Source organism: Cyclobacterium roseum (assembly GCF_010119225.1).
GTDB classification, from domain to species: Bacteria; Bacteroidota; Bacteroidia; order Cytophagales; family Cyclobacteriaceae; genus Cyclobacterium; species Cyclobacterium roseum.
Genome location: NZ_WNKF01000008.1, coordinates 1 through 57671, shown reverse-complemented (window position 1 = coordinate 57671; position 57671 = coordinate 1). Strand labels below are relative to the sequence as shown.

Below are 57671 nucleotides of genomic sequence, written 5' to 3'. Positions count from 1 at the left end.
TGCCAGCTATAGGTGAAGGCACCCGTTCCGCCCGAAGCCAACACCCTGATCGAACCGTCGGCTCCGCCAAAACAGCTTACGTCTGCGAGGTTCTCCAAAACCAGTTCCACCGGATCCGGCTCGGCAATTTCGATGGTATCCGTCCAGGAGCAACCTGCTGCATCTACTACCTCCAAGGTATAGGAGCCCGCAGCAATTCCGGCAAAGGAAAGTTCTCCCGGTGCCGCTGCAACCTGGGTCTCAGAATTAAAAGTTGCTGTATAAGGTGCCGTACCACCCGCCACTTCTAACCCTACGACCGCTTCATCACCAGCACAGGCCAGCAAGCCAGGGAAATCGACGGCTACCGTTACCGGAGCAGCAGGCTGTGATACCGTAATGGCCACATCCTCTGACCGGCAGGTTCCATTCATTGCAAAAGCGGTATAGGTACCGGCACTGAGTCCTTCGACGCTGGTACCGGTTATTTCCACCCCATTAAAAAACAGCCGGTAATCCGCACCTGTTCCTCCCGAAGGCATTAATTCCACCCTGCCGTCAGAACCTCCAAAGCAGGAAACAGGCGTAACCGTGTTTTGGAGTTCCACAGCAGCAGGCGCTTCGACAAGCAAGGTATCGGTGAGATCTGAGCAAGCACCGTCTGCTATGGCGTACCGATAATACCCGGGACCGATATTCACCAGCAGGCTCTCATCTTCCCAGGATGGCATGGAGGTGTATACCGTACCATCGGGAGAAAATTCCCAGGTAATGGCATAAGGCTGCCTTCCGCCAGTAATCTGAAGGTCGATGGAGGTACTTCCTCCAAAACAATTAATGGCCGGAACGGTCGCCGCTGCCTGTAGGGGCAAGGGTTGTTGAAGGGTTCTCTGAGGAAGATCAATCGTACAGCCATTGGCATCTCTCACCTGGGGCTGGTAGGATATATCGGCACTAAGTCCGTCAAATAGAAGGACTTCATTTTCTGCTGCGGTATAGGTGTTTCCGTTAAAGTCAATTGTATAAGGAGCCGTACCCCCTTCCAGGGTTAGGGAAAGACTGCCGTCCGCCGATTCGTGACAACTCAAATCCTCCCAGGAATAGTCCACCACCGATAGGGGTGCCAGGGGCTGCCCGATCGTAATAAATTGTTCTTCTGATACGCAGCCATTGATATTATCAAGCGCATAAACGGCATAGGTGCCTGCCTGCGCCATAAACGTATTGCCAAAAATCTGAGCTCCATTGACAAAAAAAGTAAAGCTGTCCTTTCCAGGCGCACTTGCGGTAAGGTCCACCGGCACAGCTTCCCCGTAACAAGCGATCGCCCCGGCAGCATAGCTAAGCGTAATCTCCGCCGCATCCGAAACGGTAACATCCTCGGTCAACTCCACGCAGGACTCCGCATCTGTAACCGTATACCGGTACTCCCCGGGAAGAATTCCCGTGATTCGGTTTTGCGTTTCGGGAAGCAGCTCCCAGGTACCTCCTCCCGGATTAAATTTTTCCCAGGAAAACGTGTAAGGTAAGGTACCTCCCGCCACGTTTACCTCCAGCCAGGTAGTCTCACCGGCGCAAAGAATGCTTCCAGCCTCTAGATCCGCCGTTAAGGGATCTGGTTCAGCTACGATATAGTCTGCCGTCAGGAAGCAGTTATCATTCTGATCCCAAACTTCAAGGGTGTAGGTTCCGGCAGCCAGGCCGGTAAATTCATAGGCCGTCTCTGCCAGTAATCCGGTCATGGGTAATGATGGACCGGCCTCGGGCACCAGCGCTACCCGGTATTCAGGAGTTCCCCCCGAAAGTTCAAATAGCAAAGAACCTGATGCTTCTCCGTAACAAATCGCAGGGGTCATTTCTGCCCGATCGATGGCCAGGGGTCGATCCGGCTCGGTCAACTCAATAACCTGTACATCGGACTGGCAACCCAGGTTATCCTGTAGCCAAACCTGATAAACACCGGGAAGTAAATTAAAAAATGAGGTTTGGTTCCCCTGATTGGCACCATTGATCCATACCGAATAAAGCCTTCCGGATTGAACGGTAGGAACTTCAATTTCCAACAGGCCATCGCCAGCACCAAAACAGGAAATGTTCTGAGAGGAAGTGGAGAAAGATGGCCGGACCACTGCATTTACGGTAAAGTTTCCTTCAATTACCGGACAGGAAGCATCTTCCAGGCGCCAGGAATAGGCGCCTGGAGAAAGATTTTCAAAGGTATACGTACCGGAAACTTCATTATCATATTGTTGCAAATACCCATCGGTCGAAGACACGGTCAGTTCTTTACCCGGATTACCTCCGGAAAAGGTAATGGAAAATATTCCCGTATCATCAGCACATTGAGGTTGATCCAGGTCTACTGAGTGTAGAAGAGGTTCGGGGCTGGTGATTTCATAATCCGGCGAGCTGATGGTGCAACCGCCCGCATAAACCAGTTCCACAAAATAGGTTCCGGCAATCAGGTTAGTCAAACTGCTTGTAGCAATGGGACTCTTTCCTCCCAAAGCAGTTTTCCGGTACCATTGCAAGGTATAGCCTCCACTACCGCCGGAAATACCGAACGAGATTTCGCCATCGTTAGCCCCAAAACAAGAAACCTGATGGGTGACTTCGGCATCAATTACAGGCGGATTCGGTTCATCAATGGTGATAACTGAAAAATCCTGGCATCCTGAAGCATCATCAACCCGCACGTCGTAGTCACCAGCTGGCAAACCGGCCAGGATAGAACTACTAGCGGCTTCCCATACGCCACTATTCCGAACGTAATAGGTATATCCAGGAACCCCTCCCGTGGCAGAGAGAAAAATAATGCCGCTTTCTCCGGGACAGGCAGCGTCCTGCGAATTAGTTACCAATTGCAAGGGGCTGGATGGCCCGGGCACAAGTACGGTTTCGGTAACGACACAACTTGCCCCGCTACTGTATTCTATCCGGTAATAGCCCGGATTCAAGCCACTCACCTGATTAACATCTTCGGCGACTAGGGTCTCGCTGGATAGTTCCACCCATCTATTACTGGCAGTGAGTGGATTACCCCCGCTGAACGCCACTTCTATTTCCCCGTCGTTCAATCCGCAAGTAGGTGGGGTTACCTGCACCAGGTCAATCTCTAGTTCATCAGGCTGTTCAATCAGCAGGTTATCCAGACGAAAACTACATCCGTTGGCATCAGTTACCGTCACTCCATAGGTCCCCTCTCCCAGATTAGTCGGGTTTTGATTGATAAAACCGTGATCCCAGTCGAAAAAATAAACTCCTGTTCCTCCGGTAACTTCAATGGTGATCCGCCCATCGTTTCTCCCGAAACACGACACATCAACTTTTTCCGTCAACTGCACCTGTAAAGGATCCGGCGCATCCAGGTTCACGTCCAAGGTGCTAATGCAGGAGTTTGCGTCCTCGACCAAGGCCCTGTAAGTTCCTGCGCCAATACCGGCAAGGGTTAATGAGGAGCCGGGAAAAGGAACAAAAACGCCGGGAGAAACTTCTTCTTCCCAGGAGATGCGGTAAGAAGGCTTTCCTCCTCCTACTTGAATTTCTATGCGCCCGTTTTCTGCATCGTGACAGGTCGGAGAAACCTTGTTTAATAAACTTACTCCCAATGCCGCCGCTGGCTGTCTGACCAAAATATCACTTAATTGCTCCCAACACCCATTCTCATCGGTCACGGTTACCTGATACAGGCCTGAAGCCAACCCGCTTGGATTCTGCTGATCTGAGGTGAACCCACCTGGCCCTGTCCAAGAAAACGTGTAAGCGCCGGTTCCACCCTGCACCGTCACCGCAATGGATCCGGTACTTTCCCCGAAACAGGAAACATCCACCGGGTCTCCATCCAAAGCAAGTTGCAATGCCGGAGTTTCCGGAATGGTAAACGTTTCCAATACTTCACAAGAGGGATTGGCAGGGTCAGTCACTTTCAGCAAGTACGCTCCTGGTCCGCGGTTGGTTAAATCTTCAGTGGTTGCGATAACGGTCGTTGGCGCGGTGGCACGGAACCATTCGAAGGCAAAACTACCCGAGCCTCCGCTGACATCTATCGAAATGGACCCATTTCCCTGGCCAAAACAGGTTTCTGGCAAAAGTTGCACGTTAGAAACCTGTATAGCAGGAGGCGATTCGATATCAAAATTTATATTAGGTACGGTACAGCCCCGGGCATCCACCAGGCTAATGAAATTATTCAATCCGGCTGGCAAACCGGAAAATTCGATCTGGGAGCCGGAAGTCGTTTGAGGCGTTCCTCCGTTCAAAGAATAGGTATAAGGGGCCGTTCCGCCGCTTACTGAAAATGAGATGCTTCCGTCACTAATCCCGAAACAAGTAACATCCTCAATAACTGGAATACCGGTCTGTAAAGGAGCCGGCTCATCCAACTCATAATCCTGGTAAACCGCACAGGAGTTCTGATCGGTAACCTGCAAGCGATACGAACCACCCGAAAGATTAATCAGGGAAAGCCCGGTTTCCCCCGGCAAGTCCTCGAAAACCCCGCTGATTTCCTTTTGCCATTGATACTGGTACGATCCGGTACCTCCCGAAACGGAAAGCCCTGAAATGGCTCCGTCCCCCGACCCCGCGCAACTTATTGGAGTTATCTCCAGATCGTTTTCATCAATAACAACCTGGTCCGGCTCATCCAGTGTAAGAAATTCAGTAATCGAACAGCTACCCGAATAAGCAATTTGTACCTGATACTGGTCCGCAGATAACCCGTCAAAGGTCAGGTCATTTCCGGTTTGGACTTCCCCATCAACTGTAACGGTGAAGGTGGTAGCAGCATCGTGAATTTGCACGCGAATACGACCATCTGAAGCACCAAAACAACTTGGCTCTGTGAGGGAATAAGTAACATCCGGTGCATCGGGAACCGGCACATCCACGTACAATACATGCTCGCAGCCTTCATCATCCCGGATAGTCACCGAATTCGTACCAGCCGGAAGCTGATTCGCTTCAGACCCGGTTTCTCCATTGCTCCACGCTAACGTATAATTACCCCAGCCCCCCTGAAGGCCTGTAACCCTTGCAGCACCATCGTTGGCACCCACACAGGTCAGGCCGGAGAGTAAATCGATCGACCCGCCTATCGCTTCGGGTGGTCCGTCCACCGTGACCGACAGATCTAAAAAACAGCCTCCCCCATCGGAAACCCGTACCGAATAATTACCCGGAGCAAGTCCTGTTGCCGTTCGGCCAGTTTGTCCATCACTCCACAAATAGGTATACCCTCCCCATCCTCCGGACCGTGCAACAGTCGCGGTACCATTTTCTTCGCCAAAACAAATTTCAGGAGTACTGCTGACCGTGGCTGTTAAGGCGGCAACCGGAGAATCGATACTTATCGTATAGGTAAGCGTACATTCCGGATAATCATCTCCCCCATGTCGCACAATGACGGTATAGTCTCCCGCAGACAATCCCGTAAAATCAGCTTCTCCTGATAACGCTCCGATCGCCACCACCTGATCGCTGAAAACCGGCGTATTGCCGGAGTCCAAAATATCCACTATAATTTCATCAGGGGGAAAGGCAAACCCCATAAACAAGCGCTCCGATTCCAAATGGATGGTACCATCCGAAGCACCAAAACAACTAATCGCAGAACTGCTCAAGTCAATATCCAAAAGCTGCTCGTCTGCAATATTAAAAACCAATTCCTCAGGACAATCCTCCAGCCGGTAATCGTCGGTTATCTCCAGCACATAATCGCCTGCTTCCAGTTGGTCATACCGAATTTCTCCGGAAGCAGCGGGCAGCCAGGAAGTGGCATAACTCCCGTTTGCCCTCCGTATTCGGAAAGCCACGTCCCCAGCATAGTCCGAAACATCAAATCGTATTCCACCATTCCCCTCACAGGTTTCTGCCAGCGTCCCGGGTCCACCATTTGGTGTCACTACCAATGGGTCCACTTCCTCAATGGTGATGCTGGTTAATTCTTTACATCCGGATGCATCAATCACTTCTACCAGGTAATCTCCGGCCGGAACCCCATTGAGATCCAGGTTTCTTCCAGCCAGGACGGTCGTCAAAACCACCGCTCCTCCTTCATCAAAAAAATTAACCGTGAAAGGGGCGATCCCATTTTCAATGGTGCCGTAAACCTGTCCGAAGGTTTCCCCCTCACATTCCTGATTCTCTTCGTAAAGAATATTTAAAATAAAATTAGTGCTACCCGAAAAATTGATGGTTTCCGAGTAGGTATTTCCATCGCTATCGGTTACCATCAGGTTATAATCCCCGCCTTGCGCCTGCTCGATGGTACTCATTTCATCTTCCCCTAAATCCACGTCCGTCTGGATTACGTTTCCTTCATAACTCCAAACGTAGGTGTAGGGAGCTACCCCATTTCGCACCCGGATGGATGCCATTTTTTCGCACTCCGAAAACTGGAAAACATCGCGGATAATAGGAGCCGCACCTGCCTCTTTTATACCCGAAAGCAAAAGCAGCCCTGTCCAAATACAAAGTACGCTATATGGGACCCGGATGATCATTGAATTTCCATTTGTTTTGTCAGGCAAATTCCAGCCGAATTACCTCAATTCTGAACCAGTAATTAGTAATTATTCGACCGCAGTCCCTGCCTTCTTTTTATTCTAGGTTTTCTGTATTTTATTTCACCTAAAAAGTATTTTGCTTTTTGATAATAAGTAATATTCATTTTACATATATTAAAATATACATGATAAAATATAATTACTTTAAGTAATTAATTGAATAATTTGATAGTAACAAAGGAGTTGCAAAAAAAATATACCGCCTGATAATCAGTCGGATTACCGTCGGAAATTGCGAAAAACAGACAGCCGCATTTATGGATATAAAAGCTGCAAAAAAATATCTGAGAAAGTGAAAAAAGTGGTTTTAGGAAAAAGGTTTCTCAATCAAAAGATTTACATTTCAGACGCTGCAATTCGGTCTAAAAGTTCTTCATACCAGGCAGCTCCGTACTTTCGGATCAGGGCCTCTTTGAGAAATTGATAAATAGGCAGGCCCAGGGATTTTCCCAATCGGCAAGCTGGATCACAAATGTGCCACCTGTCGTAGTTCAATGCTTCGTAAGCATCGTATCGGGTAATGCGTATCGGATACAGGTGGCAGCTAATGGGTTTCTTGAAACCGGTCTTACCTTCGTTATAAGCTTGTTCGATACCACATTTTAAGATTCCTTTTTCGTCCCGGATAGCATAGGCACAGGCGCCGTCTTTTTCTATGGTGGTCGTACCTTTTTCGTTCTCCTGATCGATGACCCAGGTACCGTTTCGCTCGATTGATTTTCGTCCTTCTTCTGTGAGAAAGGGAGCAATGGAAGGGTATTCCTTTTCCAGTATTTCCGTTTCTTCGTCTGATAGCGGTGCTCCGGCATCACCTTCTACGCAACAGGCACCTTTACACGCCTCTAAATCGCAAACAAAAAAGTGATCCTTTATATCATCACTGATCACCGCATTTCCAACTAAAATCATGTTGCTGTTTTTTTTACAAAGGTACCGAATTCATATAGGGAAAAAAACGAAAAATAAGTCTTGTCGTCCTATCTCCTATCTTCTCAAAGACCGATCCGCCCAGCGAAAGCCGTTTGTGTTGCTATTGCTGGAGGTAGTAGAAGAAAAATGCCGCCCCCAAAGGAGGCGGCATAACCCAGCACTATGAAGAAAAGCTCGTTAAAGCCTTACAGGTTATTAACTTAAGCAACTCGAAAATGTTTGAAGGATCGTAAATAAAATGTAAAAGAAAAACCCATTTTAAGACCTGCTGGCAAATCTACTTGTTTCTCTAAAACTCTTTTGTCGCCCATTCCCTGGTTTCGGAAGGTAAACTAGTTAATAAAAGGGTGGACAATTGGCATAAATGCCGTTATTTCATTTATTTTTGCAGGGTGCAGGCTGGTTTGTCGCTGTTCCCTGCTGGTCAGGGAAGAGAGGAAAGTCCGGGCAACGTAGAGCGCCATACTTCCTAACGGGAAGGTGCCTGGCCAGAAATGGCTGGGTAACAGACAGTGCCACAGAAAATATACCGTCTGGGTTCCGATTTTCGGTACCGGGATAAGGGTGAAATGGTGGGGTAAGAGCCCACCGGGTTCCGGGTGACCGGCACCGCATGGTAAACCTTATGGGTTGAAAGACCAAATAGGCTCCGGTCCAAGGGCTGCTCGTCCAATCCCTGTCAAAGGGAAACCGGAGTGGGTAGGTCGTTAGATCTTTTCTGCGAAGAAAAGACGAGATAAATGACAGACGCTTTGAAAAAAGAACAGAACCCGGCTTACAGGCCTGCACATTTATAAAAACAAAAAAGAAAACCTCCGAAGATGCCCAAAATATTAATTATCGACGATGAAAAAGTCATCCGGTCTACTCTAAAAGAAATCCTGGAGTACGAAAACTACGAAATCTTCGAAGCCCAGGATGGAGAAAAGGGTCTTGAAATGATACAAAACGATGAATTCGACCTGGTACTCTGCGATATTAAAATGCCAAAAATGGACGGAATTGAGGTGCTGACCAAGGTTGGCGCGTTGCAGAAACAACCCCAATTTATCATGATTTCCGCCCACGGCACCATCGAGACCGCCGTGGAAGCTACCAAAAAAGGGGCTTTTGACTTCATTCCAAAGCCCCCTGATCTAAACCGATTGTTGCTAACGGTGCGAAATGCATTGGACAAAAAAAACCTGGTACAAGAAACCAAGGTTCTAAAGAAAAAGCTCTCCAAAAAACTGGATATGGTAGGAGAGTCAGAAGCCATCAATCAGGTCAAAGAAACCATAGAAAAAGTGGCTCCGACAGATGCGCGGGTACTGATAACCGGGCCCAATGGTACCGGAAAGGAGCTTGTGGCACACTGGATTCATCAAAAGAGCAATAGGGAATCAGCACCCTTCATTGCGGTAAATTGTGCCGCCATCCCCTCCGAACTTATAGAAAGTGAATTGTTTGGGCATGAAAAAGGTGCCTTCACTTCCGCCATGAAACAAAGGCAGGGAAAATTTGAACAGGCCCATGGAGGCACGCTCTTTTTAGATGAAATTGGCGATATGAGCCTCTCTGCCCAAGCCAAAGTCCTTCGGGCCTTGCAGGAGCATAAAGTGAGCAGGGTAGGTGGTGACAAAGACATCAAAGTGGACGTACGGGTACTGGCAGCTACTAATAAAGATCTGAAAAAAGAAATCGCTGAAGGAAATTTCCGGGAAGATTTATACCATAGGGTAAGTGTCATTCTGATTCCGGTCCCCCCTTTGAAGGAAAGAGCGGAAGACATCCCCCTTTTGGTGGACAAATTTCTTGGAGAAATAGCAATAGAATATGGGACGGCTAAGAAAGAAATCGAAGCCGATGCCATAAAGAAATTACAGGAATTTCCCTGGACAGGGAATATCCGCGAACTCCGCAACGTAATAGAAAGGCTCGTAATTCTGGGTGGAAAAAACATATCCACCGAAGACATAAAAAAATATGCGAATTACTAATTAATCCGGGTACTGTGAGTTAACCTCTGGCTTCCACATCAGCCGTTCGGGCATATGCCGGACAGGGCTTACTGGAAGCACAAGAAGACATCACCAAAACCACTCCTACCATTAAAATAATCAATGCTGTTTTCATTTTCTAAGCTAGTTAATGGCCAAATATGTGTAATAAGTCCTTAAATACAAAATTAATTGATCAATAAATTACATCCCCTGACCTCGCTATTATCCATTCTCCCTAAAACAGTGAAACTACCATCCTCGTTTTTCCTTCCCAAATCCTGGGTTTCCAAAAAGGCACAGGAATGAAAATTTGCCAGGTCAATGACATTGATAGCCCCGGAACTGCCCTTCACCCAATGAAAAGGGTCGTAGGTGTCACGTATAAAAATACGCATGGAAAATGACTCCCTAAAAATTCCGTCACGAGGAGCATACGCTTGAGATAGCAATTCGGTCATTCCATATTCTGAATGAATTTGACTGAGGCCAAACGCTTTTTTAAGTTTTTCATGAACTTCCTCGCGAATCATCTCCTTTCTACGCCCCTTCATTCCTCCGGTTTCCATTACAAGTAAGTTCTCAAAACCGCTAACGGTATACCGCTCTGCCAAATCCAATAAAGCAAAGGTTACTCCCAACAAGAGTATTTTTTTGGAGCTCGTTTTAAGTTCAAGTAATTTTTCATAAAGGTCTTCCTGCTGGTATAAATAAAATCCCGAATGCCCGGAGCCGCTTTCTTGAATGAAATAAGCGGCCATATCTACCAATGAGCTCCCTTCCCGTTCCAGATAGGAAGGCAAGAGGGCCAGTACATGAAAGTCCTGAATGGAGCCATACACGGATTCAAAAATCCGGAGGCTATGTTTGAGGTAAAACTCCCTGGACCAGATAAAGTGACGACTCGTCTGCATGCCGGTGGTACCACTGCTACTATACCAGAAGTCATATTCGTTTTCCGGTTGACAAATCACTTTTTCAGTTTTAAAAAAGGAAATGGGTAAAAAAGGAATCTGCTCCAGGCTACTTACCTCAGCACTGCGAATACCCCGGGCTTGCAGGTAACGCTGGTAAATTGGATTGTTTTGCGACTGAAAATGAAACAATTCCAAAGCTAAGGCATCGAAATCATGGATTTTTCCTGAAATTATTTTTTCACTAAAACTTTTAAAATAATTCATCGTTATTTTATGGTAAAACCCAAAATTTAATCATTTTTACACCCAGCATCCGGAAATGTAAATTTAAGGATTACCCATGAAGTTAAAAAATTACACCCTTTTCGTTATTCCAATCCTCCTTACCTGGACTGCTTGCATTTCGCCACCAGAAGATTTCCCCACGGTGCCCGAAATCGAATTCAACAGCATGGAATTTGTTCAAACTACGGGTGCGGATTCGCTAATACTGACCATCACCTTTAGAGATTCAGAGGGGGATTTGGGCTTGAATGCCCGGGATATTTTCCCGCCATTCAATGAATTAAACTATCTGACGGATGATAATGGGAATTTCATCACCTACAGTGACCGGCCTGAAGACGCTCCTGATTTCAATAACCGGGATTGGGTGATTTTCCCACTTATAAACAATGTGGAAATACCCGACACGCTCTGGGTATCCCAAAACCCGGATCACTACAATATTTTCGTAGATTTCTTTATTAAAAGAGGGGGTACCTACACCGAATTTGACTGGTCGGACCCACCTTATTACACCACATTCGACGGGAGGTTTCCGCGCATGCTGGAAGAAGAAAGAGCTCGCTCTATAGAGGGGCAAATTCGCTATTCCATGCTGTCCTTGGGCTGGAACAGTATCTTTCGTACCGACACGGTCCGCCTTGAAATTCAAATACAAGACAGGGCTTTGAACAGAAGTAATGTAGTTACCAGTCCAGACTTCACCCTTTCTCAAATCGAAAGGTGAGTAAGCGAGTTTTTTTTGGTGGATTAGTAAATAGGGGGGAACCGCTTCGGCTCTGCCTCGTGCATTAGTTGGTACACTTTGTCAATCACGTCGTCAACACTGGGTTTGGAAAAATAATCCCCATCGGAAGAATACGCCGGCCGATGTTCTTTAGCGGAAAGCGTGACTGGCTTGGAATCTAGAAAATAGTAGGCATTTTGCCCTTCTACCACCTGCTGCATCATATAAGCAGACGCTCCTCCCGGCACATCCTCATCTGCAAAAATTACGCGATTGGTTTTTTGGATTGATTTGGCGATCACTTGATTCAGATCAAATGGCACCAGGGTTTGCACGTCGATAACTTCAACCGAAATCCCAATTTCTTCCAGTTGTTTTGCAGCGCTCATTACAATGCGGCACATGGCACCATAGGTTACGATGGTGACATCTTCTCCCTCCCGTAAAATATCAGGCTTGCCAAGAGCAACCTTGAATTTACCGATATTTGCCGGCATTTTCTCCTTCAACCGGTAGCCACTCAATACTTCAATCAAAAGGGCAGGTTCATCGGCTTCCAGCAATGTATTGTACATCCCTGCCGCCTGGGTCATATTCCTGGGCACACAAATCAAAATTCCACGGAGGCTACTTAAAATCATTCCAATGGGAGAACCTGAATGCCAAACTCCTTCCAGGCGATGTCCCCTGGTACGAATGATCAGCGGGGCTTTTTGCCCTCCTTTGGTCCGGTAATGCAGACAGGCCAAATCATCTGATAGGGTCATCAGCGCATAGATCAGGTAATCCAGGTATTGAATCTCGGTAATGGGCCGGAGTCCCCTCAGGGCCGAGCCGATTCCCTGACCGATTATGCTTACCTCCCGTATCCCTGTATCAGTCACCCGCAATTCGCCATGCTTTGCCTGAAGTCCAGCAAATGCCTGATTCACATCTCCTATCAAACCGACATCTTCTCCAATGGCAAAAACCCTGGGATCCCTACTTAGCATTTTATCAAAACAAGCTTTCAGGATCTCTCTTCCGTCTACCAAAGGAGCCTGCTCATCGTAAATAGCTGGTTCCGAAGCGATAGACCGGGCATTTTCTGCAGATTCACTGTATTGATGACTGGAATACCTTTCCAGATTGAGCTGTTGTTGCGCTTTGTACCAGTCCTGAAGCTCCGCTTTCAATTCCTGAGGCTCATTTCTGGCCAATAACAAGCACTTTCTAACCGTACCAATTACATCCATTCGGACCGGATTGAGCGTTTGTGTCAATTCATCGGCCAATTGAAAGAGTTCTTCTTGCTTGCTACAGTGGCTGGCGAGTGCTCTGATCAGGAGAACGGCCTCATTCAATTCTTTCTTGATGCTGCCGGTAAACGCTTTCCAGGCGCGATCCTTATTTTCTTTCACCAACTGCCTGGCTTCGGCTTCTATCTTGTCCAGCTCTTCCTCGCTGGCAATACTATTGGCCAGAATATACGCTTTGAATTTTACAACGCAATCGAATGCCGCCTCCCAGGCCAACCTTTCCTTACTTTTATAACGTTCGTGAGAACCAGATGTGGAATGTCCCTGGGGTTGTGTCATTTCTACCACATGCACCAGCACTGGAATGTGCTCCTCCCTGGCCAGCCTTGCAGCTTTGCCATAGGTTCGGACCAGCTCTTCGTAGTCCCAGCCTTTTACAACAAAAATTTCGTATCCTTTTTCCTTTTGGTTTCTCTTAAATCCGGACAATGCTTTCGAAATACTGGCCTTGGTGACCTGCAGCTCATTCGTTACCGATATTCCATAATCATCATCCCATACTGAAATCACCATCGGCACCTGCAGCACGCCTCCTGCGTTAAATGTTTCGAAAAACATGCCTTCCGCAGTAGACGCGTTCCCGATCGTCCCCCAGGCTACTTCCCGTCCCTTATTGGAAAAAGTGGTCATGGAATGGAGCTTCGGATTTTCCTTATACAATTTGGAAGCGTAGGCTAAGCCCAGCAATTTGGGCATTTGGGCTGCCGTAGGAGAAATGTCCGCCGTGGAATTTTTGGAGGCCATCAAATTTTTCCAGCTACCATCCTCATTCAGGGATCGGGTTGCAAAATGACCATTCATCAACCTGCCGCCACTAGCAGGCTCTGCCTGGACTTCTGTGTGGGCGTAAAGCTGGGCAAAATACTCTTGCAGCCCCAGTCCCTCCGTGGCAAACATGATGGTCTGATCCCGGTAATACCCCGACCTGAAATCTCCAGGCTCAAAAAACCTTGCCATGGCTACCTGAGCCAACTCTTTTCCGTCTCCGTAGATGCCAAATTTGGCTTTACCCATGAAAACCTCCTTCCTCACGGTCAAGGAGGCATGCCTGCTGATCATCACTATTTTATAATCTGCCAGAATGCGCTTCTTGTCCAAAGTTGCTGTTTTTTCCTCAGTCAATGTGGATAGGGTTTCCATATTCATCTATCAAACTGTTTTCGGTACAAGGGTATGCCATCAATTTCAAAAATACACAAATTTTAGAGTTATCCCAATCTATAAGGGGATATTAAATCAATTAAAAAAAATTAAATTTGGTTTAATCTTAATTTTATTATTTATATAAAATAATATTCTGAATGCTAATTAAAAATAGCCTGGAACTCACGTAGCCACGGGCAAATATTATTTTCAACCTCGCAGGCCTGGTATCGGGTGAAACTTCCAAGATAAACAAGCTATCCGTTCCTTTTCAAATTTTACCTGGAATTTTTTCACGTGTTGTTACACAAGGGGAAATCGGCTGGTTATATTTGTTACAGACTTTAACCTAACATCTTCGATTATGCATGTAGCCGTTCCCAAAGAAATTAAAAATAATGAAAACAGGGTAGCCCTTACACCGGCAGGAGCCAAAGAACTGGTAAAAAAGGGCCATGCTGTTTTTGTCCAGCAGGCGGCCGGTGAGGGTAGCGGATTCAGCGATGAAACGTACCAGGCCGCCGGTGCGAAAATTCTACCTACCATCGAATCCATTTACGAAATAGGAGAAATGATCCTGAAGGTCAAAGAACCGATCGAGCAGGAATACAAACTGGTCAGGGAAGACCAATTGCTGTTTACGTATTTCCACTTTGCCTCCAATGAACCGCTTACCCAGGCCATGGTCAAAAGCAAAGCTGTCTGTATGGCTTATGAAACCGTGGAAAAACCAGACAAAAGCCTTCCCCTCCTGGTTCCCATGTCCGAAGTCGCCGGTAGGATGGCGGTTCAGAAAGGGGCTAATTACCTTGAAAAACCTCTGGGAGGAAGGGGGATTCTGCTCGGAGGCGTACCGGGAACCCTGCCCGCCAAAGTCTTGATTCTTGGCGGTGGAATCGTAGGAACCCAGGCTGCCTGGATGGCGGCAGGTTTAGGTGCTGACGTGATCATCATGGATGTCTCCCTTCCCAGAATGCGCTACCTCTCGGATGTCATGCCTAAAAATGTCAAAACAATGATGTCCAATGAATACAATATCCGAAATCTGATCCCTTCAACCGATCTGATTATCGGAGCGGTACTGATCCCCGGAGCCAAAGCCCCGCACCTTATCACCCGGGACATGCTACAATACATGCTTCCCGGCACGGTATTGGTCGACGTGGCAGTAGACCAGGGAGGCTGCATCGAGACCTGCCAACCTACTACCCATGAGAAACCCACCTATACCATCGATGGGGTCCTCCATTATTGTGTGGCAAACATGCCCGGGGCGGTCCCCTATACTTCTACCCTGGCCCTGGCCAACGCCACCTTGCCTTATGTGCTCGAACTGGCCGATAACGGGTGGGAACATTCCTGCATTCGTTTCCCCGAACTAAAATCCGGCCTCAACATCATCAAAGGAGATGTGGTGTATCAGGCAGTTGCGGAAACCTTTGACCTGCCGTATGTACCCGTAAGCTACTACACCAACCACCATTAAAGTCATTCAGAAGCGATTCGTTTCATTTCCTATTCCAGCAAACCTGATTTTTATCAGGCTTGCCACTACCGATGCTCATGTTTTTTTGAAACAAGGAAGCCGTTATTTGTTTCTTGAAACAAGCTAGTAGGAATATGGACCAAAATTCCCTGATACGAAAGTACAACGTTCCAGCACCCCGGTATACTTCCTATCCGGCGGTTCCCCACTGGAACAATGCCACCGACCCCCAGCAATGGAAGCTGCAATTTCAGCGGGCATACGATGCGTTTGGCTCTCAAGACGGTATCAGTCTGTATATTCACCTTCCTTATTGCGAAAGCCTGTGTACCTATTGCGGCTGTAACAAAAGGATCACCAAAAATCATCAGGTGGAGCTGCCCTATATTTCCTCTCTGATGAAAGAATGGAACATGTACCTGGAGTTGCTGGATGAAAAGCCCAAGCTGGCCGGCATTCATCTGGGGGGAGGCACACCCACCTTTTTCTCCCCTACCTCCCTGGAAATTTTACTGAAGCATATCAGTCATAACTCCACAGGACTAAATAATGCTGCTTTCAGCTTTGAAGGCCACCCCAACAACACCACACAAGCACATTTGGAAGTAATGGCCAGGCATGGATTTAACCGGGTTAGTTTTGGCATTCAGGATTTTGACCCCAAGGTGCAGGAAAGCATCCACCGGATTCAGCCCTTTGAAAAAGTAAAGGAAGTAACGGATACCAGCCGGCAGCTTGGCTATACCTCTATTAATTTCGACTTGATTTATGGGTTGCCACATCAGAACCTGAACACCCTTAAAGCAACCTTTGACAAGGTGCGGGAGCTGATGCCAGAGCGGATAGCATTTTACAGTTACGCCCACTTACCTACGGCCTTTCCCTCCCAGAAATCCTTCGAAGCGTTCCTGCCAAATGAGGAACAGAAGCGGGCACTTTACGAGCAAGGCAAAGACTGGCTGGAAGAAATGGGCTACGAGGAAATTGGGATGGATCATTTTGCCTTGCCCGGCGATCCATTGCTACAGGCAAAATCAGATAAAACCCTTCATCGCAATTTTATGGGGTATACCACCTCCCCTTCCAAAATCCTATTGGGCCTGGGCTGTAGTGCGATCAGTGACCTCTATTATGCTTACGGGCAAAATGAAAAATCCGTGGAGCTGTATAAGAAAAACATCCTGAACGGCGACCTGCCACTGGTAAAAGGGCATGTTCAAAAGGATGAGCATCTTGTATCCAAGTCCATTATCCTCAATTTGATCTGTAACATGGAGGCCTCCTGGACAAATTTGAAAAACCTACCGGATGAGCTGTTGGAAAAGCTGTTGGCTTTTGAAAAGGATGGGTTGATTACCTTCAATCAGAAGGGAATGATCATTACGGCAACAGGGAAGCCTTTTGTCAGGAACATTTGCATGGCCTTTGACCCGTTCATGTATTCAGATAAAAAGTCAACAACCGTCTTTAGTAAAGCCATTTGATTTCCCTATCTTCGCTTCTCGAAAAAACCTTTTTTGATGAAGATAAAAGCGATTTGCACGGACATAGATGGCACGCTGCTGGATAAAAACCGGGAACTATCCCGGAGAACACGGCAGGCTTTTGCCGCCTTGCCCGCAGATTTTCCCGTCATTTTGGCTTCTTCCCGGATGCCCTCTGCCATGACCCATTTGTTAAGGGATTTAAACCGCGAGCACAATCCCCTGGTCTGTTACAACGGTGGTTATGTACTGCCAGGCACGCTGGAAAAAAATGCCCTGAGCTCGGTTTGGATAACACCGGAAATTTGTCAAAAAGTCATTGAGCAGACGGTAAATACTTCCATACATGTAAGCCTGTATTCAGAAGACGAATGGTATGCTCCGAAAATGGATCCCTGGACAGAAAAAGAGGAAAAAGCAACCAAGGTAAAGGCCCGCTTGCGTGAAAACGATCAGGTAATCGCTGCCTGGAAAAAAAATCAAAGCGGCGCGCATAAAGTCATGTGCATGGGTACTGCAAGCGAGATCCGGGAACTCTATCAACATCTGCAACGGGAATTATCTGCCGTACTTCATCTCTACCGCTCCAAGGACACTTACCTGGAAATCGCTCCAAAATCCATCTCCAAAGCCACCGGACTCCGGGAAATCATCACTGGCTTCGGGATCTCCATGGACGAGGTCATGGCATTTGGGGATAACTATAACGACATCGACTTGCTCGCTTCTGTCGGCCTGGGTATTGCGGTCGATAATGCAAGAGATGAAGTAAAAGCGGTGGCAAAGGATATTACGGCTGGAAACAAGGCAGATGGGGTGGCACGGTCCATCGAAAAATACTTGCTTTAAATAATAAACCCTTCGTCTTCAGAGCTGGCAATTGCTTTGTCCAGGAATCCCATAAACGGCCTCATCGCATCAAAAGCCTCTAAAGCCAATCCTATATGGTGGCCCCCGGCAACATCAGCATCGCTAAGTTTCTTGGACACGATAAAGCTTTTGTACCGCAGTAACTCAATATGTGGGTGCTCACTGGAGTAGTCCTTTGGGGAGGTTTTCAACTGCTCCCCTTCCATCTCCCCGAAGTAATTATGAAAAAACGGGTCTTGCAGAATTCCCGCAAGTTCACTGCCGGCATAATCGATTTCTTGTCGGATTTTTTTCAAAATATCCGAATCGGGCATCCAGATACCTCCGGCCAAAAAACTGGCTCCGGGTTCCAAATGCAGGTAATAACCCGGTCCGGTTGATTTCTTACCTCCCACGGCAAAATAGGCTGCCATATTCGTTTTGTAAGGGAGTTTGTTGGCACTAAATCGAATATCCCTGTTTTGGCGAAACAGGCAGTCCTTGGGCCTCAAGGAAGAAAAAGCCGGTTGATTTGCACTCAATCCGGACAAAATCTTCGCTGCATCTTCCAGTAGGCTTTCTTTCACCTGTAAGTACCAGCTTCGGTTGGCATCCATCCATTCTTTGGAGTTGTTAGCTGCCAATTCCTTCAGAAAATCCAATATTCCGTTCGCTTTCATAGGCATTAAACCTGGTAATCCGGAGATTGTTCTTGCTATTCGGCCTTCCCTAACCCACTTACTTTTCAAAAGTAAATATGATCGTTACCCTTTCATTGAGGGTTTGTTCTCCGGGTTGTAAGGTGGGAGGCGCTTGCTGATCGGCGGCTTTCATACTAAAACGCTCGTTTCCGTAAACCACGGGCTGAAAAGAATCGCCCCCCTGATAGTCTACTCGATGTACAAAAACCTCTTCGATATCCAGATTAGCCGCAATGACGTTGGCCTTTCTTCGGGCATCCGCTATTGCCATTTCCAGCAACTTCTCAAGGTAACTTTTTTTCGTTTCGTCCGACAGCCTGTAGGAGAGCTGAAAACCCATGTCTGTGGATCCGTGCAGGACTTGCATTACTTTCAGAAGATCCTCGCCCGTATCCCGGACCAGAATTTCCATGGTTTGACTGGCAACGTAGCCACTGTCTTTGCTGCTTCCTTTCGAATAGATCCGATTGACATTCACGTAATAGTTTTCTGCGGTCAATTCATAGTCTTCTACGCCGGATTTCTCAAGGGCAGTTTTCACTTGCTTGGCCTTCTTATTCAATTCAGCCGTTGCAGTTGCCGTTTCCATGGCTTTGGCATTCAGTGAAACCGTCAGTAGGGCCTCATCGGGCATTATCTCTAGCTGGCTTTGGCCTACCACGGAAATTTGTGGGATTTCCTGTGAAAACCCCTGTAAAAAGGGGATCCACAAAAGAACGATAAAAAAGAGTATTTTGGTTTTCATATGAGATCGCTTTCTTAAAACAATATCCCGTCTAACGACAGGGTGAATAAAAATGTTTCTTCAAATCCCGGGCCAAAAAAATCAGGAGGTTTTTTGAAAGATAAACTCATTGGCTGCGGCAATCTCCTCCTCCCGAATCGTGTGCATATCGTCCGGAAAACCAAGCGTTTTTACCGCTGCCTGCATGCCGGTCAATAGCTTAGCAGATTCCTGAATACGGGACATGGGTACGTGAAAATCGTTTTCGCTGGCACCGATAAATACCGGCGTTCCATTTAAATCCCCGGGGTATTTTTCCGCTGATACCGTTTTCCCGATCAGTCCACCTGTAAAGGCACAAACTCCTCCATACCGGGCGGGAAATCGGGCACTGTATTCTAGGGCAAGGCAAGCTCCCTGAGAAAACCCAATAAAATAAAGGTCTGATACGTTTTTCCCATCTTCCTTTAAACCCTGGACAAGGGAATGAATCCGCTCCAATGATTGACTTAGATAGGGTTCGTTTTCCAATTCTTCCACCATAAACCCAAACGGATACCAGGTATTTCCCGGGGCCTGAGGAATCAAAACTGCAAAATCCGGAACGTGCAACACCTCTATTAATCCCTTCATTCCCGAAGCACTTCCTCCTCTTCCATGTAAAATGATGGCGACTTTCTCCGCCTGATTCAAGTCTTTACCTGCTTTCACTAACTGTTCCATGGTTCCTGATAATTTACCTGTATGGGCACCAAATTCCGCTCAATCTGTTCCCTTTGAGAAGCAACCCAGTCGGGTAGCTTCAACGCATCGCCTAATGATTCCAATGATTCGTCCACCAAAAAACCGGGCGAATCCGTTGCTACTTCAAAAAGCACCCCTCCGGGTTCCCGAAAATAGATGGATTTGAAATAATTTCGGTCTTTGACTTCGGTCACTGCTACACCATACCGTTGAAGTAATCGCTGAACTTGCAGTTGTTCCGCCTCTCCTGCCGTGCGGAAAGCAATGTGATGAACGGAACCGGCACTTTGGATGGATCGCACTGAAGGGTCCATCTGGACCAAGTCTATTATTTCTCCCGGGTTACCAGCGATTTCATAGCGGTACCTCTTGCCGGGAAGTTCCTCCTTAAGCTTGTAATTCAGCACCTCTGTCATTAAAGCAGCAGTGGGTTCCAATTCCCGTAAATTCAGGGTGGCACCTGCTAGTCCCCGGATGGCGTGCTTTTGGGGTACGTTTCCACCTGCCCAGGCCTCCCGCCGATCCGCTTTAATCCCGACTAATTCTATCCCCATCCCGTCCGGATCGGTAAACCGAATCACCTCTTCACCAAATCGTTGGAGGGTATCCGAGAGCGTTATTCCCAAACCGGATAACCGGCTTTTCCAATAGTCGATTGAGCTTTCCGGAATGGAAAAAGCGGTAAAGGTCAGTTCTCCCAGTCCTCTTTTTCCTTTTACGGCGCCCTTAAAGGGGAAAAAGGTCAGAATGGAACCCGGGCTGCCGGTTTCGTCACCAAAATAAAAATGATAGACATCCGGTGCATCAAAATTGATGGTCTTTTTTACCAGCCGCAAACCCAATACCCGGGTGTAGAAATCTACATTTTGTTGGGGATCGGAGGCGATCGCCGTAATGTGATGAATGCCTGAAATTAAATCACTCATGAGATTATAAGGTTAAGGCCGGGCTCCTTCCTGCTCAGAGCCCGGCTTAAAGGTACCTGATTATTGCTTTACTAACTGGATACTGGCGAAGATTTTTACCTCATCACCAACCACAACACTACCCGTCTCCGTTACCGCAGACCAGGTTAAACCAAAGGCTTTCCTGGAGATTTTACCTTCCAGCTCAAACCCAGCTTTAGTCTGCCCATAACCATCCTGGGCAATACCACCCAATTCGGCTTTAAGAGTCACGGGTTGGGTGGTTCCCCGGATCGTCAGATCTCCTGATACCGCCAATCCATCTCCGCTAGCAACAAGTTTTCCATTGCTAAAAACCAACTGAGCGTGATTTTCTGCATCAAAAAAATCGGCTGATTTCAAGTGTGCATCGCGGTCTTTTTGGTTCGTGTCAATGCTGTCAATAGCTGCCGAAAAACGTACGGAGGCATTGGAAAAATCATCCGAAGCCGTTTCGACTTCGCCTTCAAATTCCCGGAAATAACCCGTGACGGTAGAAATTACCAGGTGTTTTACCTTAAACGATACTTCGGAATGCGTGGGGTCAATAATCCACTTTGTTGTACTCATCTTCTTAATAGTTATTAGTTATACGTGTTAAATTAAATATTAATACATTAATTGTATATACATTTAAATAGGAAAATTTTTTTATCCTCTCAGTTTATCTAACAAATCATTTAGCTGCTCCACCTCAGATTTACTTAAATTCAAAATTCTTTTATTGAATTTTTTCACTTCTTCTTCCAGTTGCTCCAGAATCTCAAGCCCCTTCCCGGTGATCGTAATGTCCACCTGACGACGATCCATTGCGCATTCTTTACGCTCTACCATTTTCTTGATTTTTAGTTTTTCAACTAGCCGGGAAGCGTTACTCATTTTATTAAGCATTCTATCTTGAATGGAAGACACCGTTATGGGTTCCGGATGCTGTCCTCTGAGTATGCGAAGTACATTGTACTGTTCGGGAGATAAATCATGAGGCTTGAAAATTTTGCTCTGTTCGGTCACCAGGTAACTGTGGGTATAAAGCAAGTTTACCACCGCCTTGCTATAGGCATCTTTAAACGGCTTTTGCCTGATCTCGTCTTCAATTTTCATTTAATTTCTATTGTATTTAATGTATATACATTTAAATCAATCAAAAGGTTTCAACATCTGAAAGATTATTAATTTTTTTTCAGGGATGCTACCTTAATTCGAGCAGTCATCTACGATCTTAGGATATCCATGGTTTTGGCTTTCAAGATACTGAGGCTGTTTATCCATCCCAAGATCACCGTAAGCAGGGTGATCAGCACAAACACGATGAGTAGTGGACCCCATTCCATCCGGAAGGATATTTCAAATACATATCGGCTGAGCAGAAAAGCCGCCAGCACGGAAAGCAGTATCCCTCCTCCTGCGGCGAGACTCCCCAAAAACAAGTATTCCAGGGCATTGATTTTTAGCAGCACCCTTCTGCCCGCCCCTATCGTGCGAAGCAAAATATTTTCCCGGATTCGTTGAAACTTACTGATCAAAAGTGAGCTTATCAACACCAAAACCCCGGTAAGAATGCTGAACAAGGCCATGAACTGAATAACGAAACTGATTTTTCCTAAAATGTCTTCCAGTGTTTCCACGATCATGCTGAGGTTAACCACCGAAACATTGGGAAACTGACGCACCATCTTATTTTGTATATCGGCAGATTCCTGGTCATTCTTTGTCCGGGTGATCAACACATGAAACTTAGGGGCATTATCCAATACCTTATCTGGAAAAACAACCAAAAAGTTGGTAGAAACCTTTCTGAAATTCACCTTTCTGAAACTTCCCACGTACGTAGTGAGTGGCCTTCCTTGTACATTAAAGACGACCTCATCCCCTAATTCCACCCGGTTTCTTTCAGCGTATCCTTCTTCCATAGAAACAAAAATACTATCCCCTTCTGCTTCGTAGGGTATTAAGGTGCCCGAGGTCAATTCTTCGGTGGAAATGAGGGTATCCCGGTAGGTCACTCTGAATTCCCGCCTATACATGGAATTTGACCGCTGTTCTTCCTCTTCGAGTTCGTCGTTATCATTTCTGGTCAAGCCATTCACTTCTGCCACCCCCATGGTAACGATGGGAACGTGCTGCAATATGGGCAATCCCTCCTCTGCCAATACGGTCTTCATGCTGTCTACCTGATCCGATTGGATATCAAAAAACAACATATTCGGCTGATCTTCTTTGTCAGCAAACCGCACCTCATCCAACAGCTGGTTTTGTATAAAAAACAAGGTGCCGATCATCGCCGTTCCCAAGCCAATGGTAGCCAACAGGGATACCGTTTGGTTATTGGGCCGGTACAAATTGGACAAGGCTTGTCTGGCAGGGTAGTTCAAGCTAATGGGAAGGAATTTTCGAATGGCTTTCATTATCCCCAGGGCCAGCAGCCACAAGGATCCAAAAGAAAATATCACAAAACCGGTAAACCAAAAGGTCTGGTCCCACTCTTCCAACAGGTAAAAGCTAAACCCAAGAATAAACAGGACAATTGCCCCCAAGACCATCCAGCGCAAGGGATCCTTTCCCAAGCCTGCAGAAGGATCGTCCGGCCTGAGGGTCATCATCGGTGATACTTTTCGAATTTTCAGTAAAGGGATCAGGGCAAATAATACGGATATCAATACCCCGGTAAAGGTTCCCATGATCACTGCCCTCCAGGAAATTTGGACAGACACTTCCACCGGAAGGAAATCACTAAATACCATCGGCAAAAGAAATTGCAGGAAAGCCCCGGCAGCCGCACCCAGCAGGGAACCAAATAGTCCCATGATGACGATCTGAACCAGATAGACAGCTACAATTTCTTTCGATCGCACCCCCAGACATCTTAACACCGCCACGGAGGGTAATTTCTCCTTCACAAAAACATTGATGGCACTTCCCACCCCCACACAACCGAGCAGCACAGCGATAAAGGCCACCAAGACCAGGAAGTTAGACAGGTTTTCAAATGACCTTCCTGTGTCTTCCTTTTGTGATTGCACGGTCTCGTGCCTGACCTTGTCTTCGTCCCACTGATCTTTCTTCTCAGCAATCAGGGCCTCCAGGTCAAACTCCTCCGGAAACTGAAAATAGTGGATGTAATTGACCCTACTGCCATACTGAACCAGGCCTGAAGCTTCCAATTGATCGTTAGGGATGTATACAGCAGGAGCTACGGTGGCGGTAATGCCATTTTGCCCGGGTACTTTTTGCAATGCCCCGACGATTTCCAAGGTCACATTTCCCACCTTGATGCTATCACCTACCACGGCCCCAAACTGAGCCATCAGGGTTTTTTCTACCAGTGCTCGTTTAGCGCCCTTTCTGAATTCCGTTTCTCCGGACACCGGTAGGGTTTCGAAGCTTCCGTAAAAGGGAAAGTCACCCTCCAGCGCCCTTACCTGCGTCAGCCTGCTTTCTCCTACTTTAGGAAAATATACCATGGAGGCAAAATTTACTTCCAGGGCACGGCGATCTGCCTGTGTCTCAATTTCAGGAAAATCGATCGGCTGATTTTTTCTCAAAGAGAGATCCGCTCCCAACAGTTCTTTTGCCTGCTCGTCAATATCATTACTCAGGTTATCTCCAAAAGAGGTGACGGCCACCAGGGCAGCAATTCCGGTAACGATGGCTGAAATAAACAAAATAAGCCTTCCACCCGTCTTTCTGAGGTCTCTTTTCGCCATTAGAAGCGACCAGTTCCAATCAACCATTGATCGCCTCCTGTAATTTTCCTCCCTTAATGTGAATGGATTGGTGTGTGCGCGCCGCTAGTTCCAAATCATGCGTCACCAGAATTAGGGTCGTTCCTTCTTCCTCGTTTAATTTAAAAATAAGATTTTCTACCATCTCCCCTGTTTCGGTATCCAGGTTACCGGTAGGTTCATCCGCAAACAAAATTTTTGGTTCGTTGGCAAAGGCACGGGCTATGGAGACCCGTTGTTGCTCACCACCTGAAAGTTGGTTGGGGTAATGTGTCAATCTATCCGCAAGGCCTACCTTTTCCAGGAGTTCCATCGCCTTGTCTTTGGCATCCTTTCTTTTTTTGAGTTCTAGTGGCACCATGACGTTTTCTAGTGCGGTAAGGGTTTGTAGCAGCTGAAAATTCTGGAATATAAAGCCCACCAGTTGATTTCTCACGGCAGCCCGCTGGTCCTCTGTCATCCTTTCCAGCGCCCTGCCATCCAACATTACGGATCCGGAACTGGCCACGTCCAATCCGGCGCAAAGCCCCAAAAGGGTGGTTTTACCGCTACCGGAGGGCCCGACGATCGACAAGGTATCTCCAATGGCTACCTCAAAATTTACCTGATCCAAAACGGTAAGTTCCCGGTTACCACTTCGGTAGGTTTTTGTAAGATTATCAACTTTTAATACATTCATAGACTTCAAATAAAAATACTTATCCTTACCTAACAAAAACAATAGTCAATTAAGTTTATTAATTTTAACGATTGACCATTAAATTTCTGCCAAATTACGCATTCATGAAACTAACCTTTAAATATATCCCCTTAGTGCTGGCGGCCCTTACGCTGCTCTATTCCTGCAATCAAAAGCCTCAGGAAGATAATCGGGAAAAGGAGGAGGAAGCTATTCCTGATAAAAAAACGGCCAAAAAAACCATTTTGTTTTTCGGTAACAGCTTGACCGCTGGATACGGAATTGAGGAAGAGGAGGCATTCCCTGCATTGATTCAGGAAAAAGTGGACAGTCTGAACCTGGACTACCAGGTGATCAATGCCGGGTTAAGCGGAGAAACGACCGCTAGCGGGCTAAGCCGTCTGGACTGGTTTCTGGAAGAAAAACCGGAAATATTCATCTTGGAACTGGGTGGGAATGATGGATTGAGGGGTATCCCACTTGAGGAAACTGAAAAAAACCTTCGAAACATCATTTTGACTGTGCAGGAAAAATTTCCGGATACTAAAATTGTATTGGCAGGAATGCAAATTCCTCCGAATATGGGTCCGGAGTATTCTGAAAATTTCCGGACCCTGTATGCTGAAATCGCTGAAAGCACTTCGGTTTCCCTGATCCCCTTTTTGTTGGAAGGGGTGGCTGGAGACCCGAACCTAAACCTGCCTGACGGCATTCATCCTACTGAAGAAGGACATCAAATCGTAGCTGAGAATGTCTGGCCCTACCTCAAACCCCTGGTACTTTAATTTTACTTAGGAATAGTCTACTACCAAATATCCTGGTATTCTTTCTATAGAAGAATTATTCGTTTTTAATTTTAAGAAATTTGTCTTACTTTTTGAAAAATTTTAATCAAAGAGAAATAGAATGAGTATTAACATACAATCTGCCGGAGAGGCGTATGATGTGGTTATTGTGGGATCCGGAGCGGGAGGAGGCATGGCTTCAAAAATCCTGGCAGAAGCGGGATTGAAAGTCGCTGTGGTGGAAGCGGGAGCTGATTTTGACCCGGCCATTGAAGAACACCGAACCCAACTTCGTCCTCCCTGGGAGTCTCCGCGAAGAGGGGCGGGAACCGTACGGCCTTTTGGAGACTTTGATGCTGCCATTGGCGGATGGGACATCGAAGGAGAGCCCTATACCCGGGGAGCAGACAGTGAATTTGACTGGTTCCGATCCAGAATGCTGGGAGGAAGAACCAATCACTGGGGACGCATATCCCTGCGATTCGGTCCCTTGGATTATAAACGAAAAGACCTGGATGGGTTGGGTGATAACTGGCCCATTGGCTACGAGGATGTGGCTCCCTATTATGATAAGGTGGATCAGCTGATCGGTGTATTTGGTTCCAAAGAGGGAATCCGAAACGAGCCGGATGGTTATTTCCTCCCCCCTCCCAAGCCCCGTTTGCATGAATTGCGCATTAAAAAAGGCGCGGATAAGATTGGGGTACCTGTCATCCCTTCCCGTCTGTCCATTTTGACGCGACCGGTCAATAACGACCGGGGCACTTGCTTTTTCTGTAACCAATGCAACCGCGCCTGTCAGATATATGCCGATTTTTCCGCAGGCACCTGCCTGGTAAAACCAGCCATGAAGAAAGGTCAGGTGGATCTTTTTACTATGGCTATGGTAAGGAAAGTAAACACTAACGAGCAGGGTAAAGCTACGGGTATCCGGTATATCAGCAAACTGGACATGAAAGAATACACCCTTAATGCCCGCGTGGTCGTATTGGGTGCCTCTGCCTGTGAATCGGCCAGAATCATGTTAAATTCCAAATCCCAAACCCATCCCAACGGACTGGGCAATAGTTCCGGACAGGTAGGTCACTACCTACACGATTCTACGGGGGCTGACCGCATGGGCATCCTTCCGGATATGATGGATCGGGAACGGTACAATGAAGACGGTGTAGGGGGCATGCACGTATATACCCCCTGGTGGCTCAACGAAAAGAATCTGGATTTTGCCAGAGGGTATCACATCGAATACTGGGGGGGAATGACCATGCCTTCCTATGGTTTTGGTGGTGGCATGGACACCATGCGCCAATATGTCAAGGATGAATTTGGCAAGCCACGACCGAACGGTGGCTATGGAGAGGGGCTAAAAAAGGATATCCGACGATTTTACGGCAGCACGGTAGGCATGTCTGGCCGGGGAGAGAGTATTCCCCAGTACAGCAACTACTGCGAAATAGACAATCAGGTAGTGGACAAGTATGGCATCCCGGTATTGAAATTTCATTACAAATGGACCGATCAGGAGCTCAAGCAGGCGCAACACATGCACGAGACCTTTGAGGAGATCCTTACCAGCATGGGGGCCATCATTTTGGGCAGCAAACCGGGGGCAGATCAACAATACGGACTACACAAACCCGGCCGGATCATTCATGAAGTGGGAACTACCCGCATGGGAGACAATCCCGAAACTTCCGTCCTCAACAAGTTTTCACAAGCCCATGACTGCGAGAACCTATTTGTAGTGGACGGCGGCCCGTTTGTGTCCCAAGCCGATAAAAATCCAACCTGGACCATATTGGCCCTGTCCTGGAGGACTTCGGAATACATCATCGATCAATTATCAAAGAAAAATATTTAAGCCATGAACAGAAGAGAAAATCTCAAGCTTTTATTTACAGGATCCCTGGCTTCGGGCTTCCTTTTTACCGGTTGTGGTCCGGAGGCTCCTGAAACGACCGAAATCCCCCACAACCCTACGATTGGGGAATTTGGGAGTTATGGCAGAACACCGGAAGAAATCATTTACAATGAAAAACTCAAGTCTTCCACTTTTTTTACCGATGAGGAACGACAAAAATTAGACATTCTGGTCGATATCATCATTCCTGCCGATGCTACCTCAGGGAGTGCCACGGATGCGGGCGTTCCCGATTTCATCGAATTCATGATGAAAGACATCCCCACGTACCAGACACCCATGCGGGGTGGGCTATTGTGGTTAGATCACAAGTCTGACGAACTATTTGCTGCCAAATTTCTGGATATCAATGAAACGCAGCGAATCCAGCTCATTGATGAGATTGCTTATCCCGACAAGGCGAAAACTGAAAACGAAGGCGGTGTCCGCTTCTTTAATATGTTGAGAAACCTAACGGCTACTGGCTTTTTCACTAGTGAAGAAGGGTTTAAAGACCTGGGATACGTAGGCAACCGGCCCAATGCCTGGGATGGAGTACCCGAAGAGGTTCTGGCCAAACATGGACTACAGAACGATCCGAAATACAAAGACGTGTACCTGGATGTTTCCACCCGGGGCACCATAGCCCAGTGGGATGATGAAGGCAACCTTATAGGATAAATGTCCTTTGAGCCCTCCATGACCCAGTCCGGAAATGGGCTATTACCTTACCTGTTTCCGGACTAATTACCTTAACCCAACATACCATGAAGTTTTTTTCCATTTGCTTACTATTCCAGACCGCACTGGTTTTTCCCTCGTTGAAAGCACAGGAGTTACCTTTATTTAATGGAAAGGACCTCACGGGCTGGCATGCAGACGTGCCTGAAAAGGACGATAATCCCGATGCCGGACCGTCCTTTATCGTCCGGGATGGAATGTTGGTAAGTTTGGGAAGGCCGCTGGGTCACCTGATTACCGATAAGGTGTACCAGAACTACCGCATCACGACCGAGTACCGGTTTCCCGGAGAGACCGGCAACTGCGGGATATTGGTTCATGCTTCTACTCCCCGCGCGTTATACGACATGTTTCCCAAGTCCATTGAAGTGCAGATGATGCATGAAAACGCAGGAGATTTTTGGTGTATCGTTGAGGATATAATGGTAGACAATATGGTAGAAAGAAGGGGGCCAAAAGAAGACTGGGGAATAACAGAGGGGGCAAACAGACGCATCCTCAACCTAACCGATGGCTCCGAGAACCCTCCCGGCGAATGGAACCAAATGATTATTGAATGCTTTGAAGATAAAATAAAAGTATGGGTAAACGGAGACCTGGTCAATGAGGGCTATCAGTCCACTGCTACCAAGGGCCAAATTGCGGTGCAGGCAGAAGGTGCGGAGGTAGAATTCAGGGAGCTGCGCCTGGAGCAAATCAGTGGCCTATCCGAAAAGCCGGAATGATTACCCGTAAAAATCGGAAAGCCGTGCGAGCCCTTTTCGGTCCAGCAAAATGATCTTTTTACCTTGGAGGTCAATCAACTTGTCTTTCTTGAATTCAGAAAGCAGCCTGATGACTGTTTCTGTTGCCGTGCCCACAATACCGGCAATTTCCTCTCGCGTAAGGGCAATATCCAGTCGCTGCTTGTCACCCCCGTCAACGCCATAGCCGTCTCCCAACTTAAGTAACGCCAGGGCAAGCCGTTCGCGAATCGATTTCTGGGTGGCATCCGTGAGCTTGTTTTCCATCACCCCCATATCCTGGCAAAGGGCCTGCGTGAGTCTGCGGTGAAAGTTGTTATCCTCGGCCAACACCTTTAAAAAAACCTCTTTGGGCACAAAGCAAATGCTGGCATCTTCTACAATCGTCGCAGAAGTGGTGTACGCTTCTTCCCCGATTAAAGAGGTATAACCTACAAAGTCCCCCTTTTTGGCCAGGCGGATGATTTGCTCCTTTCCGTTTGAAGCGGTCTTAAAAATCTTCACCACACCGCTGTTTACACAAAACACGCCCAGCGGTTTGGTGTTTTCGTAATAGAGTATTTGTCCTTTTTTGTGAGATATGAAATTTTTACTGTCAGAAATGGTACAAAGATGCTCCTCCGCCAAGTCCGAAAACATCGAAAATTTTCTACTCAAACACAATTCACAAGGAGTACTCTTTACCGGATTGCTCATAGCAGCATTTTATATTTTTGTGTAATTTACTGGCTCAATTTACTAAAATACATGACTAAAGTCACTGAACTTTTCCATTAAAGATTAAACTTCCCAAAATTAATCCATAAATTCCGGAAAAAAATTGATTTGCGCATAATTACCCGAATGGATGTCCCGCTGCATGCAGATATGGGTATTCCCATTGCTTATCCCCAGATAGGCGGCTTGTATTTTTTGATTGTAAACACTGACCTGTTCGACCGTTCGCTGGGTCAACCTCACCTCAGGAGCCTTGCATTCAATCAGGAAAAAAGGATTGCCGAGCCGGTCTCTTACCAGAATATCATACCGCTTATTCAGGGAATTGTAGGTAAGCCCTCGTTCCAGAGAAATTAAGCTCTTGGGGTATTTGAGGTAGTTTGTTAAATAATGCACAAGGTGAACGCGCACCCACTCTTCGGGAGTCAGCAAAAGGAACTTTTTTCGCAGCGGGTCAAAGATAAAGTACCTCCCATTTGCTTCCTTCCGAATCCGGAAATCAAACGAAGGAAGATTAAGTTTTTCCTTGGCTAGCTGCTGCACCTTTTCATCCATCATGCAAATTTGCGTGAAATTAACCATCTCTAAAAGCCATTAATGGAATTAAGCGTCAAAAACTAAGGTATGGAGCAATTCGGCCCACCCACTCCTCGGTAAAAATTTTGATTCCGAGCAGGTCATTGGCTACTTCATACCTTCCATGTTGGTTTCGGTAGGCAATGATCACCTTTGCCTCGCCGGCACCGATATAGGGATGACCGACCAGATCCTTAAAGGTAGCTTCGTTGATATTGATCCTGCGATTGATTTGGGCTTGAAATGGAAACAATTCATAAATTTTCGCGGCCAATTCCCCATCGATTCCATACACCTCCAGCAATTGCTCCGGAGAATGAAATCCTCCCAACTTGTCCCGGAACGATTCTATTCTGGCGGACAAAACCGGTCCAACACCCGATACCATTTGAAGTTCCACTGCCGTCGCTTCCGGAAACAGCAAGGAATTCAGTTGGGGAGCTTCGGGCCGGGTTAGGGGCTGCCCTTTTTGACGGTTATCTGTTTTTTTATTTTCTTCTTGCGGCCAATCCGCGACCGATGCCGTATCCGAGCTTTGAGTGGCCGCTTTATAAAACTCAGGGTTACTTCTTACCTTTTGGAGATAATCAATGTAATCTTGCTCATTAAAGGATCGGAAATAACCGGATACCCAATAGGGAATCGCATACAGGATGGCCAGCATGGGTATTACAAAAACAAATCCCCGGGACTCTTTTCGCGTGAAGCCAAGGTAGGTTTTCAGGAAGTAAAACCAATTATCCATCATTGTTTTAATCTATTGACTTCATAAATTAATAATATTGGAATTATATTCCAAAAATTCGCATTATTGCAGAGGGGTAGGAATTGGTAATCCTTATTTAGAAAAATTATAAATTAATTTCCGCTATCTGAATTAATTCCTTTCGTCCATTTTCTGTGATAAATTTGTAGCTGAAAGTATTGTAACATGCAGTCAAAGTTTAAAGCTTTAAGCCTCTCCTATAAAAAAGCCCCTGTTGAAATCAGGGAGTTGGTTTCGTTGGATGAGGGCGCAGTTCATTCACTTTTAGGCAAGCTAAAGGATTTTTTTAGCCTTACCGACACCCTTATTCTCTCCACCTGTAATCGTACAGAGATCTACTATAGTCATGAATTGGATCTTTCCACGGAAATCATCAAACTGGTTGGGTTGGAAAAAGGGCTGGTGGACACCATCTCTTATTTGGAATACTTCGATATGTTTCCCAACGATAAGGAAGCCATCGAACATCTTTTCCGTGTAGCCATGGGGCTGGAAGCTCAGGTTATCGGAGACATGCAGATTTCCAACCAGGTAAAAAGGGCCTACCAGGCCTCTGCCGACATGGAAATGGCAGGCCCCTTCCTGCACCGACTCATGCACACCATCTTTTTTACCAACAAAAAAGTCGTTCAGGAAACGGCTTTCAGAGACGGAGCAGCCTCCGTTTCCTATGCTGCGGTAGAATTGATAGAGGAGCTTACTTCCAACACGCATCAGCCCAGGGTATTACTGATAGGTCTGGGGGAAATTGGAGAAGATGTAGCCAAAAATCTCGCCTACCTACCGGATGCCCGGGTCAAAATTTCGAATAGGACCTACTCCAAGGCAGTAACCCTGGCCACAGAATACGGTTTTGAGGCCATCCCGTTCGAGGACTGTTTTGAGGCCATGAAGGAGGCCGACGTGATCATTTCGTCTATTATGAAGTCAGAGCCTTTTATTACGAAGGGTCTGGTAAGTAGTTTTGACATCAAAAGTTACAAGTTGTTCGTTGACCTGTCTGTTCCCCGAAGTATCGATACGGCGGTGGAAGATATAGCTGGAGTACTCCTTTACAATGTGGATAACATCCGAAGTAAAGCCAGTGAAACGTTAAGCAAAAGAACGGCCGCCATTCCTCAGGTCGAAGAAATCATACAGGAAAACATCAACGAGTTTTACGATTGGAAAAAGGAGATGATGGTATCCCCTACCATCAATAAACTAAAAAACAGTCTGGAACAGATTCGAAAGGAGGAATTGGAGCGGTACTTAAAGAATGCGGATGAAAACCAGATCGAAATCATCGAAAAGATTACCAAGAGCATGATGCAAAAAATCCTCAAAGTACCGGTGGTGCAGTTGCGGGCGGCTTGCAAGCGAGACCAGGCCGAAGAAATGATTGGCATCCTCAATGACCTGTTTGATCTGGAAAAACAGGAGGAAAAAAAGCAACATTAACCTTCCATCCATCCCCATTTTTTGGGCTTTCTTCCTTGCCAGATACCTAAAAAAATTGCTGCTTCTTTTTTTATTGCGGTTACCCGATAAATTTTTACTTTCACTTTTAAAGTAGTCATTATGCGAAAAATTTACCGTTTATCATTTTTTCTTCCTTTCTACCTGATGCTTCTTTCGGGTACCGATGGATTTTGTCAGACCTGGGAAGTCTTTGACCGGAATTTTAATTTGGAAAAGAAAATTTCCCCCGGTAACATCTACCTTTTGGGAAACTCCCTGAGGATAAATGTATGGGAAAACGACCTATCCTTTTTAGACCCGGAATACCGCCCCTTCATTACGGTGGACAGTGCCAGCCTGTACCAATACCTGGAACCCTGGATAATCATTGAAAACAATGGGCAATACGGTGCCTTCCATGAGTATGGGGAGCAGGTTCTTCCCCCGATTTATGATGAAATAAGTACCTTTTATACCCATCTTTTGGCCAGAAAAGGCCGGGAATACTTTATTTATGACAGAGGCAAGCGAACGACTAGCTCCATTGGTACGTTTGCGCATGCCCGTTTGGCAAAAAACGGGCAGGTAATCTCCCAATTGGCTGATGGCTCGTATGCGTTACCGCTTTCGCCCCATCCAGACAATCGTTTTCAATCACTGGTTGATCCGGGACCGGATGCGATCATTTCTCAGGAAGCCACTGGTTTTGGGCTGATCAACCGGGACGGCGAGTACATTCTGGATCCCATAATCGATGAAATCAACCATTTGGAGGGCAATTACTATTTTGGCAAAAACGAGAAAGAGTACCTGTTGATTGATGCCCTTTCCACTGATGCGGATATTCGCTATAACAGCTTTCACCGGATTAGCATTGAAGAAGGGGTAATGCTGGAGTACATTCATGGAAAACTCCGGCGAATCATGAAAAATGACGGCATTCTTCTGGATATTGTAGGAATGGACTCGGTTAGGAAAATCAACGACCACTACAACGTCCATTTTAGGGATGCCACTACCGGATTGCTGAGTTCACAGGGAAAATGGGAGGTTCGGCCGACGGAGGCTGCCAGCTTGCTATTACCAGGCAATGAGGGGCTTTTTGGTGCGAAGATGGGAGAACAATTTGGCTATGTGGATGCTGCAGGCAACTGGGTCATTGATTCGGAATACGACCAGATAGAACCCTTCTCGGAAGGACTCGCCGCTGTGAAATCAGGTTCAAAATGGGGATATATCAATTCCAGCAACGAATGGAGCACTCCCCTGGCTTATGAATGGGCCGGCCAATTTACCAGCCATGGGGTAGCGATCGTTAAGGAGGATTCCGGTGCCCATCTGATTGATGCCAGTGGCAATAAGCTGCTTCCCGTATCCGCCGATCGCATTAGCAGGACGCAGGATGGGTATTACTTACTGGAAAAAGAGGGCCTGCTAGGCATTGCCAAACCAGACGGGCAGCTTATCAGCCTTCCGCAGTTTGAAGAAATACGGAGGGAAGGAATGGACCGGATATTGATTCGGAAAGGCGCCAACTATGGCGTGATGCGGGAAAATGGTGATTATGTATTGCCCCTGTATTACAGCCGAATTCTCTTTGATGAGGAGAATGATACCATCCTAGCGGAAAGCATGCAGATCGAAATAGAACCTGTAGAAAAGCTGGAAGGAAGAAAAGCAAGGAAAAAGAAAACTAAAGGGGCCTGAAGCCCCTTTAGTTATTTATTTTTATCATTCCCTTTGGAGCGGTCTCCGGATTTATTTTCATCCGAATTAGCAATTGAATCCCGCATGCTGGTATCGGATTTTACGTTTTCCATTTTGTAATAATCCATTATCCCCAAATTTCCAGATCGGAAGGCTTCTGAAATGGCTTTGGGTATTTCGGCCTCGGCCTCGGTAACCTTGGCTTTCATTTCCACGTTCTTCGCTTTCATCTCTTGCTCCAGTGCTACCGCCATGGCCCTTCTTTCTTCAGCTCTGGCTTCGGCTACTTTCAGATCGGCAGTGGCCTGGTCAATTTGCAGTTTCGCTCCGATATTTGATCCCACATCGATGTCTGCAATATCGATGGACAGGATTTCAAATGCCGTACCGGCATCCAATCCCCTTTCCAACACCAGCTTGGATATTTTATCCGGATTCTCCAATACACTTTTGTGATTTTTGGCAGAACCAATAGATGTCACAATCCCTTCGCCTACCCTTGCCAGGATGGTTTCTTCGCCAGCCCCACCAACGAGTTGCGCAATATTAGCCCGGACCGTCACCCGGGCTTTAGCGATTAACTGAATCCCGTCAGCCGCCACTGCCGCCACGTTGGGCGTATTAATAACCTTGGGATTTACCGATATCTGTACGGCCTCAAATACATCTCTACCGGCCAAATCGATGGCCGTGGCCTGCTTGAACGACAGGGAAATATTGGCCTTGTCCGCAGAGATCAAGGCACGAATCACATTCGGAACGTTACCTCCCGCCAGAAAATGTGTCTCCAAATCATTGGTGGTCAAATTTAAACCTGCTTTGGTCGCCGTGATCAGGGAATTGACGATAACCCCTGGAGGCACTTTCCGGATTCGCATCCCTACTAACTCTAGAAGCCCTACCTTCACATTGGAAAAGATGGCTGTTATCCAGAGATTGACCGGGACAAAATAAAGAAAAACAAAAAGGAGGATCAGCCCGGCAAATGCTGCTACCAATATGAATGCCGAATTAGAAATTTCCATGATTTACGGTTTAATGATAATTTTATTGTCTGCTATTTTTTGTATCGTCACACTGTTTCCGGCAGGTATAAACCCTCCCTCGGACTTGGCTTCATACATTTTACTTCCTATTTCCACCTTTCCATAAGGTTTGCAATCGGAAATCGTCTTACCTGTTTGACCGACTTCAAGACCTGCCAATCGGTCATCGTAGGCTCGGTTTACCAGTGTGTCTTTCAGTGCAAACCGATTCCAGACACCGGATTTCAATCCATATACCAAAAACCCCAGATTTACCAGAATACTGAGACCAAGGACTGCATAGGCCACAGGGGCGGGAAAATGAAGAAAGGAGTAAAAGACCCCCATTCCGGTAAACACCAAGCCCAATGCCCCCACCAGGGTGGTTCCGGGTACAAACACCACCTCCATGAGCACCAGGAGGGCACCAAACAAGATCAAACTCAATACGATCAACCAATCCATGTGGTGGTATTTTTTTACCTTCCCCGCAAATTCGAGGTTTCTGTAAATTTACAAGATTTCGCAACAATTGAAAGCCTGAATCGCAATTCATCCGTGAATTCCTTAGAACAATCGTCTTCTGAAACAAAAACCCGAAAATGATGCATGGTAAACCCCTCAATAAGCACGGGCAAACAGCACCCTTCCCTTGGAGGGATTTCCGGAAAAGATGCATTTTCCCTGCTCCGGAACCTGGTCCAGTGGAATGCAGCGGATCGTCGCTTTGGTTTGCTCTTTTATCCGTTCTTCGGTTTCTGCCGTACCATCCCAGTGAGCCGATACGAACCCACCTTTGTTTTCCAGGACATCAATAAACGCCTCCCAGGTATCCGCTTTAGTAGTTTTCTCCTGCGTAAACGTATGGGCTTTGCGATAGATATTTTCTTGAATATCAGCCAGGGTTTCTTTAATTAATATAGGCAGGTTTTCCCGCTCCAGGTCTACCACGGATTTGGTCAAGGTATCGCGACGGGCCATCTCTACGGTTTGGTTTTCCAAATCCCTGGGGCCAATACCCAGTCTTAGTGGAACTCCTTTAAGCTCATATTCGGCAAATTTCCATCCCGGTTTGTGGGTATCCCGATCGTCAAACTTTACCGAAATACCCAGTCCCTCCAGGGATTCCATGATTTCCCCGGCCTTCACCCGGATGGCTTCCAGTTCCTCATCGCGTTTAAATATGGGGACGATTACGACCTGAATGGGTGCCAGCTTTGGCGGTAGCACCAGGCCCTGGTCGTCGGAATGGGCCATGATCAAGGCACCCATAAGCCGGGTGCTCACTCCCCAGGAGGTACCCCAGACATGCTCCAGCCCCCCTTCCCGGGTAGCAAATTTTACATCAAAAGCCCTGGCAAAGTTTTGCCCCAGGAAGTGCGATGTTCCTGCCTGCAAAGCTTTGCCATCTTGCATCATGCCTTCAATGCAATAAGTAGCCTCTGCTCCGGCAAACTTTTCGCTTTCGGATTTGATGCCTTTAATCACCGGAAGGGCCATAAAATTCTCAGCAAATTCGGCATATACATTCAGCATTCGCAAGGTTTCCTCCTCTGCTTCCTTTTTGGTCTCGTGGGCGGTGTGGCCTTCCTGCCATAAAAATTCAGCCGTTCGGAGGAATAAGCGGGTTCTCATTTCCCAGCGGACCACATTAGCCCATTGGTTGATTAGCAAGGGCAGGTCCCGGTAAGACTGGATCCAGTTTTTATAGGTGCTCCAGATCACGGTTTCAGAGGTGGGCCGGACGATAAGTTCTTCCTCCAAAGCTGCTTCCGGGTCCACGATTACTCCTTTGCCTGAGGGGTCTGCCTTTAGGCGGTAATGGGTTACTACGGCACATTCTTTTGCAAAGCCTTCCACATGGCTGGCTTCTTTGGATAAATAGGATTTGGGAATAAATAAAGGGAAATAGGCATTTGAATGCCCTGTCTTTTTAAACATCCGGTCCAGTTCGGCCTGCATTTTTTCCCAAATGCTAAAACCGTAGGGTTTGATCACCATGCAGCCCCGTACCGCACTGTTTTCGGCAAGATCCGCTCTTTTCACCAATTCATTGTACCAGAGGGAATAATCCTCACTTCGTTTCGGTAATCCTTTGCTCATCAGTATTTCTTTGTTGTAATAAAAAAACTCTTTATATTCGATTCTTGATTTCAGGCAAATATAATTTAAAAAATGATAACCCTCCTGCTATATTAGCGTATATAGTATATGAGAAATAAACTGAAAACCCATGATTAATTTCAATCCAATTCGGACCTTAGGTGCATTATCGATTCTTGGCCTCGCTGCCTGTAGTACCAGCTACAATGCCAGCAACGGCGGACAAGAGATGGATAATTTGTATTTTATGGCATCAGATGCCCGAATCGCTACTGAATTTGCCGTAAAAAACAACAACCCGGAAAATTTCGAGGAAATAGAGGAAATAGGGCCTTTCGACGGAGAAACGGATAATTTCTCTGCCAAAAACGTCAATCCTGAGTACATCGCCAAATACCAGCGATCTACTTCCCCTGCCGAAGAAGGCACGGTCTATTTTGACGATTCCCAGGCAGATGGTGAGCGAGCACAAGGTCAGCCAAATATAAATGCCTACGACAACTACCGGGGTTCTGGTGGAACCAACCCAGGTATAACCAATAACTACTTCATGAATCCCATGATGGGAATGGGTATGTATCCCATGATGGGAATGGGCGGCATGTTTAACCCTTACTTTGGCTCCGGCTTCGGAGGCATGGGCATGGGCATGTATGATCCCTTCTGGGGTTCCGGGTTTGGTTTCAGACCCGGGTTCAACCTGAGCATAGGCATGGGTATGGGCATGGGCATGGGCTGGGGAAGCCCGTTCATGAGACCTGGCTTTGGATTCTATGATCCTTTTTGGGGCTCAGGCTTTGGCTTTAGGCCAGGTTTTGGAGGTCTCTATGGTGGAGGCATGTGGGGTAGAAATATTTATTCGCCTGTCATCGTTCTTCCCGGAGGTAATGAAGGTAATAGAAGGCAGGTGGTTCAAGGTGCCAGACCTGGCAGGGCTTCTTCCCTGGTAAATTCTGCCAGCAGATCTACCAGAAGTGCGGCCCAACCTAGTTCATCCAGAGCTTCTGCAAGAAGAGAGGCCATGAGCAGTAGTGCGGTAAGTAGAAATCGATCTGCAGGTACTACTAACTCCTTCTCAAGATCTCAAAACGATTATTACAATTCGGTGTCTGCCGCGCCAGCGAGAAGAAATATTAATTCGCCTGCCATGAATCGGGCTGGGAATACTTCTACTCGCAGCAGCTACAATACACCTAGCAGGAGCAATACTTACAATAGAACGCAAGCGCCTTCGAATTCCAATTCAAGGAGTTACAATTCACGAAGCAATACGCGTTCAACGTACTCAGCTCCGAGGTCTAACAGTAGAAGTTCATCTCCTTCCTACAACAGGAGCAGGACTAACAGAACGACGACGCCAAGTTATCAAAGACGTTCTACCTCCCCTAGCAGAAATTCTTATTCTGCGCCATCGAGGTCGTCTTCATCCTACAGTGCTCCTAGCAGGAGTAGTTCTGGTGGTGGAGCTTCCCGAGGAGGTAGCGTAGGAGGCAGTAGAAGAGGGAATTAATTCCCTCTTTTTTTCTCCTTTTGATCTTATACTATTTTTTTACTTTATCGATATGCCTTTCGGATCCCATTTCAGTTAGAATCATTTTACCTTAACTATCAATCTTTGCGCAGTATTTTTACATTAACTTAATTTCCTGATATCCGTTTCGGATAATAAGTCTTTCTTATTTCGTTCACCCGGTAAGCTGGCAGGAAAATAATCGATCGACGTAATTTGTTAGCTTCAGTAAAACCCAATTCAGTTGATATGAAAGGATTAAAATTGATTTTAGCCTCTTTGGCCATACTTGCCTTTAACGCACCCATTTTAAAGGCGCAAAGCGGGTATGTAGAAGATGCGCTTCGATTTAGCCAATACGGTGCAACCGGCTCTGCCCGGATAAATGCCATCGGTGGAACCCAAAATTCCTTGGGAGGAGATATTAGCAATGTGCACGGAAACCCGGCAGGTTTGGGGTTTTTCCAAAATTCAGAGTTTAGCTTTACAGCAGCTTATGGAGATTGGAATTCGGAAACACTGCTGCTGAACCAATCCCGGGGACTCAATGCCACCAATTTTTCCATTCCTAACATAGGAGCCGTTATCAGCAGGGCCAAAGGTCCCCTGGAAATTGGTGACTGGAGAGGAGGCTCATTCGGTATCAGCCTCAACAGGCATGCTACCTTCAATCAAAGCTTCGGTTATTTTTCCGATCAATTGGATCAGGGATCCATTCTGGACTACTATACAAACCTGTACAACGAGCAGGGGGTTCCAAGCGGAACAGACGGGCTGTTCTTTGAGGCATTCCTGATCAACCCGGCAAATGGCGGCTATGATTTTGTCCCCAATGCTACTACTGCGCTGGCAAAATCCGAAACCGTTGAAAATGAAGGCAATCTAACGCAGGTTAGTTTCTCTTACGGTGGCAATTTTAAAAACAAACTCTTTATCGGTGGATCATTGGGAATCAATACCATTTCATTTCGCTCAACCAGAACCTACGACGAAGAGTTTTTAGACGATGCGAATCAGACCACACTGTTCAGTTCCTTACAAGAAAACCTATTCCTTGACGGGTCAGGCATTAACCTGGGACTTGGTGTCATCTACAAACCGGTAGACCGGTTAAACCTGGGGTTAAATTTTAAATCACCTACCTGGAATCGCTTGAACGAAGAATATGATGCCGATATTTTTGCGGATTTTTTCCCTCCCTATGAAGACCCTGAATTTGGTACCATCGCCGAGTCAGATGCTGAAACCGATATTTTCATCAGCAGCTATAACCTGAGAACTCCTATGACGCTAGGTGCTGGTATGACTTACTTTTTTGGAAAAAGTGGATTCATATCAGGAGATGTCAATTACCTGGACTACAGCACCGCTAACCTCCGTTCTAACGTATTCAATACCGAACAAGACAACACCGAAATCAGCCGGCTTTATGGACAAACCATTAATTACAGTGTTGGTGGAGAATATCGGATTCAAAAACTAAGAATTAGGGCTGGCTATGCCTTTTATGGGGATCCATTCGGCGAGTCAGGTGATTTGGACCGCAGCACTACCCAATTGTCCGGGGGGATAGGATTAAAATTACCCGCATTTAGCATCGATTTTGGGCTGGTTAATCGCCGGTTTAACAGCTATTATACCTCCTACCCGGGTGCAGATCTGGCCACTACTGATAATAATCGGATCAGCGGGTCGCTGACCTTAGGGTTTAATTTTTAACAATGGCATCCAGGATGAAATCAATAACTCAGGGGAAATATCTTCTCCCCTGAGTTTTATTTTTGCCTTTTCGTAAAATGAACAGCGCTCCACATACATGTTTTTCAACTTCAGGATGATTTCAGACGTATCCATTCCTGAGAACAAAGGCCTTATTTCCACCTGTGTTTGAGTAAGTCGTTCCAGGATATGATTGAGTGGGACATCCAAAAATACCGAAACTGCCTTGCCATTGATCAACTCCATATTTTCGTTGTAACAAGGTGCTCCTCCCCCGGTAGCCAGAACAAAAGCCTCTTCCTTCTGAAGGAGCCCGGACAAGACCGCTGTCTCCAGTTTCCTGAAATAACCTTCGCCCTTTTCCGGAAACAAAGAGGCAATTTTCTTTCCCTCCTTTTCCTCTATAAGATCATCTAAGTCATAAAATGGGAAATTAAGCCGCTTCGCCAGTTCTTTGCCCAAGGTGGATTTCCCACTGCCGGGCATGCCAACCAAGACTATTTTTTTGGGATCTATCATGGTGAAAACAGGTTTTTGGCCACTTCCGGAGCAGGTGTATTTCGAAAGTGGTATTTGCCCAGCACCGTTCCATCTTCCAGGAACACCAGCCCGGGATTGGAGCGGATGATGGTTTTCACCACCGTGGCATCAGCCATGTAGTACCCCAGCTTCAGGCCATTTTCCGCTAAAAAAGTTTCCATTTCCGCCTCTGATGAGGCAGCCACCAATACCATACGTACATCCGTACCCTGAAATGCATTGATCAGGGCACTGATCTGCTCCATATGGCTGATGGAAAGATCCATTTTGGATATCTGGTGAGAAAGAAGTAACACTTTTTTCCCACTGAGGATTTCCTCCGTATGGTCTCCCTGATCGTTCCAGATCGCGAAATCGGAGATCTTCGGCAGGGCCTCGGGGTTTTTTAGTTGCATTTCCACAAACTCATAGCTTTCGTCCGAGGGATACTGGTCGAAGGTCACCGTTTCACCGTCCTTTTGCATGACGTACCGGTACTCCAGGTTTGCTGAGGGCTGTATGGCACTGGAAATATTAACCCCTTCCTTAAATGCCCTGAAATCAATAAAGGGAAGGTTTCGAATGGCCACAATGGCGAGCAACAAAGAAATAATCAAGGAACCAACGGTCATCCACTTACCGGCGGTACTGCTTCCGTCCGGAAGGTGTTTTCTAAAAATGGCCATGAATAAGATCAGGCCTAAGAGAACCAGGTCTTTATAAAAAGACTCCCAGGGGGTCAATTTGATGGCATCTCCAAAACAACCGCAGTCTGTCACCTTGTCGAAATAGGCGGAATAAAACGTAAGAAATGTAAAAAATAGAATCATGGCCAATAACAGGTAGACACCCGTTTTTATCTTCCAGCCTGTCAGCACCATGATACCAAGGGCTACCTCCAGTACGACCAGGACTACGGCTACCAGCAAGGAGATGGATTTGAGTGGCTCGAAGAGGGGGGAAATATCGGAGGCAAACACATCAAAATATTCCTGCATTTTAATAGAGGTGCCCACGGGGTCATTCACCTTTATCAAGCCGGAAAATACGAACAGCCCTCCCACCAATAGGCGGGCGACATATAACAAGGTCTTAACGATCATCTTGATTTAATTTTATCATACAAAATACGGCATAATTGAGCATGTCCTGATAATTAGCGGCCACTCCTTCAGAAACCAGTGTTTTACCCTGATGATTTTCAATTTGCTTGACGCGCAACAATTTCATTAAAATGATGTCGGTGATCGAGGATACCCGCATGCCTCTCCAGGCTTCACCATAGTCATGGTTTTTGTTGGCCAGTAGCTCACGGGTAGCTTCCACCCACTTGTCATAAAGTGGTTCCAATTCCTGAAAATCAATTTCCATACGCTGATCTTCCCGCAAGTCCAGCTGCATTAAGGCAATGAGGCAATAGTTAATTATCCCCATAAATTCATCTTTGATGGTATCGGTCACTTTTTGTTTGCCTTTTTCCTGGATGGAACGAATGCGTTGCGCTTTGATGAAAAGCTGGTCTGTCAGGGATGGAAGCCTTAAGATTCTCCAGGCAGTACCATAATCCTGCGTCTTCTTCTTAAAAAGTTCTTTACAAAGGCCAATAACTTCATTATATTCGCTTGCGGTTTGCGTTTCCAAAGCAATGGTGTTTTTATGTTAGAAAATCTGCATTCGGATAGTAAGGCCGAAGATACTTTATTTCCTCCAAAAATAACACTACAGATTAAAGGAAAGCTCTTCGCTTTGGACAGCCCCTGGATTATGGGAGTCATCAATAGCACGCCAGACTCGTTCTTTCCAGGCAGCCGGACGGCGACCATTCAAAAGGAAGTATTGGACAAAGCCGAATCCATGATCAGTCATGGAGCCCGAATTCTAGACATTGGAGGGTACAGTACGCGGCCGGGAGCTGCCTTTGTGCCTGAAGAAACCGAACTAAAAAGGGTCATTTCCGTTATCACTGATATAAAGGCTAGGTTCCCGGAGATCCTCCTGTCCATAGATACGTTTCGTAGCAGAATAGCCAAAGAAGCGGTTGCAGCTGGTGCTGATTTGGTAAATGATATCTCGGGAGGTACGATGGATGCGGCCATGCACGAAACGATAGGTGGACTGGGTGTCCCTTATATATGCATGCATATGAAGGGAACACCGCAAACCATGCAGGCGCAAACCGACTACGATCATCTCGAAAAAGAAATGTTGTATTTTTTTTCCGAAAAAATAAGAAGTTGTAATGAAGCTGGCATAAAAGATGTTATTGTAGATATTGGACTGGGTTTTTCGAAAACGTTGGAGCAAAATTACCGGTTGATCCGACATCTATCCCATTTCAAAATCTTGCAATTGCCGCTGTTGGTTGGATTATCTCGTAAATCGATGATTTACAAACTATTAAACCTTAGCCCCGAAGAAGCGCTGAATGGCAGCACAGCACTTCACATGGCTGCCCTGATAAATGGGGCTAACATTCTCCGGGTACACGATGTAAAAGAAGCAAATGAAACGATAAAATTATATAAACAACTCTATACTTGAATTTACTATTTAAAATAGGCTTCCTGGATGTTTCCCTGGTCAACTTAATCGACATTACCCTGGTAAGTGTTCTCATCTATCAGGTCTACAAGTTGATGCGGGGAAGTGTAGCCATTAAGATCTTTTTAGGATTTTTATCCATCTATTTGATTTACCTGGTGGTAAGTGCGGCTCAGATGGAGCTTCTGACCATCATTTTGGGCCAGTTTATGGGTGTGGGAGTGCTGGCTGCCATTATCCTTTTCCAGCAGGAAATCCGTAAGTTCCTATTAATCGTCGGCAAGTCTTCGATTTTTTCCAATGAAAATCTTTGGCAGGAATTGCTGTTTTGGAGAAAAAGGGAAAGCCTTGCTTTTAATGTAACGCCCATTATTGAAGCCTCCAAAACGCTATCCGGCAGCAGCACGGGTGCCCTGATTGTGCTATCCAGAAATTCGGAATTAAAATTCTATGCAGAAAGTGGCGATCTGATTGATGCTGTGGTTTCCAAGCGATTGCTGGTATCCATTTTCAACAAATATTCTCCCCTGCACGACGGTGGGGTCATTATTTTTAGTGGCCGGGTCAAGGCGGCCCGTTGCATTCTTCCCGTCACAGAGCGAGAGGTTCCGGCGCAGTTTGGACTCCGTCACCGCGCTGCCATTGGCATGTCCGAAGCCACCGATGCCCTGATTCTGATTGTCTCCGAAGAAACCGGGCAGGTATCGCTGGCAAAAAATGGGAAGATATTACACAACTTGTCCTTTCAGGAAGTTCGGGAAATCATCAATAACTATCTTACCGGGGAAGAGATTGACGAAAAGTTTGAACCCATCAGCCAGACGGATAAGCCCCGAGATTTTAAAAAACCTACTGAAGTTTAAGGCTTAACTTTTCCAAAGTTTTGAACTTTGGAAAAGTTTAAAATTAAAAGCGAATTGGAAATGGGTGGCCATCTGTGGTGAACCAATATTAGGCACCACAGATTACTCAGATTCTCACAGATTAAATGGGGGCCAAGCCCCAAATACCTTTACGAATCGGTATTGATCAACTATGAATCACAAAAGGAGTAACAAAGGTTGCTGTTTCTGTAGAAACAGCGCCACAAAAAAAATCTGTGCTGATCCGTGGCCATCTGTGGTGAACTAATGATAGCATCCATTAGCCAATTACTCCCAGCTCCTTTCCTACTTCGGTAAAGGCGTCGATGGCTTTTTCCAGGTGTTCTTTTTCGTGGGCCGCCGACAATTGCACGCGGATACGCGCCTCTCCTTTGGGCACCACGGGGTAGTAAAAGCCAATGACATAAATGCCCTTTTCCAACAAGCGCTCCGCCATTTTTTGAGCCAGCGGGGCTTCCTGTAGCATGATGGGCACAATGGGGTGCGTCCCTTCCTTAACCGCAAACCCCGCCTTGCGGATGCCTTCCCGGAAAAAGCGCGTGTTGGCTTCCAGCCGGTCCCGAAGCGCTGTGGTTTCCGATAACAAGTCAAATACAGCAATGGAGGCCCCTGCAATGGCCGGTGCCAGGGTATTGGAAAAAAGGTACGGCCGGGATTTTTGGCGCAGGAGTTCGATGATTTCCTTTCTGCCGGAGGTAAACCCACCGGAGGCTCCTCCCAGGGCTTTGCCCAAGGTACCGGTAATGATATCCACCTTGCCCATCACGCCCTTCAGTTCGTGCACGCCCCTACCCGTTTTTCCCATAAAGCCGGTAGAATGGCATTCATCAGACATCACCATGGCCTGGTATTTCGCTGCCAGGGCCACGATTTTATCCAGTTGGGCAATGGTGCCGTCCATGGAGAAAACCCCATCGGTCACGATCAACTTGTGCCTGGCGCCCTTTGCTTCCGCTGCCTGGAGCTGAGCTTCCAGGTCGGCCATGTCGTTGTGGCGGTACCGAAACCGCATGGCCTTGCAAAGCCTTACCCCGTCAATGATGGAGGCGTGATTTAACGCATCCGAAAGGATGGCATCTTCGGGTCCCAGGATCGGTTCGAATACCCCACCGTTGGCATCAAAGGCCGCGGCATATAAAATGGTATCTTCCGTACCCAAAAATTCAGAAATCTTTTTTTCCAGTGTTTGGTGAATGTCCTGGGTGCCGCAGATAAATCGAACCGATGAGAGACCAAAACCGTGGCTATCAATGGCCGCTTTGGCCGCCTCGATTACCTTTGGATGGCTGGAAAGCCCCAGGTAATTGTTGGCACAAAAATTCAGAACCCGGCTACCGTCGGCAAGCGTTACTTCCGCGCCCTGAGGGGAATGGATGACCCGTTCTGATTTGTAAAGCCCTGAAGCCTTGAGATTTTCAATTTCTTCCTGCAACTGTCCTTGAATACTGCCAAACATGTTTTTTTCGTTTTGTTCCTGATATCCGGGTTCTGAGTGATGAATTTACAATTTTTAAAGAAAAATGACAGCTGATTGTATAAAAATTCTGAAATTGTAGCGTTAAATCACTCAAATCAAAATAAACCCGAATGGAGAAGGTATTGGTAACCGGGGCTGCGGGACAGCTCGGCACGGAATTGACACAGCAATTAACGGAGGTATACGGCACAGAGGGGGTCATTGCCAGCGATATCAATCCGGAAGCAAAAGCCACCTTTCCCTATTGCCGTTTTGTTGTCCTCGACGTGATGGATCGGGAGGGGCTGCGAAAATGCATCAAAGAAGAAAACGTCACGCAAGTATACCACCTGGCTGCCGTCCTTTCTGCTTCTGCTGAAAAAAAACCGCTTCTGTCCTGGCGGGTAAACATGGATAGCCTCTTACATTTGCTGGAACTTGCCCGGGAGTTTAATCTAAACAAGCTCTTCTGGCCCTCCAGCATTGCCGTGTTCGGTCCGGACAGCCCCAAAATACAGACCCCACAGCAGGCCGCCAAGGAGCCCGTCACTGCCTATGGCATTGCCAAGCTCGCAGGTGAGCGCTGGTGCGCCTATTATCACCAGCAGTATGGGGTGGATGTGCGCAGTCTGCGCTTTCCGGGTCTGATCGGCTACAAAGCCCTTCCCGGCGGGGGCACGACCGATTATGCCGTGGCCATTTTTCACCAGGCCCTGGCCGGCAAATCATTTAAGTCTTTTCTGAAAAAGGACACCCGCCTGCCCATGATGTACATGCCCGATGCCATCAAGGCTACCCTTGCGCTGATGCAGGCTCCCAAGGATCGGATTAGCATCCGCTCCAGCTACAACCTGGCGGCCATGAGCTTCAGCCCGGAGGAATTGTATCAGGGAATCCTACCCTACTTTCCGGAATTTAACATAACTTACGAACCGGATTACCGGCAAGCCATCGCAGATGGCTGGCCGCAGTCCATAGACGACCGGGAGGCAAGAAGGGATTGGGACTGGTCCCCGGATTACGAGCTGCCTGCCATGATCCGGGAAATCCTTCAGGAACTGCCGAAATGGATTCAACACAAAAAAAGCGACTTATGAAAAAGCTGGCATACATCCTACTGTTTGCGGGAGGAATTTCCTGTGACGCTCCTACCGAAGAAAGCCGATACGAGGGAGAAACTGAAGAGGAGATGGTAAACCGGGAAGAGCTGGTATTGGACAACACCTTTTCCACCTGGATGCATTACGAAGGCCTTCTCCCCTGTGCAGACTGCGAGGGGATCCGGACGGTACTCAAACTGGAAAACAGTCCCGATAAGAAGGAGCGTGCGTATGAACTGACCGAAACCTACCTGGGTACCGAAGACGGGGACCGGGAGTTTGTCAGCCAGGGGATTTACGAAGTGGTCTACGGCCTGGAAAACAACCCCGGCGCTATGGCCATCCGCCTGCTGGATGAAAACAGCGCCGCCGTAAAAAGTTTTCGGCAAGACGAGTTCGGTACCTTGCATTTACTAGACGGGGAGGAACAAGCCATTGTCTCTGATCTGAATTATTCATTGGAACTGGTGGAGCAATAGGCGTTCTTATTCACAATAGTACCTACACCGCCGGTGGGTCTTCCTACCCATTATTGCTGTTAATGGCCAATAGAGGCCGAATGCATAGGGGTGCTGTTTGCCTGTATTTCGGAGGCTTTTTATCTTTGCAGTAAAAAATTCCAACCACTTGTTCGTATATTTTTAACCGGATGAAATCGAGCCTGCTTGAGGCAGACAGGCATGTGACACGCAACGCAGGGAGTTTTAAAAATGAACATTTACCGATAGGAAATAACACTCTATTTCACGTAGCGGTCACCTCGTAAAATAATTACCTGTCAATGCTAGCGGCTCGGCCCTGATTTAATCCATCGGCTAAAACAGGCATAGTTGCTTTCCAATGTTTGGAGCAAAGAGAAGCAAAACGGGTTATGGCCCCCTTAAAATTGCGTGGAACAAGCCGTAAGCCCCCAGCTAATTACCACCCTAATAGTAGTATATTTAATTTACTACTTATTTGATTGTATATTATTTTACCACTATATTTGTTGTATGAAACATACAGAAGTCGTCCTTATTGGGGATGTGATTAAATCACGGAAGCAGTTTAAGCCTGAAGAATGGAACGATTTTCACCAGTTGATTAAAAAAATTAACGAGGAATTCCATTCGTCGATAAAAATTCCTATCACGGTATATTCTGGAGATAGTTTTGGTGGTATTTGCGATAGCGTAGAATCCGCCATTGAGATTGTATTCGCCATTCAAGAACGTCATAACTACCATCAATCGAGACTAGTCCTTATTGAAGATGAGGTTTCTTTTGGGTTGGAAACAAAAAATTTTCTAAATTTAGAAGGGCCAGCACTTTGGAAAAGTCAAGGCCTATTAGACAATTTAAAAAAAAGCACGTCTTTTTTCCTGGCCGATCTTCAAAATGATTTGAAGACGATTGCTGTTAACACGATCCTTAATCTAATACTATCCATTCGCAATGACTGGAGCGAAATAGAATGGGCCGTTTACAGGCATTTGGGCCTGGACATCAAACAAAAGGACCTTGCGGAAAAGTTGGGAGTGTCCCAGCAGTATGTTTCGAAGATCTCAAACAAGTCTAAACTCAAATTAGTCCGGGAAGCCGAAAAAAACCTAATACAACTACTTCATGGAATCGATACTACCGTTCATTAGGTTATACTGCACCTTGATCCAAGGACTGGTAATCCTTATCGGCTATTTCATTACGTTCATTACCACGGACTTGTTGATAAAAAAAATAATTCTAAACGGAAAAGAAAAAATTGATGTAGATGGGGATGGAAATGTAGACCAAAAAGACGAGAAGATCATTAGAGACGGATATATTATCGGCAAATGTGAGAATATCATTATCATTACCTTCGTCCTGGCAGGAGAGGTGACCGGGCTCGCATTGATTTTCGCCGCAAAAAATTTAGCACGACAAAAGGACATCAACGATAATGCCGGTTTTTTTCTCGCCGGAACCATGATAAATTTTACAGCTACCCTACTGCTCGCCTTTGTAATAAAGTATATTCTGGCGTTTATTCCAGCATGATTATTAAACCACACCGGTAAGTACTAATTGGTTCCGCTTATAACAGTGGAATGAACAGGCTGGAGAACGGCTCGATTTTGTAGAGGAACCGACCTGATACAGATAAGAATGACGATCGTCATCTCCGGTCGCCGCAAAATTTTTAATTTACGTCTGGTATCACCGCTACCAAAAAATGGGAGTTTATTTGAGGTAAACTCCACGCCTGTTATTTGTGGTATTAGATGTTGAATAGATCGGGTATTTGCCGGGAATTTCCCAAGTTACGTTGGTGACAAACCCCATGTCAATCGATTCTGAAAATCAACTGTTTTCTTAATCGAACCTACCTGAAAGACAGGCAAAGGACCAGGGCCCGGAGGGACACTCCAACTGGTGTCTGGGAAAAACTACGAAATTCCCTTTCCGGCCATAAAAAAATTAGAGATTTGTGTAGGAGTCAGGATGCCGGTTCATCCTTTAGATCGTTTGAGTCCATTATCCATTTTAAGCCGGAGCCGGGATCGTTTTTTTATCTTGGGTTGATGCATGGTAATACAGTGCAACCCACCACCACTGTAATTAAGTTCGGTAGCATGGATCATCACCACTCTTCTGCTTTTAAAAACTTCCTGAAAAGCTTTTCTGGCCTGATCATCTTTTTGCCGGATAAAATCAGGATCACCCGAATTGTAATAGGCGGGTATCACCACTAAATTATTGGTTAATACAAAGTTCAAATAGCTGGTAACAGGTGTATAATAAATTGGCTGGCCCTGGTATTGTCCCTGATCAAAAATGAAGGGGGCCTGCGGTACCCGGATGATTGTAAACGGATTTCCATCCTGATCCCTGGCATCCTTGAGGATTTGATAGCTTTCTTCCAATCTCTCATGCACCACCCGGTAGAATGGATCCAGGGATAGGTCTGCCGGGTCTACCTGAGCCAACAGGATAGTTTGGGCATCGGCAAATCGGCAGAATTCATCCACATGCCAATGAACACCATTGCCATAAATATTGTCGATCACGGGTCCATGGTCAAACAAATCGTCCTGCGGAATGCCCCTTTTGAGCCAGATAACGTTTTTTTGATTCAGCCGTTTTTTGTATTCGTTCTCGATCTCTTCCAGGCTAAGCTCCGGATTGATGTATTTTTCATGCCCTTCGATTAAAATAATCGTTCCCCGCCCGTTGATCTCCCGACCACCTCCGGCGCTATACAGCCTACTTCTCATGAAAGGGATCCTCATTTTTGTGGCATACTGCTCGCTGAATAGATTGTATTCCAGGTTTTCTTCGTGGGGATAATGAAACGTCACGATTTCCTGCTGCCCCTCCTCATCCTGCAGGATTATCGGTCCATAATCTCTGATCCAAATATTGTCCTTTTCCAATTCAAAAGGGGCCAGGCTGACATTCTTTACATTTATTTTCCGCCCTTCTAATAATTTTTGCAGGTCTTGGGATGGTGATTCCGTTGGTTGTAGAAAAGTGTAACGTGATCATCCCTGGCGATCTCCTGGATGAGTTTTAGGGAGATTTCCTGGAATTGGGCTGTCCAGCAGATAAAGGTGCTCACCTGCGGGTCAAATTCTGCCGCAGGACCAGCCGAGCGTGGTATTTCAGAGGGATTCTGTTTTTTTCTGATAAAAAAATTACTATCTTTTTCTCCTATTTTTTATACCGATGAAAACCATTGTGTTAAAAAACGCTGTTTTTGAGGGATTGCCGGTAATCTGTCTGGAGTTTCCCTATGATTTTGCTTTAAAGGAGCTGGTAAAAACCTACCCGGAATGTCAGTGGTCCCGAAAGCACAAGGCCTGGTGGGTACCCTATCGGGAGGATCAATTGGATGCTTTGTTGCGGTTCTTCCGGGGAAAAGTTTGGTTGGATTATTCCGGCCTTCGGAAGGTTAAGATCCCTGATACCTTTGCCGATTTGCCCGTTCTTTCGTCCACCATTCGATTGGAAGTAAACAAGTTTGGGGATTGGATGCGAAACCGCAGGTATGCCGATTCGACCGTCAAAACCTATACAGAAGCCATGACATTGTTTTTCCGGTTTATGGAAAATAAAGAACCAGCGGCAGTTACCAATGATGATCTGGAACTGTTTAACCGGGACTTTATCATCAGAAAGAAGTATTCTGTTTCCTACCAATCCCAGGTAATCAATGCGTTGAAACTTTACTTTGGCACCTTGGTGAAGAAAAAACTGGACCCGGAAATTATCAAACGGCCTAAAAAGCCCAAGCTACTTCCCAATGTTTTGAGTAAGGAGGAGGTGAAATGGATTTTGGAAGCGCACCAAAACATCAAACACAGGGCGATGCTCTCGCTGATCTATGCCTGTGGATTGCGAAGGAGCGAGCTATTGGGGTTGAAAATCCAGGATGTCGATGCCCGAAGGGGATTACTGATCATCCGCCAGTCCAAGGGAAGGAAAGACAGGGTGGTACCCCTGTCGGAGAAGGTGGTGGATTTGCTGAGGCAGTATTACCGAGCATACAAACCGGAGGTTTTTCTATTTGAAGGTCAGGAAAAAGGCGAAAAATACAGTGACAGAAGTTTGGAGAGTGTATTGAAACAAGCCTTGGGTAAGATTAAGCTCAATAAACCCGTAACGCTCCATTGGCTTCGTCATTCGTATGCGACCCATTTGTTGGAGAACGGTACTGATTTGCGTTACATTCAGGAGCTATTGGGGCACAAGAGCAGCAAGACGACGGAGAAATACACCCATGTCAGTACGCACTCCTTGCAACAAATAAAGTCGCCATTTGATGATCTTTAACGAAATAATCAGTAATATTAAACCCTGACTGAAAATTGATTTTATCAGGGTTATCCAACCTAGATTGGCTGCATAACCCTGAATCAGTCAGGTATATATACAAGTTACAGGCAAGTGTAAAACAAACCCTACTACAATGACAACTTCTAACAATTAATTAAAAATGAGAAGCAAAATTGGCAGAAACGACCCTTGTCCTTGTGGAAGTGAAAAGAAATATAAAAAGTGCTGTATTAATTCAAACAATGTTTTTGATTCCTTCCCAAAAAAAGTAGCTAAGGAAGAAAATAAGACTGTAAATTTTATAAAATCAACTAATTCGCACCAGTTGTTGAACTTTATTATTGGGCTACAAATGCAACCAAATAATCACGGTAAGAATGTGCGAATAGAAGAATTGACAACCAATATTGTTACAAATCTGAATAACAATCAAAGTGGAAATTTAAACTTGTTTAAACAACATCTTGACAAAGAATATGCTTTCAATTATATGGAAGACATTCCCGAAAATCTTTTTAGTGAAAACATTGTTTTCTATGGAGGAAATTACCCTGTTTTTTCAGGTATCTCAGGATATGCGGTTGAAATTCTTAAAAACTTAACCGAAACAATTTTTACACAAAAAAATGACTTACCAGACGGCTTTAAAAATCACGTTTATAGCGGTGTAACTCTTATTTTAGAACTAGGAAAGATTCTATCTGCGAAATTTGACATTTTAGGAAATATAGAAGGAACTCAGGACGAACGAAAATTTGATTATTCTTTCAACTCAATTGACACATCATTCAGTGAAGATGAAATAAATCAAATTTGTAAAGAGTATAAAATTGACCCAAGAATTTTAAATGAATTTATTGTTCAACCTAATGACACAGGATTTTCAAACAACGACCCTGACAAAAATCCTTTGTTGAAAAAGCCAATTGTAAATTTTGAAGACAAATATTATTTCGTTCTGATTTCAAGTCAAGTAAGCGTTCTCAATGAATTTATAATACGTTTAAGTAATAAGTATAATTGCAACCTAAGATTGACAGAATTATATCATAATAAACTATGGCACGAGCAATGGGGAGCTTGCAATAAAATGGGTTGGCAACTAACTGACATCAAATTACCAGTAAACAGTCATCCAACAATTACAAATGAACGTATTTTTCAATTTGACCAAAACAGACTTGCATATACTTGTTATATACATAATGAAAAAGACGAAGAATATTTTTCGGTAGATGATTTTGATTTAGATAAACGTATAACAGAAGTAATCAAACATTTAAAGGGGGAATTATCACTATCTGACCATAAATTTCTTTCGTTGATTACTTATGAAAATATGGGGCGTAATATGTTCATTGGATTTGGTTCGCCTCAAAAAGATGAGCTCCGTTTGGCTTTCTCAATCCACCAATTCAATTTACTTTGCTATACTGAAAAATGGGAAAATTTAAGCTTATGGAAATTTGCCAAATCTTATGAATACTTCTCTCAAACTACAGAAACAACTCTTACAGACACTTTAGATATTTATTCCATCTACAAATCAAAAAACAATAGCTTTTACTTTGGAGATGATGCTAGACCTGATTTTCTTACAGTCGTTCCAGGTGACGGTAGTCGTTTGATTAAGGATGCTAAAATTGAGAAAAATAATCACGGAATTCTAAATCAAATTGAAGGTCACAATATTTTTATTCCTTCAACTAAATACGCTGACTATGCACCGTTATACAAGCCACTAAACAGTTTAGGACATTACGCTATTTGTTTAGAAGCATTTGGCTTCCCTATTTGGTTGGTTAATTATCAAGTTAAAGACAAATCAATGACGGGGCAGGTACGAATTTTTTCAGAAGCTATTGGTTTTTGGCTTTATAAACTTAAACCAGAAATTGCTACATATTTAACTCCTGCAATTTCAAATTATTTTGAGATTAATATAGTTCTTGAAAACAAACTTTTTGATGACACACAAACTAAAGACATTGTTGAAAGCAATGATATTATTGATTATTCTTTCTCATTAAGCGGAAATATTTTATCGTTTTCAATTCCATTTTCTAAAATGAAAACTTTCACAGGTGGTAACAATTTAGGCGAACGAGAATTGATGAAAGCGATATTAAATGGTTTCAATTTGGTTGAAGGAATTAATTTTTCACTACAAAATATAGATTCTTTTATAGACAAGTGCATTCCTTTAGGTCAAGCCAAAATGATTTTGTTATCTGATAGCCAAAAAGACCCTTTAATTGACAATAGGTGGCTCGTAAAACCATTTTATGTCAGCGATACAGAAGTAGATTTACTGTTAGATGAAATTCCATTGTTGGTTGAGCAAATAACAGAAATCCCAAAAAACATTAACAACGAAGAAGACAAGAAAAAACTTTTCAATACATCAACCGAGTTGTTACTAGAAACACTGAACAAAGAAATAAAGATTTTTGAATTTGAATTTTTATTACACGTTCTTTTGGAATTACACGAAACTCTAGTTTGGAAACGAGAACAGAATAAAACATTAATTCCTGCTCAAGTTCTTTGTTTCGGCAACTTGGAAGGAGAACTAAAAGATATTCTAGAAAATGACAATAAATTAGTTAAAACTTCACTTGCACTAAGATGCTTAATAGAATATGTTGCAGCCAAGCCAACAAAAGGAAGTGTTAAAGTTAGTCTTGATGATATTGACAGGCTTTTAGTTTTGATGCACGAAATAGCAAATTATGGGTTTTTAAGTGATGCTATTCATTTTAAACTTGCAAACCCTACTGTTGGCAAATTAGACTCAGGTAGAATAGGAATTTCAAGAGAGTTCTTTGATGACAAACTCAAACTTTTTGCTGAAGCAAATACAAAGGAAGAAATTAATACCTACATCGAAAATTTTGATAACAGATTTGAAATTGCAGAGTCTTCGCAAGAAGAAAATGAACCAAAAGAAGATAGAGAAATAAAAGAAATTGATTCTGCATTTTTAGAAGATTGGGGAATTAGCTATTTAAATATTTACAAGTTCTGTTATTCTTGCTTTATTATTTGTATAGAAAAGCAAAGTTCTACTTGTTCAATGAAAGAATCTGAATTTATTCAACAAATAAAAGATAAATCTCTAATTGACGAAAAGGAAATTATTGCAGGCATTGAGCGATTTTCTATTGCTCAAAGAGAAGACTATTTAAAAGCCCCTATCGGCTTTACTGACAACGAAGTTTTTCCTTGGAAGTATAATCGTGAATTTAGTTTTGCAAGGAGATTTATCGTAAAATATAAAAACAACAAAGACGAAACAATTTTAACTTGGGGTTTTAGAAATGCCATTTCTGCACAAAAACAACTACATTATTTATTGCTTGAAGGAAAGCTAAACAATGGCGGTAAAAAAATAAATAAACTTCTTGGGACTTTCCGTGAGAAAAAAGGAAAAGACTATCGTAACAAAGTAAAAGATTGGCTTAAATCAAATCCTGACTTAACAGTAATAGATTATGAAGTTAAAATTGACACCAAAGGGCATCTCGTTGCAGATAAGAACTATGGTGACATTGATGTTTTAGTTCATAACACCAAAACAAATACTGTTTACAGTCTTGAGTGTAAGGACACGAACAAGGCGAAAAATATTCACGAAATGAAAAAGGAAATGGATAATTATCTTGGACGTGAAGGACAAAAAGGAATGATTCAAAAGCACGTTGAAAGACATAGTTGGTTAAACTCTAACAAAGACAAACTAATTGCATTTTTAAAAATTGATAATGAACCAAAAGTAATATCATTTATGCTGACTTCCGAAGTTATACCAATGACATACATAAAAGCAGAAGAACTTCTTTTGCCGATAATTTCCTTTCCTGAACTAAAAGAAAAAGGTGTAAAACTCTTTGACATAACAAGTGATAAATTTGAGAATACTAAGCAATAAAGACAATAGAACACCAGCCTGTAACAGGCGTTTGGCTCAATGGCGGGTGAAGTGGTTAATTGAACATTCTACCTCACATCAACTTTTGCGGTGTATTGACAGTTTTGTGCTCCGAAATCCGCCACTGCGCCAAGCGCCAAACCGTTAGGGCATATTTAAAAAGATACCGTGGAATTCAAATACAAGCCAAAACCAGAAGACAAACTTAAAGCTGACTTTTCAAGAAGAAAGCAAAAAGGTCTAAGCGACTTTGTTGACTTTGAAGAATTCAAAAATTGGTATTACTCGAAAGAAAAAAAGTGTCATTTCTGCGGACTTCAAGAAGAAGAGTGCCAAGAGATTGTGGTAACAGGAATTTTAAAATCAAACCGATTTCCTCAAAACGGCATACTTGGGCGTGGACAAAGTCGTGGAATGTGGTTAGAAATTGACCGACTAAAACCCAAAGACAATTATTCACTTGACAATTGTGTGTTGTGCTGCTATTTCTGCAACAATGACAAAAGTGATGTATTTCACGGGGACGACTACCGAGAATTTCAAGGTGACCGTGTTGGCTATTTGAGAAACTTATTGAACAAAAGGAAATGATTAGAGACAGCCAAACAAATTTTGTATTCATAGCGGACACTCTTTCAACCAAATATCCTGAGTTTGCAAAAGAATTTGTATCCAAACTCGAACAAGCAAAAATCCCCTTTGATGTTCTTCCAAAAACAAAGGACGTTTGGGCTGTGGATTACATGCCAATTCAAGTTTCAGAAAATAAGTTCGTAAGGTTCACCTATAAACCTGACTATTTGATTTCAACCAAAAAATGGTCAAGGACAATTTCAGACGTTGATTCAATTTGTGATTCAATTGGTATTAACACAATTAAATCGGACATAATTGTAGATGGTGGAAATATTTCAAGATGGAATGACAAAGTGCTTATGACAACCAAGGTATTTACAGAGAATAAAAAAATACCTGAACTTGAGCTCATTGAACAGCTGAAAAACTTGCTTGAAGTGAATGATATGTTTTTCGTTCCAGTCGAGAAAGGCGATTGGCTTGGACACGTTGATGGAATGGCGAGATTTATTAGTGAAGACACAGTTTTAATTAATGACTTCAGTAATGAAGAACAGAAGGATTACATCGACTTTTTAGGAGCTCTTCATAATTCAGGATTGAAATGGACAGCTTTTCCTTTCGATCCGTACGATAATGAAGATTTTGATGATGCCGCAGGACTTTATCTGAATTACCTTGAACTAGAAAATCATTTAGTACTACCAATTTTTGAAAAAGAGACAGACAATAAAGCAATTGAAAAGTCAAAGGAATTATTCCCTGACAAAGAAATAATTGCAGTTAAAAGCAACGAACCTGCAAAACACAACGGAATAATAAACTGCTTGACTTGGAACATAAAAAAATGAAGAAAAACATGCCCTAATCGAGTAGCCCGACCTGAGCCAACTGGCTCAGGTTTAGGCTCTCACACCACCGTAGTGCGACAAGAAGTCGCATAGATAACTGTTTAACGTTCGATGAACGATTGAACCT

At 45.2% G+C, this 57671-nt stretch carries 47 protein-coding genes and 1 other RNA gene (1 of these 48 running past the window's edge); 24 read left to right on the top strand and 24 right to left on the bottom strand.

What is annotated here, in order from left to right; translation table 11 throughout:
* Together GJQ68_RS12575 and GJQ68_RS12570 are read right to left on the bottom strand one after the other, a co-directional pair.
* Positions 1-6482, bottom strand: partial view of a T9SS type B sorting domain-containing protein gene (locus GJQ68_RS12575; RefSeq protein WP_162417644.1) — the 5' portion only. Its footprint begins 3205 nt before the window's first position; only the first 6482 of its 9687 coding nucleotides appear in the window; the start codon lies at positions 6480-6482; its stop codon lies off the left edge, out of view.
* A gap of 399 nt (positions 6483-6881) precedes the next feature.
* Positions 6882-7454 carry a DUF3109 family protein gene (locus GJQ68_RS12570; protein ID WP_162417643.1) on the bottom strand — a complete coding sequence of 191 codons (573 nt, stop codon included), beginning with the start codon at positions 7452-7454 and terminating at the stop codon, positions 6882-6884.
* A 412-nt stretch (positions 7455-7866) separates the two neighbouring features.
* Here GJQ68_RS12570 and rnpB point away from each other — a divergent pair.
* Both rnpB and GJQ68_RS12560 read left to right on the top strand, forming a co-directional pair.
* Positions 7867-8269: RNase P RNA component class A (rnpB, locus tag GJQ68_RS12565), an RNA gene on the top strand.
* Between the two features lie 27 nt (positions 8270-8296).
* Positions 8297-9454 carry a sigma-54-dependent transcriptional regulator gene (locus GJQ68_RS12560; protein ID WP_162417642.1) on the top strand — a complete coding sequence of 386 codons (1158 nt, stop codon included), beginning with the start codon at positions 8297-8299 and terminating at the stop codon, positions 9452-9454.
* A gap of 188 nt (positions 9455-9642) precedes the next feature.
* Here GJQ68_RS12560 and GJQ68_RS12555 read toward each other — a convergent pair whose 3' ends face one another.
* Positions 9643-10635 carry an acyl-CoA synthetase family protein gene (locus GJQ68_RS12555; protein ID WP_162417641.1) on the bottom strand — a complete coding sequence of 331 codons (993 nt, stop codon included), beginning with the start codon at positions 10633-10635 and terminating at the stop codon, positions 9643-9645.
* A gap of 76 nt (positions 10636-10711) precedes the next feature.
* Between GJQ68_RS12555 and GJQ68_RS12550 the strand changes: the two genes are divergently transcribed.
* Positions 10712-11383 carry a hypothetical protein gene (locus GJQ68_RS12550; RefSeq protein WP_162417640.1) on the top strand — a complete coding sequence of 224 codons (672 nt, stop codon included), beginning with the start codon at positions 10712-10714 and terminating at the stop codon, positions 11381-11383.
* A 23-nt stretch (positions 11384-11406) separates the two neighbouring features.
* On the opposite strand, the gene GJQ68_RS12545 is transcribed toward GJQ68_RS12550, so the two are convergent.
* A complete protein-coding gene (locus GJQ68_RS12545) occupies positions 11407-13821 on the bottom strand; it encodes an alpha-ketoacid dehydrogenase subunit alpha/beta (RefSeq protein WP_162417770.1) in 2415 nt (804 codons plus the stop codon).
* Between the two features lie 367 nt (positions 13822-14188).
* Here GJQ68_RS12545 and ald point away from each other — a divergent pair, with 367 nt between their 5' ends.
* From ald to GJQ68_RS12530, 3 genes are all read left to right on the top strand, one after another.
* A complete protein-coding gene (gene ald, locus GJQ68_RS12540) occupies positions 14189-15310 on the top strand; it encodes an alanine dehydrogenase (RefSeq protein ID WP_162417639.1) in 1122 nt (373 codons plus the stop codon).
* Between the two features lie 134 nt (positions 15311-15444).
* Positions 15445-16794, top strand: a complete 1350-nt coding sequence (gene hemN / locus GJQ68_RS12535; RefSeq protein ID WP_162417638.1) for an oxygen-independent coproporphyrinogen III oxidase — start codon at positions 15445-15447, stop codon at positions 16792-16794.
* A gap of 36 nt (positions 16795-16830) precedes the next feature.
* Positions 16831-17643, top strand: a complete 813-nt coding sequence (locus GJQ68_RS12530) for a Cof-type HAD-IIB family hydrolase (RefSeq protein WP_162417637.1) — start codon at positions 16831-16833, stop codon at positions 17641-17643.
* Here the strand turns inward: GJQ68_RS12530 and GJQ68_RS12525 are convergent.
* The 8 genes from GJQ68_RS12525 to GJQ68_RS12490 form a co-directional block, all read right to left on the bottom strand.
* Positions 17640-18323, bottom strand: coding sequence for a DUF2461 domain-containing protein (locus tag GJQ68_RS12525; RefSeq protein ID WP_162417636.1), 684 nt, complete (start codon positions 18321-18323; stop codon positions 17640-17642). The two genes, GJQ68_RS12530 and GJQ68_RS12525, sit on opposite strands and share 4 nt — an antisense overlap.
* Positions 18324-18381: 58 nt before the next feature.
* Entirely contained in the window at positions 18382-19089 is a 708-nt protein-coding gene (locus tag GJQ68_RS12520; RefSeq protein ID WP_162417635.1) for an SIMPL domain-containing protein, read from the bottom strand.
* Between the two features lie 81 nt (positions 19090-19170).
* Positions 19171-19791, bottom strand: coding sequence for an alpha/beta hydrolase (locus GJQ68_RS12515; RefSeq protein ID WP_162417634.1), 621 nt, complete (start codon positions 19789-19791; stop codon positions 19171-19173).
* Positions 19779-20738 (bottom strand): ring-cleaving dioxygenase, encoded by a 960-nt coding sequence (locus GJQ68_RS12510; protein ID WP_162417633.1) that lies wholly within the window; start codon positions 20736-20738, stop codon positions 19779-19781. The genes GJQ68_RS12515 and GJQ68_RS12510 overlap by 13 nt, the downstream gene beginning before the upstream one ends.
* Before the next feature lie 60 nt (positions 20739-20798).
* Positions 20799-21326: a YceI family protein gene (locus GJQ68_RS12505; protein ID WP_162417632.1), complete on the bottom strand. Its 528-nt coding sequence runs from the start codon at positions 21324-21326 to the stop codon at positions 20799-20801.
* 81 nt (positions 21327-21407) lie between these two features.
* Positions 21408-21857 carry a MarR family winged helix-turn-helix transcriptional regulator gene (locus GJQ68_RS12500; RefSeq protein WP_162417631.1) on the bottom strand — a complete coding sequence of 150 codons (450 nt, stop codon included), beginning with the start codon at positions 21855-21857 and terminating at the stop codon, positions 21408-21410.
* Positions 21858-21967: 110 nt separating this feature from the next.
* The gene (locus tag GJQ68_RS12495) at positions 21968-24487 is read right to left on the bottom strand and encodes an ABC transporter permease (RefSeq protein WP_162417630.1); all 2520 of its coding nucleotides are present in this window, start codon (positions 24485-24487) and stop codon (positions 21968-21970) included.
* Positions 24480-25157, bottom strand: a complete 678-nt coding sequence (locus GJQ68_RS12490) for an ABC transporter ATP-binding protein (protein WP_162417629.1) — start codon at positions 25155-25157, stop codon at positions 24480-24482. Before GJQ68_RS12490 ends, GJQ68_RS12495 begins: the two co-directional genes overlap by 8 nt.
* A gap of 104 nt (positions 25158-25261) precedes the next feature.
* Between GJQ68_RS12490 and GJQ68_RS12485 the strand changes: the two genes are divergently transcribed.
* The 4 genes from GJQ68_RS12485 to GJQ68_RS12470 all read left to right on the top strand — a co-directional run bounded on the left by GJQ68_RS12485 (position 25262) and on the right by GJQ68_RS12470 (position 29308).
* Positions 25262-25942, top strand: a complete 681-nt coding sequence (locus GJQ68_RS12485; protein ID WP_162417628.1) for an arylesterase — start codon at positions 25262-25264, stop codon at positions 25940-25942.
* Between the two features lie 121 nt (positions 25943-26063).
* Positions 26064-27803, top strand: coding sequence for a GMC oxidoreductase (locus GJQ68_RS12480; protein ID WP_162417627.1), 1740 nt, complete (start codon positions 26064-26066; stop codon positions 27801-27803).
* Between the two features lie 3 nt (positions 27804-27806).
* The gene (locus GJQ68_RS12475; protein WP_162417626.1) at positions 27807-28523 is read left to right on the top strand and encodes a gluconate 2-dehydrogenase subunit 3 family protein; all 717 of its coding nucleotides are present in this window, start codon (positions 27807-27809) and stop codon (positions 28521-28523) included.
* A gap of 86 nt (positions 28524-28609) precedes the next feature.
* Positions 28610-29308: a 3-keto-disaccharide hydrolase gene (locus GJQ68_RS12470; RefSeq protein ID WP_162417625.1), complete on the top strand. Its 699-nt coding sequence runs from the start codon at positions 28610-28612 to the stop codon at positions 29306-29308.
* On the opposite strand, the gene GJQ68_RS12465 is transcribed toward GJQ68_RS12470, so the two are convergent.
* The 3 genes from GJQ68_RS12465 to GJQ68_RS12455 all read right to left on the bottom strand — a co-directional run bounded on the left by GJQ68_RS12465 (position 29309) and on the right by GJQ68_RS12455 (position 31367).
* The gene (locus GJQ68_RS12465) at positions 29309-30022 is read right to left on the bottom strand and encodes a Crp/Fnr family transcriptional regulator (protein WP_162417624.1); all 714 of its coding nucleotides are present in this window, start codon (positions 30020-30022) and stop codon (positions 29309-29311) included.
* Between the two features lie 99 nt (positions 30023-30121).
* A complete protein-coding gene (locus GJQ68_RS12460; protein WP_235941473.1) occupies positions 30122-30625 on the bottom strand; it encodes a type I restriction enzyme HsdR N-terminal domain-containing protein in 504 nt (167 codons plus the stop codon).
* Between the two features lie 28 nt (positions 30626-30653).
* On the bottom strand, positions 30654-31367 hold the full coding sequence (locus GJQ68_RS12455) for a ComEA family DNA-binding protein (RefSeq protein ID WP_162417623.1): 714 nt from the start codon (positions 31365-31367) through the stop codon (positions 30654-30656).
* 183 nt (positions 31368-31550) lie between these two features.
* Between GJQ68_RS12455 and hemA the strand changes: the two genes are divergently transcribed.
* Positions 31551-32825 carry a glutamyl-tRNA reductase gene (gene hemA, locus GJQ68_RS12450; protein WP_162417622.1) on the top strand — a complete coding sequence of 425 codons (1275 nt, stop codon included), beginning with the start codon at positions 31551-31553 and terminating at the stop codon, positions 32823-32825.
* Here hemA and GJQ68_RS23535 read toward each other — a convergent pair.
* Positions 32822-32944, bottom strand: coding sequence for a hypothetical protein (locus GJQ68_RS23535; RefSeq protein ID WP_262888112.1), 123 nt, complete (start codon positions 32942-32944; stop codon positions 32822-32824). The two genes, hemA and GJQ68_RS23535, sit on opposite strands and share 4 nt — an antisense overlap.
* 1 nt (position 32945) lies before the next feature.
* Here GJQ68_RS23535 and GJQ68_RS12445 point away from each other — a divergent pair, with 1 nt between their 5' ends.
* Positions 32946-34532 (top strand): WG repeat-containing protein, encoded by a 1587-nt coding sequence (locus GJQ68_RS12445; protein WP_162417621.1) that lies wholly within the window; start codon positions 32946-32948, stop codon positions 34530-34532.
* Positions 34533-34543: 11 nt separating this feature from the next.
* Here the strand turns inward: GJQ68_RS12445 and floA are convergent, their stop codons facing one another.
* The 3 genes from floA to proS all read right to left on the bottom strand — a co-directional run bounded on the left by floA (position 34544) and on the right by proS (position 37660).
* Entirely contained in the window at positions 34544-35557 is a 1014-nt protein-coding gene (floA, locus tag GJQ68_RS12440; RefSeq protein ID WP_162417620.1) for a flotillin-like protein FloA, read from the bottom strand.
* A gap of 3 nt (positions 35558-35560) precedes the next feature.
* Positions 35561-36022, bottom strand: coding sequence for an NfeD family protein (locus GJQ68_RS12435; RefSeq protein WP_162417619.1), 462 nt, complete (start codon positions 36020-36022; stop codon positions 35561-35563).
* A 156-nt stretch (positions 36023-36178) separates the two neighbouring features.
* Positions 36179-37660: a proline--tRNA ligase gene (gene proS, locus GJQ68_RS12430; RefSeq protein ID WP_162417618.1), complete on the bottom strand. Its 1482-nt coding sequence runs from the start codon at positions 37658-37660 to the stop codon at positions 36179-36181.
* Between the two features lie 130 nt (positions 37661-37790).
* On the opposite strand from proS, the gene GJQ68_RS12425 reads away from it, so the two are divergent.
* Both GJQ68_RS12425 and GJQ68_RS12420 read left to right on the top strand, forming a co-directional pair.
* On the top strand, positions 37791-39170 hold the full coding sequence (locus tag GJQ68_RS12425; RefSeq protein WP_162417617.1) for a hypothetical protein: 1380 nt from the start codon (positions 37791-37793) through the stop codon (positions 39168-39170).
* A gap of 249 nt (positions 39171-39419) precedes the next feature.
* A complete protein-coding gene (locus GJQ68_RS12420; RefSeq protein ID WP_162417616.1) occupies positions 39420-40889 on the top strand; it encodes an OmpP1/FadL family transporter in 1470 nt (489 codons plus the stop codon).
* Here GJQ68_RS12420 and GJQ68_RS12415 read toward each other — a convergent pair.
* From GJQ68_RS12415 to GJQ68_RS12405, 3 genes are read right to left on the bottom strand one after another with little or no spacing between them, the layout of a single operon-like run.
* Positions 40872-41408 carry a shikimate kinase gene (locus GJQ68_RS12415; RefSeq protein ID WP_162417615.1) on the bottom strand — a complete coding sequence of 179 codons (537 nt, stop codon included), beginning with the start codon at positions 41406-41408 and terminating at the stop codon, positions 40872-40874. The genes GJQ68_RS12420 and GJQ68_RS12415 overlap by 18 nt on opposite strands.
* Positions 41405-42511, bottom strand: coding sequence for a BT_3928 family protein (locus GJQ68_RS12410; RefSeq protein WP_162417614.1), 1107 nt, complete (start codon positions 42509-42511; stop codon positions 41405-41407). The genes GJQ68_RS12415 and GJQ68_RS12410 overlap by 4 nt, the downstream gene beginning before the upstream one ends.
* Positions 42501-43049, bottom strand: a complete 549-nt coding sequence (locus tag GJQ68_RS12405; RefSeq protein WP_162417613.1) for a DUF1599 domain-containing protein — start codon at positions 43047-43049, stop codon at positions 42501-42503. The genes GJQ68_RS12410 and GJQ68_RS12405 overlap by 11 nt, the downstream gene beginning before the upstream one ends.
* Before the next feature lie 15 nt (positions 43050-43064).
* Here GJQ68_RS12405 and folP point away from each other — a divergent pair, with 15 nt between their 5' ends.
* Positions 43065-43949 carry a dihydropteroate synthase gene (gene folP, locus GJQ68_RS12400; RefSeq protein WP_162417612.1) on the top strand — a complete coding sequence of 295 codons (885 nt, stop codon included), beginning with the start codon at positions 43065-43067 and terminating at the stop codon, positions 43947-43949.
* Positions 43946-44812: a diadenylate cyclase CdaA gene (gene cdaA, locus GJQ68_RS12395; protein ID WP_162341656.1), complete on the top strand. Its 867-nt coding sequence runs from the start codon at positions 43946-43948 to the stop codon at positions 44810-44812. Before folP ends, cdaA begins: the two co-directional genes overlap by 4 nt.
* Before the next feature lie 280 nt (positions 44813-45092).
* Here cdaA and kbl read toward each other — a convergent pair whose 3' ends face one another.
* Positions 45093-46289 carry a glycine C-acetyltransferase gene (gene kbl / locus GJQ68_RS12390; RefSeq protein WP_162417611.1) on the bottom strand — a complete coding sequence of 399 codons (1197 nt, stop codon included), beginning with the start codon at positions 46287-46289 and terminating at the stop codon, positions 45093-45095.
* Positions 46290-46420: 131 nt separating this feature from the next.
* Here kbl and GJQ68_RS12385 point away from each other — a divergent pair, with 131 nt between their 5' ends.
* The 4 genes from GJQ68_RS12385 to GJQ68_RS12370 all read left to right on the top strand — a co-directional run bounded on the left by GJQ68_RS12385 (position 46421) and on the right by GJQ68_RS12370 (position 49408).
* Positions 46421-47386 carry an NAD-dependent epimerase/dehydratase family protein gene (locus tag GJQ68_RS12385; RefSeq protein WP_162417610.1) on the top strand — a complete coding sequence of 322 codons (966 nt, stop codon included), beginning with the start codon at positions 46421-46423 and terminating at the stop codon, positions 47384-47386.
* Complete coding sequence (locus GJQ68_RS12380; protein ID WP_162417609.1) at positions 47383-47868, top strand: copper resistance protein NlpE N-terminal domain-containing protein; 486 nt, start codon at positions 47383-47385, stop codon at positions 47866-47868. The genes GJQ68_RS12385 and GJQ68_RS12380 overlap by 4 nt, the downstream gene beginning before the upstream one ends.
* 513 nt (positions 47869-48381) lie before the next feature.
* Positions 48382-49020: a SatD family protein gene (locus tag GJQ68_RS12375; protein WP_162417608.1), complete on the top strand. Its 639-nt coding sequence runs from the start codon at positions 48382-48384 to the stop codon at positions 49018-49020.
* A complete protein-coding gene (locus GJQ68_RS12370; protein WP_162417607.1) occupies positions 48995-49408 on the top strand; it encodes a hypothetical protein in 414 nt (137 codons plus the stop codon). Before GJQ68_RS12375 ends, GJQ68_RS12370 begins: the two co-directional genes overlap by 26 nt.
* A gap of 452 nt (positions 49409-49860) precedes the next feature.
* Here GJQ68_RS12370 and GJQ68_RS12365 read toward each other — a convergent pair whose 3' ends face one another.
* Entirely contained in the window at positions 49861-50799 is a 939-nt protein-coding gene (locus GJQ68_RS12365) for an agmatine deiminase family protein (RefSeq protein WP_262888113.1), read from the bottom strand.
* Positions 50800-51076: 277 nt separating this feature from the next.
* Here GJQ68_RS12365 and GJQ68_RS12360 point away from each other — a divergent pair, with 277 nt between their 5' ends.
* The 4 genes from GJQ68_RS12360 to GJQ68_RS12345 all read left to right on the top strand — a co-directional run bounded on the left by GJQ68_RS12360 (position 51077) and on the right by GJQ68_RS12345 (position 57544).
* On the top strand, positions 51077-52183 hold the full coding sequence (locus GJQ68_RS12360; protein WP_162417605.1) for a tyrosine-type recombinase/integrase: 1107 nt from the start codon (positions 51077-51079) through the stop codon (positions 52181-52183).
* Between the two features lie 163 nt (positions 52184-52346).
* A complete protein-coding gene (locus GJQ68_RS23205; RefSeq protein ID WP_202927932.1) occupies positions 52347-56117 on the top strand; it encodes a YecA family protein in 3771 nt (1256 codons plus the stop codon).
* A gap of 168 nt (positions 56118-56285) precedes the next feature.
* The gene (locus tag GJQ68_RS12350; protein ID WP_162417604.1) at positions 56286-56708 is read left to right on the top strand and encodes an HNH endonuclease signature motif containing protein; all 423 of its coding nucleotides are present in this window, start codon (positions 56286-56288) and stop codon (positions 56706-56708) included.
* Positions 56705-57544, top strand: coding sequence for an agmatine deiminase family protein (locus tag GJQ68_RS12345; protein ID WP_162417603.1), 840 nt, complete (start codon positions 56705-56707; stop codon positions 57542-57544). Before GJQ68_RS12350 ends, GJQ68_RS12345 begins: the two co-directional genes overlap by 4 nt.
* Positions 57545-57671: the final 127 nt, after the last annotated feature.

Bases quoted from the DNA above. Each gene is read 5' to 3' on its own strand.
- GJQ68_RS12345 (WP_162417603.1), top strand. From the start codon at position 56,705: ATGATTAGAGACAGCCAAACAAATTTTGTATTCATAGCGGACACTCTT.
- GJQ68_RS12410 (WP_162417614.1), bottom strand. From the start codon at position 42,511: ATGATCGTTAAGACCTTGTTATATGTCGCCCGCCTATTGGTGGGAGGG.
- GJQ68_RS12475 (WP_162417626.1), top strand. From the start codon at position 27,807: ATGAACAGAAGAGAAAATCTCAAGCTTTTATTTACAGGATCCCTGGCT.
- GJQ68_RS12560 (WP_162417642.1), top strand. From the start codon at position 8,297: ATGCCCAAAATATTAATTATCGACGATGAAAAAGTCATCCGGTCTACT.
- proS (WP_162417618.1), bottom strand. From the start codon at position 37,660: ATGAGCAAAGGATTACCGAAACGAAGTGAGGATTATTCCCTCTGGTAC.
- folP (WP_162417612.1), top strand. From the start codon at position 43,065: ATGTTAGAAAATCTGCATTCGGATAGTAAGGCCGAAGATACTTTATTT.
- GJQ68_RS12445 (WP_162417621.1), top strand. From the start codon at position 32,946: ATGCGAAAAATTTACCGTTTATCATTTTTTCTTCCTTTCTACCTGATG.
- GJQ68_RS12550 (WP_162417640.1), top strand. From the start codon at position 10,712: ATGAAGTTAAAAAATTACACCCTTTTCGTTATTCCAATCCTCCTTACC.
- GJQ68_RS12415 (WP_162417615.1), bottom strand. From the start codon at position 41,408: ATGATAGATCCCAAAAAAATAGTCTTGGTTGGCATGCCCGGCAGTGGG.
- GJQ68_RS12360 (WP_162417605.1), top strand. From the start codon at position 51,077: ATGAAAACCATTGTGTTAAAAAACGCTGTTTTTGAGGGATTGCCGGTA.
- GJQ68_RS12510 (WP_162417633.1), bottom strand. From the start codon at position 20,738: ATGAGTGATTTAATTTCAGGCATTCATCACATTACGGCGATCGCCTCC.
- GJQ68_RS12495 (WP_162417630.1), bottom strand. From the start codon at position 24,487: ATGGTTGATTGGAACTGGTCGCTTCTAATGGCGAAAAGAGACCTCAGA.
- GJQ68_RS12420 (WP_162417616.1), top strand. From the start codon at position 39,420: ATGAAAGGATTAAAATTGATTTTAGCCTCTTTGGCCATACTTGCCTTT.
- GJQ68_RS12515 (WP_162417634.1), bottom strand. From the start codon at position 19,791: ATGGAACAGTTAGTGAAAGCAGGTAAAGACTTGAATCAGGCGGAGAAA.
- ald (WP_162417639.1), top strand. From the start codon at position 14,189: ATGCATGTAGCCGTTCCCAAAGAAATTAAAAATAATGAAAACAGGGTA.
- GJQ68_RS12460 (WP_235941473.1), bottom strand. From the start codon at position 30,625: ATGGTTAATTTCACGCAAATTTGCATGATGGATGAAAAGGTGCAGCAG.
- GJQ68_RS12385 (WP_162417610.1), top strand. From the start codon at position 46,421: ATGGAGAAGGTATTGGTAACCGGGGCTGCGGGACAGCTCGGCACGGAA.
- GJQ68_RS12500 (WP_162417631.1), bottom strand. From the start codon at position 21,857: ATGAAAATTGAAGACGAGATCAGGCAAAAGCCGTTTAAAGATGCCTAT.
- hemN (WP_162417638.1), top strand. From the start codon at position 15,445: ATGGACCAAAATTCCCTGATACGAAAGTACAACGTTCCAGCACCCCGG.
- GJQ68_RS12465 (WP_162417624.1), bottom strand. From the start codon at position 30,022: ATGAGCAATCCGGTAAAGAGTACTCCTTGTGAATTGTGTTTGAGTAGA.
- GJQ68_RS12490 (WP_162417629.1), bottom strand. From the start codon at position 25,157: ATGAATGTATTAAAAGTTGATAATCTTACAAAAACCTACCGAAGTGGT.
- GJQ68_RS23205 (WP_202927932.1), top strand. From the start codon at position 52,347: ATGAGAAGCAAAATTGGCAGAAACGACCCTTGTCCTTGTGGAAGTGAA.
- GJQ68_RS12545 (WP_162417770.1), bottom strand. From the start codon at position 13,821: ATGGAAACCCTATCCACATTGACTGAGGAAAAAACAGCAACTTTGGAC.
- GJQ68_RS12435 (WP_162417619.1), bottom strand. From the start codon at position 36,022: ATGGATTGGTTGATCGTATTGAGTTTGATCTTGTTTGGTGCCCTCCTG.
- GJQ68_RS12470 (WP_162417625.1), top strand. From the start codon at position 28,610: ATGAAGTTTTTTTCCATTTGCTTACTATTCCAGACCGCACTGGTTTTT.
- GJQ68_RS12375 (WP_162417608.1), top strand. From the start codon at position 48,382: ATGAAACATACAGAAGTCGTCCTTATTGGGGATGTGATTAAATCACGG.
- GJQ68_RS12570 (WP_162417643.1), bottom strand. From the start codon at position 7,454: ATGATTTTAGTTGGAAATGCGGTGATCAGTGATGATATAAAGGATCAC.
- GJQ68_RS12555 (WP_162417641.1), bottom strand. From the start codon at position 10,635: ATGAATTATTTTAAAAGTTTTAGTGAAAAAATAATTTCAGGAAAAATC.
- GJQ68_RS12525 (WP_162417636.1), bottom strand. From the start codon at position 18,323: ATGAAAGCGAACGGAATATTGGATTTTCTGAAGGAATTGGCAGCTAAC.
- GJQ68_RS12520 (WP_162417635.1), bottom strand. From the start codon at position 19,089: ATGAAAACCAAAATACTCTTTTTTATCGTTCTTTTGTGGATCCCCTTT.
- hemA (WP_162417622.1), top strand. From the start codon at position 31,551: ATGCAGTCAAAGTTTAAAGCTTTAAGCCTCTCCTATAAAAAAGCCCCT.
- GJQ68_RS12370 (WP_162417607.1), top strand. From the start codon at position 48,995: ATGGAATCGATACTACCGTTCATTAGGTTATACTGCACCTTGATCCAA.
- GJQ68_RS12480 (WP_162417627.1), top strand. From the start codon at position 26,064: ATGAGTATTAACATACAATCTGCCGGAGAGGCGTATGATGTGGTTATT.
- GJQ68_RS12380 (WP_162417609.1), top strand. From the start codon at position 47,383: ATGAAAAAGCTGGCATACATCCTACTGTTTGCGGGAGGAATTTCCTGT.
- GJQ68_RS12455 (WP_162417623.1), bottom strand. From the start codon at position 31,367: ATGATGGATAATTGGTTTTACTTCCTGAAAACCTACCTTGGCTTCACG.
- GJQ68_RS12505 (WP_162417632.1), bottom strand. From the start codon at position 21,326: ATGAGTACAACAAAGTGGATTATTGACCCCACGCATTCCGAAGTATCG.
- GJQ68_RS23535 (WP_262888112.1), bottom strand. From the start codon at position 32,944: ATGACTACTTTAAAAGTGAAAGTAAAAATTTATCGGGTAACCGCAATA.
- kbl (WP_162417611.1), bottom strand. From the start codon at position 46,289: ATGTTTGGCAGTATTCAAGGACAGTTGCAGGAAGAAATTGAAAATCTC.
- GJQ68_RS12530 (WP_162417637.1), top strand. From the start codon at position 16,831: ATGAAGATAAAAGCGATTTGCACGGACATAGATGGCACGCTGCTGGAT.
- GJQ68_RS12425 (WP_162417617.1), top strand. From the start codon at position 37,791: ATGATTAATTTCAATCCAATTCGGACCTTAGGTGCATTATCGATTCTT.
- GJQ68_RS12485 (WP_162417628.1), top strand. From the start codon at position 25,262: ATGAAACTAACCTTTAAATATATCCCCTTAGTGCTGGCGGCCCTTACG.
- floA (WP_162417620.1), bottom strand. From the start codon at position 35,557: ATGGAAATTTCTAATTCGGCATTCATATTGGTAGCAGCATTTGCCGGG.